The organism is Streptomyces sp. yr375, assembly GCF_900110755.1.
Lineage (GTDB): Bacteria > Actinomycetota > Actinomycetes > Streptomycetales > Streptomycetaceae > Streptomyces.
The window spans coordinates 1-57671 of the sequence record NZ_FOFF01000020.1; the positions used below are offsets into that span (position 1 = coordinate 1).

General features: G+C 73.1%; 44 protein-coding genes (1 of these 44 running past the window's edge). 26 read left to right on the plus strand and 18 right to left on the minus strand.

The features are described from left to right. From BMZ82_RS20470 to BMZ82_RS20500, 7 genes are all read left to right on the plus strand, one after another. Window positions 1-311 (plus strand): transposase (locus BMZ82_RS20470; RefSeq protein WP_177244577.1); only part of this gene is annotated, 311 nt, incomplete at its 5' end. A gap of 166 nt (window positions 312-477) precedes the next feature. Then, window positions 478-681: a cold-shock protein gene (locus BMZ82_RS20475; protein ID WP_062705208.1), complete on the plus strand. Its 204-nt coding sequence runs from the start codon at window positions 478-480 to the stop codon at window positions 679-681. A gap of 248 nt (window positions 682-929) precedes the next feature. Continuing rightward, complete coding sequence (locus BMZ82_RS20480; RefSeq protein ID WP_093777813.1) at window positions 930-2357, plus strand: DEAD/DEAH box helicase; 1428 nt, start codon at window positions 930-932, stop codon at window positions 2355-2357. Window positions 2358-2648: 291 nt separating this feature from the next. Continuing rightward, a complete protein-coding gene (locus tag BMZ82_RS20485) occupies window positions 2649-3917 on the plus strand; it encodes a YhgE/Pip domain-containing protein (protein ID WP_093777815.1) in 1269 nt (422 codons plus the stop codon). A 115-nt stretch (window positions 3918-4032) separates the two neighbouring features. Next, on the plus strand, window positions 4033-5337 hold the full coding sequence (locus tag BMZ82_RS20490; RefSeq protein WP_093777817.1) for a DUF1479 domain-containing protein: 1305 nt from the start codon (window positions 4033-4035) through the stop codon (window positions 5335-5337). 17 nt (window positions 5338-5354) lie between these two features. After that, window positions 5355-6641: an ROK family transcriptional regulator gene (locus BMZ82_RS20495; RefSeq protein WP_093777819.1), complete on the plus strand. Its 1287-nt coding sequence runs from the start codon at window positions 5355-5357 to the stop codon at window positions 6639-6641. A 231-nt stretch (window positions 6642-6872) separates the two neighbouring features. Continuing rightward, window positions 6873-8351: a cytochrome P450 gene (locus tag BMZ82_RS20500; RefSeq protein WP_093777821.1), complete on the plus strand. Its 1479-nt coding sequence runs from the start codon at window positions 6873-6875 to the stop codon at window positions 8349-8351. A gap of 212 nt (window positions 8352-8563) precedes the next feature. On the opposite strand, the gene BMZ82_RS20505 is transcribed toward BMZ82_RS20500, so the two are convergent. The 8 genes from BMZ82_RS20505 to BMZ82_RS20545 form a co-directional block, all read right to left on the minus strand. Further along, window positions 8564-9139 carry a DinB family protein gene (locus BMZ82_RS20505; protein WP_093777823.1) on the minus strand — a complete coding sequence of 192 codons (576 nt, stop codon included), beginning with the start codon at window positions 9137-9139 and terminating at the stop codon, window positions 8564-8566. Between the two features lie 132 nt (window positions 9140-9271). Continuing rightward, window positions 9272-11080, minus strand: a complete 1809-nt coding sequence (locus BMZ82_RS20510; protein ID WP_093777825.1) for a hypothetical protein — start codon at window positions 11078-11080, stop codon at window positions 9272-9274. Beyond that, a complete protein-coding gene (locus BMZ82_RS20515) occupies window positions 11077-14640 on the minus strand; it encodes a vWA domain-containing protein (RefSeq protein WP_093778021.1) in 3564 nt (1187 codons plus the stop codon). The genes BMZ82_RS20510 and BMZ82_RS20515 overlap by 4 nt, the downstream gene beginning before the upstream one ends. A 194-nt stretch (window positions 14641-14834) precedes the next feature. Continuing rightward, window positions 14835-16022 carry an ATP-binding protein gene (locus tag BMZ82_RS20525; RefSeq protein ID WP_093777827.1) on the minus strand — a complete coding sequence of 396 codons (1188 nt, stop codon included), beginning with the start codon at window positions 16020-16022 and terminating at the stop codon, window positions 14835-14837. A 35-nt stretch (window positions 16023-16057) separates the two neighbouring features. After that, window positions 16058-21196, minus strand: a complete 5139-nt coding sequence (locus tag BMZ82_RS20530) for a hypothetical protein (protein WP_093777829.1) — start codon at window positions 21194-21196, stop codon at window positions 16058-16060. Continuing rightward, window positions 21193-22047 carry a DUF4132 domain-containing protein gene (locus BMZ82_RS20535; RefSeq protein ID WP_093777831.1) on the minus strand — a complete coding sequence of 285 codons (855 nt, stop codon included), beginning with the start codon at window positions 22045-22047 and terminating at the stop codon, window positions 21193-21195. The genes BMZ82_RS20530 and BMZ82_RS20535 overlap by 4 nt, the downstream gene beginning before the upstream one ends. A 98-nt stretch (window positions 22048-22145) precedes the next feature. Further along, window positions 22146-22535: a cold-shock protein gene (locus tag BMZ82_RS20540; RefSeq protein WP_093777833.1), complete on the minus strand. Its 390-nt coding sequence runs from the start codon at window positions 22533-22535 to the stop codon at window positions 22146-22148. Between the two features lie 104 nt (window positions 22536-22639). Continuing rightward, window positions 22640-23026, minus strand: coding sequence for a DUF5997 family protein (locus tag BMZ82_RS20545; protein WP_093777835.1), 387 nt, complete (start codon window positions 23024-23026; stop codon window positions 22640-22642). Window positions 23027-23084: 58 nt separating this feature from the next. Here BMZ82_RS20545 and BMZ82_RS20550 point away from each other — a divergent pair, with 58 nt between their 5' ends. After that, a complete protein-coding gene (locus tag BMZ82_RS20550) occupies window positions 23085-23879 on the plus strand; it encodes a LysR family substrate-binding domain-containing protein (protein ID WP_093777837.1) in 795 nt (264 codons plus the stop codon). A 40-nt stretch (window positions 23880-23919) separates the two neighbouring features. Here the strand turns inward: BMZ82_RS20550 and BMZ82_RS20555 are convergent, their stop codons facing one another. The 3 genes from BMZ82_RS20555 to BMZ82_RS20565 all read right to left on the minus strand — a co-directional run bounded on the left by BMZ82_RS20555 (window position 23920) and on the right by BMZ82_RS20565 (window position 28764). After that, entirely contained in the window at window positions 23920-26706 is a 2787-nt protein-coding gene (locus tag BMZ82_RS20555; protein ID WP_093777839.1) for a beta-L-arabinofuranosidase domain-containing protein, read from the minus strand. A 154-nt stretch (window positions 26707-26860) separates the two neighbouring features. After that, window positions 26861-27337 carry an Lrp/AsnC family transcriptional regulator gene (locus BMZ82_RS20560; protein WP_093777841.1) on the minus strand — a complete coding sequence of 159 codons (477 nt, stop codon included), beginning with the start codon at window positions 27335-27337 and terminating at the stop codon, window positions 26861-26863. Window positions 27338-27381: 44 nt separating this feature from the next. Continuing rightward, entirely contained in the window at window positions 27382-28764 is a 1383-nt protein-coding gene (locus BMZ82_RS20565) for an MFS transporter (protein WP_093777843.1), read from the minus strand. Window positions 28765-29210: 446 nt separating this feature from the next. Here BMZ82_RS20565 and BMZ82_RS20570 point away from each other — a divergent pair, with 446 nt between their 5' ends. The 16 genes from BMZ82_RS20570 to BMZ82_RS20645 all read left to right on the plus strand — a co-directional run bounded on the left by BMZ82_RS20570 (window position 29211) and on the right by BMZ82_RS20645 (window position 47969). Then, window positions 29211-30041 carry a class I fructose-bisphosphate aldolase family protein gene (locus BMZ82_RS20570; RefSeq protein ID WP_177244583.1) on the plus strand — a complete coding sequence of 277 codons (831 nt, stop codon included), beginning with the start codon at window positions 29211-29213 and terminating at the stop codon, window positions 30039-30041. Further along, window positions 30038-31291 carry a 3-dehydroquinate synthase II family protein gene (locus tag BMZ82_RS20575; protein ID WP_093777847.1) on the plus strand — a complete coding sequence of 418 codons (1254 nt, stop codon included), beginning with the start codon at window positions 30038-30040 and terminating at the stop codon, window positions 31289-31291. Before BMZ82_RS20570 ends, BMZ82_RS20575 begins: the two co-directional genes overlap by 4 nt. A gap of 6 nt (window positions 31292-31297) precedes the next feature. Next, window positions 31298-32728, plus strand: a complete 1431-nt coding sequence (locus tag BMZ82_RS20580) for a class I adenylate-forming enzyme family protein (RefSeq protein WP_093777849.1) — start codon at window positions 31298-31300, stop codon at window positions 32726-32728. Window positions 32729-32849: 121 nt separating this feature from the next. Further along, window positions 32850-33125, plus strand: coding sequence for an acyl carrier protein (locus BMZ82_RS20585; protein ID WP_177244578.1), 276 nt, complete (start codon window positions 32850-32852; stop codon window positions 33123-33125). Then, a complete protein-coding gene (locus BMZ82_RS20590) occupies window positions 33122-33394 on the plus strand; it encodes a hypothetical protein (protein ID WP_093777853.1) in 273 nt (90 codons plus the stop codon). The genes BMZ82_RS20585 and BMZ82_RS20590 overlap by 4 nt, the downstream gene beginning before the upstream one ends. Beyond that, entirely contained in the window at window positions 33391-34566 is a 1176-nt protein-coding gene (locus BMZ82_RS20595; RefSeq protein WP_093777855.1) for a beta-ketoacyl-[acyl-carrier-protein] synthase family protein, read from the plus strand. Before BMZ82_RS20590 ends, BMZ82_RS20595 begins: the two co-directional genes overlap by 4 nt. Beyond that, window positions 34563-35348, plus strand: a complete 786-nt coding sequence (locus BMZ82_RS20600; RefSeq protein WP_093777857.1) for a hypothetical protein — start codon at window positions 34563-34565, stop codon at window positions 35346-35348. The genes BMZ82_RS20595 and BMZ82_RS20600 overlap by 4 nt, the downstream gene beginning before the upstream one ends. Beyond that, a complete protein-coding gene (locus BMZ82_RS20605; protein ID WP_093777859.1) occupies window positions 35335-37029 on the plus strand; it encodes a class I adenylate-forming enzyme family protein in 1695 nt (564 codons plus the stop codon). Before BMZ82_RS20600 ends, BMZ82_RS20605 begins: the two co-directional genes overlap by 14 nt. Next, complete coding sequence (locus BMZ82_RS20610) at window positions 37026-37580, plus strand: alginate O-acetyltransferase AlgX-related protein (RefSeq protein ID WP_093777861.1); 555 nt, start codon at window positions 37026-37028, stop codon at window positions 37578-37580. The genes BMZ82_RS20605 and BMZ82_RS20610 overlap by 4 nt, the downstream gene beginning before the upstream one ends. 3 nt (window positions 37581-37583) lie before the next feature. Next, a complete protein-coding gene (locus BMZ82_RS20615) occupies window positions 37584-38510 on the plus strand; it encodes an NAD-dependent epimerase/dehydratase family protein (protein ID WP_093777863.1) in 927 nt (308 codons plus the stop codon). Then, window positions 38507-40471 carry an FAD/NAD(P)-binding protein gene (locus BMZ82_RS20620; RefSeq protein WP_093777865.1) on the plus strand — a complete coding sequence of 655 codons (1965 nt, stop codon included), beginning with the start codon at window positions 38507-38509 and terminating at the stop codon, window positions 40469-40471. The genes BMZ82_RS20615 and BMZ82_RS20620 overlap by 4 nt, the downstream gene beginning before the upstream one ends. Beyond that, a complete protein-coding gene (locus BMZ82_RS20625) occupies window positions 40468-41925 on the plus strand; it encodes a nitrosuccinate lyase (RefSeq protein WP_093777867.1) in 1458 nt (485 codons plus the stop codon). Before BMZ82_RS20620 ends, BMZ82_RS20625 begins: the two co-directional genes overlap by 4 nt. 5 nt (window positions 41926-41930) lie before the next feature. Continuing rightward, window positions 41931-43511 (plus strand): MFS transporter, encoded by a 1581-nt coding sequence (locus BMZ82_RS20630; RefSeq protein WP_256252020.1) that lies wholly within the window; start codon window positions 41931-41933, stop codon window positions 43509-43511. Beyond that, entirely contained in the window at window positions 43508-44263 is a 756-nt protein-coding gene (gene fabG / locus BMZ82_RS20635; protein WP_093777869.1) for a 3-oxoacyl-ACP reductase FabG, read from the plus strand. The genes BMZ82_RS20630 and fabG overlap by 4 nt, the downstream gene beginning before the upstream one ends. A gap of 223 nt (window positions 44264-44486) precedes the next feature. Further along, window positions 44487-46844: an FUSC family protein gene (locus BMZ82_RS41920; RefSeq protein ID WP_256252021.1), complete on the plus strand. Its 2358-nt coding sequence runs from the start codon at window positions 44487-44489 to the stop codon at window positions 46842-46844. 78 nt (window positions 46845-46922) lie between these two features. Then, window positions 46923-47969, plus strand: a complete 1047-nt coding sequence (locus BMZ82_RS20645; protein ID WP_093777871.1) for a lactonase family protein — start codon at window positions 46923-46925, stop codon at window positions 47967-47969. A gap of 91 nt (window positions 47970-48060) precedes the next feature. Here the strand turns inward: BMZ82_RS20645 and BMZ82_RS20650 are convergent, their stop codons facing one another. The 4 genes from BMZ82_RS20650 to BMZ82_RS20665 form a co-directional block, all read right to left on the minus strand. After that, on the minus strand, window positions 48061-48984 hold the full coding sequence (locus BMZ82_RS20650; protein WP_093777873.1) for a sirohydrochlorin chelatase: 924 nt from the start codon (window positions 48982-48984) through the stop codon (window positions 48061-48063). A 199-nt stretch (window positions 48985-49183) separates the two neighbouring features. Then, a complete protein-coding gene (locus BMZ82_RS20655; RefSeq protein ID WP_093777875.1) occupies window positions 49184-50161 on the minus strand; it encodes an N-acetylglucosamine kinase in 978 nt (325 codons plus the stop codon). Further along, window positions 50158-50835 carry a uracil-DNA glycosylase gene (locus BMZ82_RS20660; RefSeq protein WP_093777877.1) on the minus strand — a complete coding sequence of 226 codons (678 nt, stop codon included), beginning with the start codon at window positions 50833-50835 and terminating at the stop codon, window positions 50158-50160. Before BMZ82_RS20660 ends, BMZ82_RS20655 begins: the two co-directional genes overlap by 4 nt. A 117-nt stretch (window positions 50836-50952) precedes the next feature. Further along, window positions 50953-52104 carry a WD40/YVTN/BNR-like repeat-containing protein gene (locus BMZ82_RS20665; protein ID WP_093777879.1) on the minus strand — a complete coding sequence of 384 codons (1152 nt, stop codon included), beginning with the start codon at window positions 52102-52104 and terminating at the stop codon, window positions 50953-50955. A gap of 213 nt (window positions 52105-52317) precedes the next feature. Here BMZ82_RS20665 and BMZ82_RS20670 point away from each other — a divergent pair, with 213 nt between their 5' ends. Beyond that, a complete protein-coding gene (locus tag BMZ82_RS20670; RefSeq protein ID WP_093777881.1) occupies window positions 52318-52899 on the plus strand; it encodes an Rv1733c family protein in 582 nt (193 codons plus the stop codon). A 101-nt stretch (window positions 52900-53000) separates the two neighbouring features. Here the strand turns inward: BMZ82_RS20670 and BMZ82_RS20675 are convergent, their stop codons facing one another. The 3 genes from BMZ82_RS20675 to BMZ82_RS20685 form a co-directional block, all read right to left on the minus strand. Further along, window positions 53001-54980: a PBS lyase gene (locus BMZ82_RS20675; protein WP_093777883.1), complete on the minus strand. Its 1980-nt coding sequence runs from the start codon at window positions 54978-54980 to the stop codon at window positions 53001-53003. Window positions 54981-55215: 235 nt separating this feature from the next. Further along, window positions 55216-56055 (minus strand): pectate lyase, encoded by an 840-nt coding sequence (locus tag BMZ82_RS20680; RefSeq protein ID WP_093777885.1) that lies wholly within the window; start codon window positions 56053-56055, stop codon window positions 55216-55218. A gap of 85 nt (window positions 56056-56140) precedes the next feature. Further along, complete coding sequence (locus tag BMZ82_RS20685; RefSeq protein ID WP_093777887.1) at window positions 56141-57118, minus strand: pectate lyase family protein; 978 nt, start codon at window positions 57116-57118, stop codon at window positions 56141-56143. A gap of 330 nt (window positions 57119-57448) precedes the next feature. Here BMZ82_RS20685 and BMZ82_RS20690 point away from each other — a divergent pair, with 330 nt between their 5' ends. Further along, window positions 57449-57671, plus strand: the start of a protein-coding gene (locus BMZ82_RS20690) for a glycoside hydrolase family 62 protein (protein WP_093777889.1). It continues 875 nt past the right edge of the window; the window shows 223 of its 1098 coding nt (coding positions 1-223); the start codon lies at window positions 57449-57451; the stop codon falls past the right edge of the window.

Consider the following 57671-nt stretch of genomic DNA (forward strand, 5'->3'; position numbering starts at 1 on the left):
TGGACAACTACGCCACCCACAAGACCGAGCCGGTCAAGAAGTGGCTGCTTCGCCACCCCCGCTTCCACCTGCACTTCACCCCCACCTCGGCGTCCTGGCTCAACCTCGTCGAGCGCTGGTTCGCCGAACTGACCTGCCGCAAACTCCGCCGCTCGGCCCACCGCAGCGTGGTCGAACTCGAACGCGACATCCGCGGCTGGATCAACGAGTGGAACAAGAACCCCAAGCCGTTCGTCTGGACGAAGACCGCCGACGACATCCTCGACACCCTCGCCGCATACTGCACACGAATTAACGACTCAGGACACTAGGCTGGACGTAGTTGCAGTTGTGGTTCCCGAAACTTCAAGTGCCTTGGCGACTGTATGTCGTCGGGCATTTTTGTATCTCCGGTGCTTATCCGGACGGGGTTCATTGTGGCAACACAAGGGTTCACACGGTGTGGACCCCTGGGCACTGCCCCGAAGGAGATGTGACATGGCTACTGGCACCGTCAAGTGGTTCAACGCGGAAAAGGGCTTCGGCTTCATCGAGCAGGACGGCGGCGGCCCCGACGTCTTCGCCCACTACTCGAACATCGCCGCGCAGGGCTTCCGTGAGCTTCAGGAAGGCCAGAAGGTGAACTTCGACGTCACGCAGGGCCAGAAGGGCCCGCAGGCGGAGAACATCACGCCTGCCTGACGCTGAGGCGTATACAGTAACTGGGGTTCGCACTTGTTGCGGGCCCCAGTTTGCTGCTTCCGTATTCGTATGTGTGTCGCATGTGCATGTGTATCTACATCTGCATTTATCGATGCACTTGTTTCTTTATTCGCATTCCGGCATCTGTCGGAATGCTTTCAGTCTCGCTTTCGGCTCGTTCTCGCAATTCATCCGGCTCACTTCTGTCGGGAATTCCTCGGTGCGCGCCCCGTCGAGGAAGGTTCTCCATGAGCCGTTCACCCCGTACGAACGACCGCGTCCGGTCACAGGGCGAGTTCGCGCAGCCGCTCACCGTCACGCCCGCCCTCCCCGCCGCCGCGACCTTCGGTGAGCTGGACATGCCCGCCGAGCTGCTGACGACGCTCGCCGGCCGCGGCCTGACCGAGCCGTTCCCGATCCAGGCCGCCACGTTGCCGAACTCCCTCGCGGGGCGCGACGTCCTCGGCCGTGGGCGCACGGGATCGGGCAAGACGCTCGCCTTCGGCCTGGCGCTCCTCGCCCGTACGGCGGGGCAGCGCGCCGAATCGAAGAAGCCGCTGGCCCTGATCCTCGTACCCACGCGCGAGCTGGCCCAGCAGGTCGACGAAGCGCTCGCCCCGTACGCGCAGTCGCTGAAGTTGCGGCTGGCCACGGTGGTCGGCGGTATGTCGATCGGCCGGCAGGCCGGGGCGCTGCGGTCCGGGGCCGAGGTGGTCGTCGCGACTCCGGGGCGGCTCGCGGATCTCATCGAGCGCAGGGACTGCCGGCTGGACCGCGTGAAGATCACCGTCCTGGACGAGGCCGACCAGATGGCCGACATGGGCTTCCTGCCCCAGGTCACCGAACTGCTGGACCAGGTACGCCCCGACGGCCAGCGCATGCTGTTCTCGGCCACGCTGGACCGCAACATCGACCACCTGGTCCGTACGTACCTGCATGACCCGGTGGTCCACTCGGTCGACCCGTCGGCGGGCGCGGTCACCACGATGGAGCATCACGTGCTCGAGGTGCACGGCGCCGACAAGTACGCCACCGCCACCGAGATCGCCGCCCGCGACGGGCGCGTCCTCATGTTCCTGGACACCAAGCACGCCGTGGACCAGTTCACCCGGCACCTGCTGGGCAGCGGCGTGAAGGCGGCGGCGCTGCACGGCGGCAAGTCGCAGCCCCAGCGCACCCGCACCCTGGCCCAGTTCAAGGACGGTCACCTCACGGTCCTGGTGGCCACCAACGTCGCGGCCCGCGGCATCCACATCGACGCCCTCGACCTCGTCGTCAACGTCGATCCGCCCGCCGACCACAAGGACTACCTGCACCGCGGCGGCCGTACCGCCCGCGCCGGCGAGTCCGGCAGGGTCGTCACGCTGGTGCTGCCCAACCAGCGCAAGGACATGGCCCGTCTCCTGTCCGACGCGGGCATCCGGCCGCAGACCACGCGGGTCCGCTCCGGCGAGGCCGAGCTGAGCCGTATCACCGGCGCCCAGGCTCCCTCCGGTGTCCCCCTCAACGGAAACACGCCGGTCACGGAGCGCCCCAAGCGCGGCGGTGCTCCCTTCCGCGGCATGGGCACCCGCCCGGGGCAGACCGGCCGCGGCGGCGGCGAGTCCCGCCGGGCCGCCGAGCTCCGTCAGACGGCCGAGGCCCGCAAGGCCGCCCGCGTCCGCCGCGGCGCATAGCCTCCCCCTGAACTCCAGACGCATAGCCTCCCCCTGAACTCCTGCGGATGTACTCCGACGGATGTACTCCAACGGGGGGAGGAAGGCGGGGCGTGCGGCAGCCTGCGTCGGTGCGCGCCGCATCCTGGCGACTCGTGCGGCGACTTGTGCGGTCCGCACGATCGGTCGTACAGCCGCAGCCGCAGCCGTAGCCACAACCACTGCCGTAGTCACCGTCGTAGTCGTCGCCGTAGCCACAGCCGTCATCATCCGCTGTTCGGTATTCGCACAGCCCGCACCCCACGGAGAACCATGGCCGAGTCCACCATCCCTCAGGCCAGTGTCGCCGCGCTGCTGCGCCGTCCCAAGCTGTGGCTGCTGCCCGCGATCCTCACAGGGCTGCTCGCCCTGCTGCTGTCGCTGCTCTACATGGGCGGGATCGTCAACCCCAACCGGGACCTGCACGACCTGCCCATCGCCCTCGTCAACAGTGACACCGGCAAGCCGCCGGCCGGCCAGAAGCAGAACCTGGGCGCCCAGGTCACCGCCGCGATCGCCGCCGACACCGCCGGCGGCAAGGCCGGGTGGCGTACGCTCACCCGCGCCCAGGCCCAGGACCAGCTCGACTCCGGCAAGGTCTACGGCGCACTCGTCGTCCCGGCCGACTTCACCAACTCCGTCACCGCTCTCTCCACGACCGGCGCCACGAAGCGGCCCGTGCTCACCGTGCTCACCAACCCCGGCAAGGGCAGCCTGGGTTCCTCGCTCGCCGCCCAGATCACGACAAAGGCGGCGCACCAGGCGTCGCAGACCATCGGCGCACAGCTCACGGCGGCCGTCGGCACCCGGGCGAACTCCACCACGCGGTTGCTGCTCGCCGACCCGGTGAACGTCGTCACCCAGGTCGGCCACCCCATCGGCACCAACAGCGGACTCAGCCTGACCGCCTTCTACTACACCCTGCTGCTCGTACTGGCCGGCTTCATGGGCGGCAACGTGATCAGCAACGGCGTCGACACCGCCCTCGGCTACGCCGACAACGAGATCGGCCCCTGGCACACCCGCCGCCCCACCGTGCCGATCAACCGCACCCAGACGCTGCTGCTGAAGATGGGCATGACCGCGGGCATCACGCTCCTCAGTGCCTCGCTGGTGATGCTCTCCTGCGTGACCCTCCTGGGCATGGACGCGTCCCACCTGCCGTTGCTGTGGGTCTTCTCCTACTGCGCGACCCTCGCCGTCGGCCTGGGCGTGCAGGCCATCAACGCCGCCTTCGGCGGAATCGGCCAACTGGTCTCCATGTTCGTGTTCATCGTCCTGGGCCTGCCGTCCTCGGGCGCCACCGTCCCGCTCCAGGCGGTCCCCGGCTTCTACCGTTTCCTGTCCCACTTCGAGCCGATGCGCCAGCTCAGCGACGGCGTGCGCGCCATCCTCTTCTTCGACGCCCGCGGCGACGCCGGACTCACCCGCTCCTGGATCATGATCGCGATCGGCACGGTCCTCGCCCTGCTCTTCGGCTTCGCCATGGCGCGGTACTACGACCGCAAGGGACACAAGCGCCTGACGCCGCAACCCGCGTGACTCCGGGGCCGACGGCATCGGCGTCGGCGTCGGGAGTTGGTCAGGAGGGTTGCCCAAATCGTGGGGGCGGTTTACGTTCGAATAAGTTAGGAGTCCTGACCAAAGGGGTTCAGTCATGACCGTCACGCCGCCGCTGCCGCACTGGGAGACGGTTCCCGAGGACCTGCCTGGGGCGATCCGCCAGGTCAAGGCCGCTCTGCGGGCCCGTATCGAGGCCTCGGGGCGGAGCGTCGAAGAGGTCTTCGGCGTCGTGGAGCGGCGGGTCGCCGCGCGGGTGGCCGAGATCGAGGAGGCGAAGGAGCGCGGCGAGAGCGTCTGGCCCGTCGTCGACTACGCCGACATCGAGAACGGCACGGTGTCCCCGGCGCAACTGGAGAAGCTCAGGCGGCGCGGCTGTCTGGTGGTGCGCGGCCACTTCGACCGCGCGCAGGCGCTGCGCTGGGACGCGGACATCGTCGACTACGTGGAGCGCAACGCGTTCTTCGAGAACTACTCCGGCCCCGGCGACGACTTCTTCGGCACCGTCGGCTCCAAGCCCGAGATCTACCCCGTCTACTGGTCCACGGCCCAGATGGAGGCACGGCAGAGCGAGCGGATGGCCCGCGTGCAGTCCCTGCTCAACTCCCTCTGGAAGCACGAGTCCGAGGACGGCGTCCGGTGGTTCGACCCGGAGCGCGACGCGATGTACCCCGACCGGATCCGCCGCCGTCCGCCGGGCACCGAATCCGGTGGCCTGGGCACGCACTGCGACCCCGGCACGCTCGACCTGTGGATGACCCGGGCGTACCAGAAGGCGTTCCGGCACCTGTTCGACGGCACCGTCGAGGAGTACGACCCCTGGGACGCCGCGTACCGCACCGAGGGGCCGCAGTACCCGGGGTCGACCATGTGCTCGGCGTTCCGCACCTTCCAGGGCTGGACCGCGCTGTCGGACATGGCGCACGACCAGGGCGTCCTGCACACCGTGCCGATCCCCGAGGCGATGGCGTACCTCATGCTGCGGCCGCTGCTCGCGGACGTGCCGGAGGACGACATGTGCGGCGTCACCGTCAACCAGGTCTTCCCCTCCGGCGAGCGCTGGCATCCGCTGCTCATGAAGGCGCTCACCGGCATCCCCGACGTCCGGGCCGGCGACTCCGTCTGGTGGCACTGCGACATGATCCACAGCGTTGCGCCCGTGAAGGACCAGCAAGGGTGGGGCAACGTCATGTACATCCCCGCCGCGCCCTGGTGTCCCCGCAACGAGGAGTACGCCGCCCAGGTGCGGGAGGCCTTCCTCACCGGCTCCAGCCCCGGCGACTTTCCCGAGGAGCACTACGAGCGCGACTGGACCGGCCGCTTCACCGCCGACCGGCTCAACGACACCGGCCGCCGGGGGTTGGGGATGGAGATGGGGCAGTCGGATAGGAGTTGGGGCTGAGGCGTGGGGGAGGTGTCATGGAGATCCGCCGGGAGTTCGGGGGCTCGGCGCTGCCCAGCATGGCGCTGCTGCGCGAGCTGACCGACCAGATCGTGCTGGACACCGTGTTCGAGCAGGCGCCGATCACCCGCGCGGAGATCGCGCAGCGCACCGGCATTTCCAAGACCACCGTCTCGGAGTCGGTGCGTCGTCTGGAGCGGATGAAGCTGCTGTTGCCCGCCGGGGAGCAGCGCGGGCGGCAGGGCAGGGTCGGTACCTACTACCAGGTCGCCGCGGACGCGGGCTTCGTCGTCGCCGTCGACCTGCATCCGACCGAGATCAGGCTGTGCGCCGCCGATCTGTTCGGCCGGGCGTTCCTGGAGACCACGCACCAGCCCGTCCCACCCCGCAACCCCGACCACATCGCCCGGCAGGTGCGTGCTCTCGTGGCCGGGGCGATCGAGGAGGGGAGCGTCGGGCATGGCCGGCCGCTGGCCATCGGGGTGTCCGTCGCCAACCCCGTGGATCCCAGGACCTCCGCCGTCATCCCGCTGGCGGACACCCCGTACCCGGAGGGCGTCTTCCAGCCGCAGGAGGCACTGGCCGGTCTGACCGACGCCCCGCTGCTGGTGGAGAACGACGTCAACCTCGCAGCCGTCGCCGAACGCCGGCACGGAGCGGCGCGCGAGGCGGAGAGCGTCGCCTACGTGTTCATCGGGGCCGGTATGGGCATGGGGCTGGTCGTCGGCGACCGGCTCGTTCGGGGCGCGCGGGGGGTGGCCGGGGAGATCGGATACCTCAGCGTCGGCTCCCAGCCGCCCGAGACCGGCGACGACGTCGGTATCGGTAGCGGCATCGGCGTACGGCATGGGTTCGCCAGGGCTGTCGCGGCGGCGGGGTTCGGGTCGCGGCGGCACAACACCAAAGCCGATGGGGCTGGCAGGGCCGATGGGGCCGATGGGGTCGATGGGGCCGACACGGCTGACAGCGCGGACGCTGTCGTCGTCGCGCGGGAGATTTTTCGCCTCGCCGCCGAGGGGGACGTCGAGGCTCTTGCCGTCATCGAGCGGGAAGGCCGCACGATCGGGGAGGCGATCGCCACCGTCTGCGCGGTCGTCGATCCCGAACTCGTCCTGCTCGGGGGGCCCATCGGCAGTCATCCCGCCCTGCTGGACGTCGTCCGCGAGACCGTGAACCGGCTCGCGCCGCTGCCTCCGCCGGTCGAGGCCGGTGCGCTGGGCGAGGCGGCCCCGCTGCGCGGCGCGCTCACCGTCGCCCTGCGGCGCGCCCGCTCCGACTTGCGTGCGGACGCCGGAGGGGAGTGAGGCGGGCCGGCTCGACCGGGGGAGTGCGTTTGCGAACGTCGCGGGGTCGGTGCCGGTGGCGGCGACTCCCGTCACGCCTCGCCGGGGGACGGCGCGGAATGCCGCTGTGGGATGGCCCGAGCCGCGCCCCCGTCGTACACCGGGGGGCGCGTCGTGGGATATGGTCCCCCCGTTTCCGGCTACCGAATGAAGACGAGCCGGTACGGGGAGTGTCGGAGGGGCGGCAGAGCGATGGAATCCCAGGCGGGCGACGGCGGATCCGTGGAGCTGGACGGCGCATGGTTGGAGACGCTGTCTCCCGAACCGCTGCTGACCAGGGACTACGAGACGCGCCCCTCACTCGTGTACGAGAGGCTGCGGCAGCGGCACGGCCCGGTCGCGCCGGTCGACCTGCTCGGCGTGCCGGCCTGGCTGGTCCTCGGCTACCGCGAGGCGCTCGACGTGCTCCAGGACGACGCCGGGTGGCCGAAGGGGCTGGAGAACTGGCGGGCCCGCTCGGAGGGCAGGGTGCCGGCCGACTGGCCGCTCGGGCCGTCCCTGGAGGTCAACCACGTACTGATCCAGGGCGGGCCGGGATACCGGCCGTTGCGCACGGCGTGGGACGCGGCGCTCAAGCCGTTCCAGGACCCGCGGCACGCCCAGGCGAAGCGGCTGAAGACGGCCGTCGCCGCCTACGCCGACGACCTGATCAGCCTGGTGGGGCAGGCCGGCGGTACGGGGCTTGCGGACCTGTCCGCCCAGTTCTCCCGGCCGCTGCCGCTGATGGTGGCCAGCCATCTGCTCGGTTTCCCCGGGTCCCAGGGCGACGACGCGCTGATGGACATGTGGCGGGTACTGGACGCCGGCCCGGACGCGGAGCTCGCGCTGGAGCGGCTGCTCGCCGCGCTGGCGGAACTCGCGGCGGTAAAGCTGAAGCAGCCGGGGGACGACTTTCCGTCGTATCTGCTGGCCGCCCACCCCGACCTCTCGCTCGACCAGTTGGCCCGTGAGCTGTTCATGCTGCTGGGCATGACGTCCGACCACGTCGGCATCCTCATATCCAACACGGTGGTCGAGGTCATCTCGGGCGAGGGCGGTGTGCGGGCCAGTCTGTCCGCCGGGATGGTCCGGGAGAGCATGAACCGGGTGGTGATGCGCAAGCCGCCGCTGGTGAACTTCGTGCCGCGCTTCGCGGCCAGGGACACCCCGCTCGGCAACTACACGATCCGGGCGGGCGACCCGGTGTGGGTCTCCTCCGCGGCGGCCCACGCGGACCCGCTGTTCGCCGACAAGGTGGCCGAGGGCACCGCGGTCAGCACCCGGGCGCATCTGGCCTGGGGCGCGGGCCAGCGCCAGTGCCCGGCGCGTGAACTCGCGTCGACGGTCGCGGCGGTCGGCGTGGGCCGGCTCTTCGAGCGCTTCTCGAACCTCGAACTCGCCCTCCCCGTCGATCAACTCCCTTGGCGTTCCTCGCCGTTCATGCGCGGCCTGCGCTCGCTGCCCGTACGGTACGAACTGGCCGCGATGCCGCCGCAGCCGTCGGCGCACGCCCCGGACGCGGAGGCGGGCGACACGGCGGAGGCAGCGGACGGGGTTCGGGTTGAGGCGGGTGGGGCGGGCGGTGCGGTGGAGTCGGCGGACGCGGCGGACGTCGTGCTGCCGGACTCGGCCGTCCGGCAGCGCTCGTCGCTGTGGCGCTATCTGACGGGACTCATCGGCGTCGGCCGCTGACTCGTCGGCTGCTGACACGTCTGCCGCTGGCGCGTCGGCCGCGGACTTTCGGGACGCTTTTTCGGGTGCCCTGAGGCACCGGATCGCATCGATATAGGACTGCAACTGGCCCATGAATGGGGCCAGTTGGATGCGTCCGGTGCCCGGGGCGCACACGCCCGCGTTTGCGAAAGTCACGTGGTCGACGAGCGGGGCTGCTGGGTCGGCCGGCGTCAGCCCATGCTCTTCGAACCGTCCATGGACTCGCGGATGATGTCGGCGTGACCCGCGTGCTGGGCGGTCTCGGCGACGATGTGCAGCAGGACCCGGCGGGCCGACCACTGCGCGCCGGGCTCGAACCACGGAGCCGACGGCAGCGGGTGCGCCACGTCCAAGTCGGGCAGGGACACGACCAGTTCGTCGGTACGGCGCGCCACCTCGTCGTACTCCTTCAGCACACCCGCGAGCGTTTCGCCGGGCAGCATCCGGAAATTGTCGGCCCGTTTGGCGAAGTCCGCCTCGGTCATGCTGGTGAAGTCGGGCATCGCCGACCGGCCCGCCAGGATGAAGCCCACCCAGTTCTGTTCGACCGACGTGACGTGCTTGATCAGACCGCCGAGACACAGCTCGCTGGCGGTGCTCCGCTGCCCGACCTGTTCGTCGGTGAGGTCGCGGGTGGTGAAGCGCAGGAAGTGCCGCTGCTTGGCCAGCGCCTCCAGCAGGTCGGCGCGCTCGCCGGTGACGGTCTGGCCGAGGGGCGTGGAGTCCGTGGTGGAACCGGTGGTGGAGTCAGTCGTGGCGTCGCTCATGGCCTCTTCTTCCGTTCTTCCGTGAAGGCTTGTGTGCCGCTTCTCTGCCGCTGTTCTTCCGCGGTCGAGTGACACGTTAGGAGCGATCGAGGTCAGATCCTGACCTAAAGAAGCCCCTGAAGAAGCCTTGGTCTAGAGAGACTGCGAAACCGGCTCCCTGCTCGGCCCCCAGGCCGCCGCGCACAGCGATCGTTCGACCTCGGACGTGTAGACGGCGGCGGCCAGCCAGGCGCGGGCGAAGCGGTCCGTGTCGGCGGGGAGCAGCCGGCCGAACGCGTCGCGGGAGCGGTCCGCGGCGGCGGCCCGGAGGTCGTCGAGGAGGTCGCCCGCGGTGGTGAGACCGACGCGCCGCAGCCGTCCGCTGTCACCCGGCCCGCTGCCCGGGAAGGCGAGCACCCGGCGGCCCCCGGACACGGCCTGGTGCACGCGGCGGCGCAGGAGGTGCAGCGGGGCCTCGTCCGGCACGGGGGTGCGAGCGGGGGTGGGTGCGGGGACCGTCGTCCGCGTGGGCAGGTCGGCGTGTTGGAGGCGGTCCAGGCCGAGGTCCACCCGGGCGTCGGGCCGGGCGTCGGGGTGTCGGGCGGGGTGTTCGACGGCGAGCAGCAGCGCGCGGGGGAGTGGCCCCGGGGCGAGCCGGGCGATGATCCGCAGTCGGCTGCCCCGGGCGCCGGCCAGCAGCCGGAGGTTGTCGCGGTACGGGAGCGCCGGGTCCTCGTGGGCCATCGCCAGCCGGAGGGCGAGGCCGTCGCAGTCGGCCAGCAGACAGTCGCCCGTCGCCTCACGGACCGTGCCCGCGAGGGTGACGTCGAGGAAGAGCAGACCGTGGCCGCCGCCGTCCAGGGCGCGGGCGACCTGCTCGGCGACGGGCACCGCCCACAGCCGGTCCAGCGGCGCGGCGTTCCAGGCGGCGCCGGAGGCTCGTACCGCCCGGACCCCCGCCCCCGCGCCGAGCCGGCCCGTCGGCGAGACGGTCGCGCCGGAGACCGCGAGCCCCGCACGCGACAACTCGCGGTGGCTCAGGGCGGTGTCGCCGATGCGTACGGCGCGGTCGGCGGCGCCGGTCGCCCGGCCGGGGCCGCCCGGTGCCACGTCGGAGACCGTGTAGAGGCGGCCCTCGGCGTCGGCGGTCCAGGTGACCGCGCCCGCGTACCCGGTCGCCGTCAGGACGGGCTCGGAGAAGAGGCCGTACAGGCGCAACGAGCCGTCCGGGGTGTACGGCTGCCGTACGGTGCCGCGCAGTTCGGCGAGGTCGGGGCCGCTCGCGAACGGCAGCCGGTGCGCCACGCCGAGGACGGTGCGCAGGGCCTCCGCCAGCTCGGGCTGCCGGTAGGCGGGGTCGGCGGAGCGAGCCGCGCGTATCCCCGTGACCACGGAGATCGCCGAGGCGGCGGCCCGGGGGAGTCCCGCGAGTCGCGCGGTGTGCGCGGCGCGCAGCAGCTCCGCCTGGAGCACGGCACCGGAGCCGTCCGTACCGGCTTCGAGGACGGCGGCCGCCGCGTCGAACACGGCCTGCGCGGCGGCGAGTTGGGCCGGGGCGGCGGTCTCCGGTTCCGCCTCAGTCCCAGCCTCCGCCTCCGTCCTCGGGTTCTGCTCCGCCTCGGCTTCCGGGGAGGGCGCAGGGGGCGTGGGTGTGTTGTCGGTCGGTTCGTCGTCGGCGACCGGTGCGGCCGAGGCCGCCGCCGGGCGGTGCAGACAGTCGGGGGCGAGCAGACAACCGCAGCGGATTGCGTCCGCGCTGGTCACCGTACCGCCGGGCGCGTGGAGTTCGAGGTCGGTGTCGTCGTCGACGGCGATCCGTACGGTGTCGCCCTCGCGGACGACCGGACGCGCCGCCAGCTTGGCGATGCCCGCGTCCAGCCGCTTGCGTAGCCGGGGCGAGAGCGCCTCGACGAGCTCGGCGGTGACGGACGGAGCGACCGGAGGCAACAGTTCAGGGCTCATGCGATCTTCTCCCCTACCCAGCGGGCGAGTTCGAGCGGGCTGAGGGCGGCGACGGGCATGCCCGCGGCGACGAGTCGGCCCGCGACGCCCGTGGAGTAGCGCGGCCTACCGGTGTCGTCGAGGCTCGCGCAGCCCAGGACGTGACAGCCCGCCCCGACCAGCGCGCGCACCTCGCCGAGCAGTCCGCCGAGCGGATAGCCCTCCTCGAAGTCGCTGACGACCACGACGAGCGTCCGCGACGGCACGGTGACCAGCTCGCGCGCGTGCCGCAGCCCCGCCGCGATGTGCGTACCGCCTCCGATGCGCACCTCCAGGAGCAGCGACAACGGGTCCTCCACCTGTTCGGTGAGGTCGATGACCTCCGTGGAGAACGCCAGGAAGTGCGTGGACAGCGTCGGCACCCCGGCCAGCACCGAGGCCGTCAGCGCGGCCCACACCGTGGACGCCTCCATGGACCCCGACACGTCCGTGACGAGGATCAGCCGCCAGTCCGCGGCGCGCCGCGCCCGCGTACGGAACACCGGACGCTCGGGGACGACCCGGACCGTGCCGTCGGGGCCGCGCCGCGCGGTCGCCAGGTTGGCGCGCAGCGTGCGGGACAGGTCGAGACCGCCGCCCGGACGCCGGCTGGGGCGCGGCAGAGTCGTGCCGTGCAGGGCGGGGCGCAGCCGCGTGGCGAGCTGCCGGGTCAGCGCCTCGACCAGTCGCCGGACGAGCGGGCGCAGCGCGGCGAGCCGGGCCTCGGGCAGTCCGCCCGCGTGTTGCAGCACCGTGCGCAGCAGATCGACCGAGGGGCGCACACTGTCGGCGTCCAGCTCCGTGAGCACGTCCTTGCGGCCCGACGCGGCGGCCGCCGCCAGCACCTCCTCCCGGATGCCCGGCCCGAACAGCGCCGCCAGCTCCTGCGACCACTCCCGCACCCCGGGATACGGCGCTTCCCGGCCGCCGCCGGCCCCCGGGCCCGTCAGATCCCCCCGGCTGCCCTCGCCGCGCCCGCTGCCGTACAGCTCGTCCAGTGCCGTCGCCAACGAGCGTGCGGACGAGGGGAGTTGGTCGCTGCGGCGGCCCAGCAGAAGCCGCCAGCGGTCGGCGGGGACGAGCAGGTGATCCTCGGTCGCGCAGCCCACGACGGCGTCAGACACGGGAACGGATATGGGGACGGGTGACTGTGTGTCGGCACCGGGTGCGGGTAGCAGGCCCAGTGACCGGAGGGTGGCGCGGGCCGCGAGGTCAGCCTGTGTCCAGGTGGCGAGTGCGGCCGGGTCGATGCCGTCGGTGTCGGTGACGGGCCCGGTGTCGAGGCGTTCCTCGACGGCCGCGAGGAGACGGTCGCGGGCGGCGGGGCTCAGCGTCTCGAAGCCGCCCCGCAGCGCGGGGAGCCGATCGAGGAACGCCCGGTCGGGCAGTTCCGAGACACGGTTGAGCAGGGGTTCGAGCGCGGGTGCCGCGGCTTCCAGCAGCGGGCCCGCGGCGGTCAGCAGACCGCTCAGCCGGGCGGTCAGCGCCGACCGGGCGTCGGGGTCGACGGCCCCGTCGACCCAGGAGGCGACGCGGTCGCCGAAGGCGCGCGCGTCCTCCTGCCCGAGCAGCACCCGGACGGCTCCGGCGGCGCCGCGCATCAGCGGGGAGCCGTCGGCGGCCAGCCGGGCGAGGGCGTCGGTGAGCCGGATGCCGCCCAACAGGTCGGCGCGGTGGGCGAGTTCGAGGAGCGAGTGAGCGTCGGCGGGGTCCTCGGACCCGGTCAGGCCGTCCACCTGCCGCACCGCCGCCGCGGTGAGCAGCTCGGCGACGGAGGCCGCCCGCGCCGTACGGTCCTCGTCGGCGTCGAGCCCCGGCACATGACCGGCCCGCAGACGGTCCGACAGGGCCAGCGCGGCGAGGAGTTCGGGCAGCGTGCCGGCCTGCGGGAGCACCTCGGCGACGTCGTCGAGCCGCTCGTCCGCGAGCTGCGGCAGCCCGCACTCCGCGGCTTCCGCGAGCCCCCGCAGCACCTGCGCGGCCGTCGAGCCGCCCTCGTCGCGCTCCGCGCGCCGCCGTTCGCGCAGCAGGCCCTCGGCGGCCTGGGCCGCGGTGACTCCGCGCACGCCGGCCGCGGTCAGCATGGCCGCCGTCGCCGGCGTCCAGCGCACCTCCCAACGGGAGGTGAGGGCCTCGCCGCCGCCCGCGCCGACGACCTCCTTCGCCTCCGCGTACGGCACCCCGCACACCGTCAGCCGCCGCAACAGCAGTTCGCGACGCCGGTCGAGGTCGGACCGCAACGGGTCGAGCCGTAGGTCCCGGGCCGGGCCGGAGGCGTTCTCCGGCCCCGGCAGGCCCAGCGCGGCGGCCTCGGCCTCGACCGCCGGGGCGAGACCGCTGCGCGGCGCGCCCGGCGCGGGCCGGCCGGTACGCGTGCCGACGAGCACCCGCTCCATCGCCCGCGCCACGGCCCGCCCCCGCCCGTACGGCTCCCCCTGCGCGAGGACCGTCTGCACCGCCTCGACCAACTCGCCCCGGCCCGCCGCGGGCAGCCCGCGCAGCCTGGCGAGGTCCGAGGCGAGTCGGCTGATCTCCCGCGCGTCGGCCGGCCCGGACGGATGCCCGAGCCCCCGCAACTCCGCACACACCCGCACGGCCGCCCGCGTCAGCGCCTCCGCCAGCGCCGCGGGATCCCCCGCCGCCCGCACCACCATGTCCTGCCACTCGGGATCCCGGATCCCGGCCGGATACCCGGACCGCTCGTCCAGCAGGGCATAGGTATAGGGAATCAACGAGGTGCTCCACGCCCCCCGCCCCACCGCGCCGACGTCATGTCCGGTGAAGGACTCTTCTCCGGTGAAGGACGTTGCCGCGGTCAGGGCCGGTGCGTGGAAGGCGCCGGTCAGCACCGCGGCGCGTTCGCCGTCGGCGGTGCACTCGGCGATGCGGGAACGCATCCACTGCTCGCGGCGGAGGTCCAGTTCGGGTACGCCGCCGGAGGCCGCCGCGTCCGCGCGCAGCGCCCACCCCGTCAACAGGGCCGCCCGGCGCAGGGCCTCGGGCGGCGAGCCCGGGGCGGTGGCCTCGACCAGACGGTCCCACAGGTCGTCGCCGGGGCGGCCCGTGAGGCGGGCGCGGAGCGCGTCGGTGAGCCGGTGCGGAGCGCCGTGCTGCGTGCCGTCGCGGGCCTCGGACCAGGCCGGGTCCGCGAGGGGCAGGTCGCAGGCGACCACCGGGACGCCGTGCCGAGCCGCCCAGCGTACGGCGGCCAGCTCGGGCGAGAAGTCGGCGAACGGATAGAACGCCGGGCCCCGCCCGTCACCGGGCGCGGCGGCGAGCGCGACCGGGGCCCGGGTCTCCTCGTGCCCGAGCCAGGGCAGCCACTCCTGCATCTCGGCCGGCAACTCGACGAGCACCACGTCCGGCCGCGCCTCGTCCAGCAGCGCGGGCACAGCAGCGGCCAGCGACGGCGCGTGATGCCGCACACCGATGAGGTACGGCCCGGCCGGGTCGGTGAGGGCGGCGAGGGCCTCGTCCGGGGATGCCGGGGAGCCCGGGGAGTTCGGGAAGTTCGGGAAGTCCGGGACGTCGGGGGAGCCCAGAGAGTCCGCGGAGCCCGGAGTGATCGGGCTCTCCGGAGATCCCGGAGAGCCTGGGAAGTCCGGGGATCCTGGAGAGTCCGGGAAGCCAGGAGTGATCGGGAAGTCCGGGGAGCCCGACGCGGCCGACGCGGACCGTGCTGACGGTGCGGCCGACGTGGACGCCGCGGTGGGGTGGAGGGGCAGGGACACGGCCGTCAGCCCTCCAGTACCGTGCGCAGGTCCCACAGGGTGCGCCAGGTTGCCGAACCCTGCTCGGCGCGGCGGCGTACGGGGCCGTCCCAGTAGCCGCGCAGGCGGGCCGCGTCGGCCGGGTCGTCCTTGCGGACCACGCCGAGCAGGTGGCCCGGCAGCAGTCCCAGCACGTCACGGTCGCCGGGGAAGTACGCCGCCGCGAGTGCCAGCGCGCCCGCGACGGACACGGCCTCCGCGGTGGACATCACCGTGGACGGCCGCTCCACCTCCCAGCCCTCCGCCGACCGGCCCTCCCGCAGATCGCGGAACGCGGTGACCAGGGCCTCCAACACGGCGTCGTCGACCTGGAAAGGCGCACCGGCCCGCTCCACCGAGGCCCGCGCCTGACTGCGCACGAGCGCGGTCTCCGCGTCGAGGTCCGGAATCGGGCCGACCGTCTCGAAGTTGAAGCGGCGCTTGAGGGCCGCGGACATCTCCGAGACGCCCTTGTCGCGCAGGTTGGCCGTGGCGATCAGGTTGAAGCCGGGCGCGGCATGCGCCAACGCGTCGTCCGTGCCCGCCAGTTCGGGTACGGCGATGCGTCGCTCCGACAGCAGTGAGACCAACGCGTCCTGCACCTCGGGCAGACACCGCGTGACCTCCTCGACCCGGGCGATGCCGCCCCGGGACATGGCGGTCAGCACTGGCGACGCCACCAGCGCCTGCCGGCTCGGCCCCTGCGCCAGCAACAGGGCGTAGTTCCAGCCGTACTTGAGCTGGTCCTCCGTCGTACCCGCCGTGCCCTGCACGACCAGACCGCTGGTGCCGCACACGGCGGTGGACAGCAGCTCGGACAGCATCGACTTGGCGGTACCGGGCTCGCCGACGAGCAGCAGCCCGCGCTCCCCGGCCAGCGTGACCACACACCGCTCCACCAGCGCCCGGTCCCCGACGAACTTGCCCTCCACCACCAGCCGCCCCGGCACCCCCTCGGGCACGTCGACGCCCTCGGGCAGTTTCAGGGCACGGCCGTCGCTGCCCATGACGAACGTGACGACGGCACGCGGGGTGAGCCGCCAGGCGGGCGGGCGCGGCCCGGCGTCGTACGCGGCGAGGAAGGCCAGCTCGGTGGCGTACCGCTCCTCGGGCGGGACGATCTGCCGGACGGGGGTGGGGGAGGTGGGCGTGGTGGACCGGACGGTCGTGGTCATCGGCGCGCGTTCTTCCAGGTGAGGCGGGACGGTGGTCATCGGCGGCGGCCCTTGCGGGTGGCGCGGGTGGTGAGCTCCTCGTAGGCCGGGGCGTCACCGGCGCGGACGCGGTCCCACGCGCGCGTGAACAGTTCGGGCACCGGGACCACCGGCACCGTGCGCCCGTAGGCGCGCACCGGGTAGAGGCCCTCCTTCCAGATCTCCACCGGCAGCGCGGGGGACTTGAGGTCCAGCCAGCCGCACGGCAGGAAGAGCGTGCGCCCCGCGCGCGGTCGCTTGGCCTCCACGACCAGACCGCTCGCCGCGAGTTCGGCGCGGGCCTTCTTCGTGCGGGCGGGCTTCCAGCCGGTCCAGCGGGCGCAGTTGCGGTCCATGGGATCCGGGAGGGCCAGCAACTGGAGGTAGAGCGCCGCCGCGTCCGCGCCGAGCCCGTGCTTCGCCGCGACCTCGGCGACCAGCTCGGGCACGCTGAACGCCGGGTCCTGGGCGTACCCGGCAGGCCCCTCGGGGTCGGTCCCGGCGGCCAGCGCGCGGGCCAGTTCCTCGTCGAGGATCGTCCGCAGCGCCCACATGCCCTGACTGCGTCCGGCCCCGACAAGCCCCTCGACCAGCCCGAACACCGGGTCGTCGGGGGAGCCGAGCGCTGCCGGCCGCACGAGCACCGCCTCCTGGTCGCGGTACCACGGGCGCAGCACCAGCGCCTCGCCCACATACGTCAGACCGTGCGCGTCGGCGCCCCCGGCGGCGGGCAGCCCGTACGCCTTGCGCAGCCCGACGGCGGTCGAGGTGCCCTTGTCCGTCCACTCGACGTCCAGGTCCAGCAGCAGTCCCGGATCGGCGACGCGGTCGCGCAGCGCGGCGAGGCTCCCCGGCAGGACAGTCCGCAGCGGATGCCCGTACGGCAGGGAGTAGGCCAGCCCGGCGAGAGCGGCCACGGCACCCGTCAGGTGGCGGCGGGCGGGCAGCGCCGCCGGGTCCGCCGCGGCCAGGTTGCCGTCCTTGTCCGGCCGCTGGACGGTGGTGCGGCTGATCCACGGGGTGCGCCCGGGGTTGAGGATCTCCTCGACGGAGCCGGTCGACAGGCCGTCGAGGGTCAGCTCCCCGGCGAGCTCCTCCGGCAGCCGGACGACCGTGCCGAGCCGCTCGGCCCACACCCGGCCCGCCGCCTCTGTGTCCGGCCCCTCCGTCCACAGGTCGCCGGGCTGATGCGGCAGCAGCGCGCCGACGAGCGCCGCCCGGTCGCCGCTGTCGACCGTGCCCAACAGGGCGTCGCCGAGCTGCTTCTGACGAGGCTTCAGACCGGTCGTGGCGATCACCTCGGCGGTGAGCTGCTTCGGTTTGGCGGCGAGCAGCAGCGCCGCCTGCACCGGCCCCAGCCCGTCGCGCGACACCGCGGCGAGGGCGGTGGGCGCCTCCGGCAGCCAGGGCGCGGGGCCCTTGTCCCGGACGAGGGTGGTGACGGCGGTCAGCGCGTCGGCGGGGAACACCGCCGGGTGCGCGGTCTCCCGCTCCAGGGTGAAATGGGCGACCGCGCCGAACATGCCCGTCGGGTCGTGGTCCAGGGCGAGCCAGTGCACCCGCCCGGCCTGCCGGTCGACGTTCTGGCAGCCGAGGACGACGACGGTGCGGCCGTCGCGGCGCAGCACCTGACCGACCCGCTCCTGCTTCTCGTGCGGCTCGCTCAGCACGACCTCGCGCAACGCGGCCCCGGGCACGACGAGCGGCCCGTCCGCGATCGCCTCGCACAGCAGGAGCAGCGCCTCGCGGTGCGCCTCGGTCACCGCCGGGGTGACCGCGCGGTACGCGAGCGGGCGCAGCACGTCCAGCACGGCCGGCCACACCAGGCCGATGCCGGGCACGGTGAACTCGTCGCTGCGCCACCCGTCGGCCACGCCGGTGGACCGGGAGGCGTCGGCCAGGGCCTTGCCGTCGGCCGGCTTCCCGGACAGCACGTGGTTCACGCCACGGATCTGCCGCAGCGCGTTCCAGCGCCGCTCGCTGCCCCACCAGCCGTGCAGCTCGACGAGGCCGGTGGTGGCCTCGCGCAGCGTCTCGTCGTCGCCGTACTCGGGGCTGACGTCGGCGAACATGCCGTCGATCCGGCGGCCCGCCGCCTTCGGCCGCTCGACCGGCGGTGCCACGAACGAGGCGAGGGACTCCGCGAGCCGCAGCACCGCGTGCGCCAGGGCGGCGACACCGGAGCGCAGCCGCGCGTCGCCGAGCGCGGGCAGGCAGCGGGAGACGACGTCCTGGAGCACCTCGTCCGCGGTCGGCACCGCGGGCTGGTCCGGGGCGGTGACTCCACCGGTGCCCGTGGCTGCGGTCGCCGCAGGGGCGGTGGAACGCTTCGCGCCCATGGACCGCTTCGGGCGGGTGGCCTCCTCGGCGACACCGGCCGCCGCCACCTGCGCCAGCTTCGCCTGCCGCTCCGCCAGCGCCCGCGCGCCGGCCCGCAGGACCTCGGCCGCCTGCTCGTCGGTCAGCGCGCGCAGCACGGCCGACGCACGCTCGTCGCGTGGGCGAAGCGCGTGCCAGAAGTCCACCGGCGGGACGAACCGGGTGCCGGCGGCGAACTCGCCGCCGCGCTCCATCGGCGTCACCCGGCCCAACTCCCCGGCGGCCGACGGGTCGCCGCCCGCGTACAGGGCGATCTGCCGGTGCAGGCCGACGGCGACGGGCTCGGCCCCGCCGGGCAGCCGCAGCGCGCCGATCAGGACACCCGGCGACCGGCCGTCCGTCCAGGGCAGGGCGGCGGTCCGGCCGTCCGGCGTACCGGCGACCGTACGGGTCTGGTCGCCCTCGCGCTCGGTGCGCACCCAGCGGCCCAGGACCGTGCCGTCGGTGCCGAACGGGCTCTGTTCCAGGCCCGGTTGGAGCGGCAGCACCTCGCACTGCTGCTGGAGCAGGGTGGTGTCCTCACGGATGCCGGAGCGCAGGAACGCGGGCAGCGAGGCCCGCCCGTGCGTGCCGGTGACCGGGTCGTACTCCAGCCACACCTGCTGCGTGCCCTGCCTGCCCTGACGCCAGTAGGAGGTGCCGTCGCCGATGACGCGGCGGCTCGGCGGCACGGCGGTGTCACCGGCGTGCAGGGCGCGGCCACCGGTGGCGCGACCGCCGCCGGGCAGCGGGATCGACGGCTCGCCCGCGTCGTGGCCGCCGTACCAGTGGGGGAGCTGCTCGCCGCCGAGGGGGAACACGTCGGTTGGGCGGGCGGACCAGTAGCCGAACTGCTTGCCGTCCTGCCGCCACATGACGAGCAGTTCGCCGTCGGTGTAGCGGTAGTGCGGGCGCTGCCAGCGGTCCAGTGCGACGGGCAGCCGCAGGTCGTGCTCGAGCAGGATCTCGTCGGGTCCGACGACGAACACCTTGTGCGCGCGGGCCAGGATCAGCGCCGGCCAGGCCTCGCTGACGGCCAGCGTGTCGTCCCTGTCCCCATGCTGATTACGGTCGCGGTCGCGTTTCGTCTCGGCGTCGAGCCGGCGCAGCGCCTCGTCGAGCGCGGGCCAGCCCAGTTCGTCCAGGATTCCGGCGCGCAGCGTGTGTCCGAGCAGGGGCGCGGTCGCGTGCGCGGCGACCTTCGCGACGGCCGCCGGGCTCACCTTGGCGGCCACCGTGCGGAACGGACGCAGTCGCTCCAGCGCGGTCCGCGCGGCGGGCAGGCCGACCGCCGCGGTCAGTTCTCCGGCCGCGTCGTCCAGCCACTCCCGCAGCACGTCACCGAGGACGGGGTGGTCGGCCAGCCCCGCCAGCACCTCGGCCGCGGGACGGAAACCGCTGATCGTGCCGATGTCGGCGTACAGCAGGCGGCGCAGCCGCGGGTCCGCCGCCGTCGCCGTCAGATCGCGGCGGCCGGGCCGGGGCTCGCGCAGCCAGCGGTCCAGGGAGAGGTACACGACCTGGTCGGGGTCGGGCAGGGCCAGCGGCACGCCGTGTGCCGCGCACAGGTCGAGCAGGTCGAGGTCGGCTCCGGCGTGCCAGCGGCCCGTGCACAGGTCGACGCTGCGGCCCCGCTCGCGCAGCCGGGGCGCCATCCGCTCCACGAGGGCGAGCGTGGCCGGGGAACGTTCGCTGACGTTGCCGCCGTGCTTGCGGTGCAGGGCCCACCGGCCGAGCCAGTCCGCCGGATCGACCTCGGCCCCCGTCTCACCCGTCGTCTCATCCGCCGCCTCCCCGGTGAGGAGGAGATCCGCGCCGCACTCGGTGAGCAGCGTCAGCCAGAACTCGTCGTCCTCGACGGAACGCTCCAGACCGGCAGGCATGATCTCCAGCAGCCGCCCGCGCACCTCCGGACGCTGCGTCGCGAGGACGGCCAGCGTCGGCCGGTAGGCGTTCCAGAAGGACGCGGGCGCACGGACCGCGGCGGGCGAGGCGAGCAGGTCGGCGACCAGGGCGCACTCCTCGGCGACCCGGTCAAGACCTGCCGCCTTGAGCAGCCCGCGCGCGTCCTGCGGCAGCGACGCGTACGGCGGCATCCCGGCCGCACAGCGCTCCACGGTGAGCTGCCGGAACTGCGCCCAGGCCGCGGCCGGGTCCAGGCGCGCCGCGAGATCCTTGACGTGCTCCTTGAGCGCCTTGACCGTCAGCGCCCCGGCGAAGGCGAACTCCAGGAACACGGCCCGCTGCCGCTCCTCGTCCACCGCCAGCGCGTGCACCCGCTCGGCCTCGCGCGCCTTGCCGAAGAACGCCGAGGCGTACGTCGTGTTCTCGTGCTCCAGGAAGACGCGGGCGGCCTGCTCGTAGAAGGTCGGCAGGAAGTGCGGGACCGCCCGGCCGAGCCGGGTGCCCAGCTCCTCGAAGCCGTCCTTGGCGGCGCCCGGGCGGGACTTGGCCTGCCGTGCGAGCCGTTCGACGTCCTTGACCAGCGCCAGCGCGTGATGGCCGTTGGCCGGGTCGTGGACCAGCGCCCAGGCGGGGAAGCCGAGCGTCTCCCGGCGCACCTGACCGACCTCGGGGACCTCCGTGTCCCGGGCCAGCCCGAGGAAGTCCAGCGCGAGATCCTCCGCCTCGCCCAGGGTGCCCGGCACCAGCCGCACGATCCGCCGGTCGTCCAGCGCGGGGTGGGTGTACGTGCGGACGGTGAGCGTGTCGGCGTCCTCGCGGCTCGTGCTGCCCGGGGGCAGGACGGCGCCCGCGTCGAGGAGGGCGGCCGCGGTGGTCTCGTCGTAGGTCGTCATGCCGCCCGCTCCTCGTCCTCGATGTCGCGCCCGGCGTACAACGCCGCCGCCATGCGCATGCCCTCCGACCAGGCCACCGGCCCGACCAGCCCGAGCTTCAGCACCCGTCCCGCGGGGTCGGTGAACACCAGGGGGCCGGTCTCCGCCTGCTCGTAGCCCTCGTAGTCGCCGACCCACACCCGGGCCTCGACCGTGCGGCCGCCCTCCAGGACGGAGACGACGGCGTGCCCGCCGCGGACGCGGTAGCCGAGCTGCGCGACCCGGCCGTGCAGGAACCGCTGCTCCTTGAACGCTCCGCCGGCGTACTCCGCCACGGCGGTGCCCTCGGCGTCGAGCGCGGCGGGCCGCTGCCACACCTCGCGGAAGAGCTGCTGGGCGCGCTGCGCGACGCCGAGTTCGACGGCGAACTCCCGCAGCTCCGCCAGGTCTTCGAGGAGGACCGGGTGCGGGAGGCGGACGAGTTCGGGGGCGATGCGGACGGTGTCGCCGTCGAGGTCGACCAGGCCGAGGCCGCGCTCGGGGTCGGCGTCCCGCAGGAACCCGGCCACTTCGCCGTCGGCCCCGGTGACGACGAGGTCGCGCAGGGCGGCCTGCCAGGCGGGGTCGGGCCACACCCGCGCGACGACGGTGAGCGGCACCGGCAGCGAGCGCACCATCCACCGCTCCACGTCGGCCAGGCACTGGCGTTCGTGCCGCTCCAGCCACTCGGTGAGCTGGCGCAGGCCCACCACCGCCGGATCGTCGGCGATCTTGGGCGGTACGGATTTCAACCGCCGCCCGGCCGCATTGCGGCACACCACCTTGCCGTCATCCAGAGCGACTTCATAGTCGCCGGCCGACACCCACCCCATGTGTGCCTCCCGCACCCGCAGTGATCAAGTGACGGGAACTGTAGGACAGGCCACTGACAACGGGGTCCGGGAGACGACAGGGCGGCTCTTTGGCCAGGTCAGCCCTCGACCCAGCCGTGGTTCTTCGCGAACTGCGCGAGCCCGGCGCGCACCTGGACGATCTGCTCGCCGGTGAGCGAGGGCGCCGACGTCAGCAGCGCCTCGGTGACGTCCCGGACGAACTCCTCCGTGCTGAGCACATCGCACAGGACGTCGTCGTCGGCGGCGAGGGGCTTGCCGTCCTCGCCGCGCGCGAGGCGCACCCCGGACGCCTTCGGACCACGCTCGCCGTCCTCGATCTCGAACTCCACCACGATGCCCCGGCGCACCTGCGACTCGGGCATCAGCATGTCGTTGACGTGCAGGAAGACATCCTCCCCGCCGTCATCGGGCGCGATGAACCCGTAACCGCGCTGACTGTCGAAGCGCACCACACGACCAGCAACCATCCCAACCCCCAGCAACCTCGAAACACCCACGTCGGTGAACCTGCCCAGATCGTAGTCAGAACGACGGCCTCAGGGCGACCCGCACCGGACGTCGGCACAGAACGTCAGGACTCGGTGCGCTCCGCGTCACGCTTCTTGATGCGGACCGTCTCCTTGCGGACCTCTGCCTGGACGGCCCGCTCCTTCTCCAGCCACTCCGGCCGGGCGTCCTTGATCGCCTCGATCTGCTCGGTGGTCAGCGCCTCGCTCACGCCGCCGCGTGCCAGGCCCGCGATGGAGACGCCCAGCTTGGCCGCGACCACCGGACGGGGGTGCGGACCGGTCTCGCGCAGCGCCCGCAGCCAGGCGGGCGGGTTCGCCTGGAGCTCGCTCAGCTCGGCGCGCGAGACGACGCCCTCCTGGAACTCGGCGGGCGTGGCGGGGAGGTACACACCCAGCTTCTTCGCCGCGGTGGCGGCCTTCATCGTCTGGGTGCTCGCTTGCGACTTCATACGGTCCAGGGTATCGGCCGCCGACGAGACCTCCGACCACAGCCGGTAACCTGGCGGGATGACCGACTCGGCGGATTCCCCCTCGTTCCGGCTCGCGTACGTCCCCGGAGTGACACCCGCCAAGTGGGTGCGGATCTGGCGTGAGCGCCTGCCCGACACGCCCCTCACCCTTCTCCAGGTGACCCCCGCCGAAGCCCCCGACGTCTTGCGCGACGGCACCGCCGACGCCGCCTTCGTACGCCTCCCCGTCGACCGTACGGTGTTCAGCGCGATCCCCCTCTACACCGAGGCGACCGTCGTCGTGGTCCCCAAGGACCACGTGATCACGGCGGCCGAGGAGATCACCGTGGACGACCTCGCCGACGAGGTGGTCCTGCACCCCCTGGACGACGTCCTCGGCTGGGAGCGGCCGCCCGGCGAGGCCGCCTTCGAGCGCCCGGCGACCACCGAGGACGCGATCGAGCTGGTCGCCGCGAACATCGGCGTCCTGGTCGTACCCCAGTCGCTGGCCCGCCTCCACCACCGCCGCGACCTCACCTACCGCACGGTCGTCGACGCCCCGCAGTCGGACATCGCCCTCTCCTGGCCCGAGGAGGCGACCACCGACCTGGTCGAGGACCTCATCGGCATCGTCCGCGGCCGCACCGTCAACAGCACCCGGGGCCGCACCCAGCAGACCCCGGCGAAGGAGACGAAGGACGCGAAGCAGGCCAAGGAGCGGCAGCCCCGCAAGGCGCAGCCGGGCGGCCGGTCCGGGGGCGGTACCAAGAGCGGCGGTACCAAGAGCGGCGGTGCGAAGAGTGCCGGGGGGCGGCGCGGCACCGGCGGCGGCAAGCCCCGCCGCCGGTCGTAACGCCCCACAGGCCACACCGGCCCCCAGAGGCCCGCAGGCCCTACAGTACGAACGTCGCTCCGCGTGCCGTGCTCACCACCCTCTCCCCGTCGGCCCGTGCGAGCAGTCCGGCGCTCACCCACGCGTCCACCACGCTCCGTACCCGCGTGACGAGCGCGCTCTTGGACGCGAACGGCGCCGCCGCCCACACCTCGTCGAGGAGGGTCGTGCGGTCGGCCTTCGCCGGGTTGGCCACGCCCGAGTCGCTGGTGCCGAACACCACCCGGGGTTCGGCCCTGCGCACATACGCGTGCGTCGGGTCCTCGGTGCCCTCGTGGAAGGGGGCGAACTCGGTGCCGTCGAGCGTGAAGTGCAGCGGCTTCCCGCTCACCGGCGTGAGGGAGGGCAGCAGATCGCCGGAGAGTGCCGCGTTGCGGTAGAGGCCGAACTGCATATACGTGGTGGCGGAGTTGCGGGCGACCAGGTTGACCGGACCGAGGAACAGGCTTTGCAGGGAAGGGTCGTCGAGCGCCTTCTCCACCCGCAGCCGGAACGGCATCGCCACCCGGACGACGTCCCCGTCCCGCCAGGTCCGGGACACCGTGAAGTAACTGCCCGGCGCAGGCGTCCCGTTGACGCTCCGCCCGTTGACCGTCACCCGGAACCCGGCCGTCGCCCAGACCGGCACCCGCAGCCGCAGCGCGAACGTCGAGGTGCGTCCCCGGACCGTCAGCGTGCTGCCCTGCTCGCGCGGGAAGTCGGTGCTCTGCGCGACCGTGACGCCCCGCTCGGTCCAGGTGAGCGTGGCCGGGCTGTAGAGGTTGACGTACAGCGCGCTGCCGTCGGCCGCCTTGAAGTACACCGAGTCCTGGTACTTGGTGGCGCTCTCCATGCCGGTGCCCTCGCAGCAGGTCGTGCCCTGCTTGGGCGTGTAGTCGCGCACCGTGCCGGGCGCGAGCCCGATGAAGTACGTGACCAGCGGTTTCTCCGCGTCCGGGGTGTCCTGCCGGGAGCCGAGGACCTGGTTGTACAGGGCCCGCTCGTAGTAGTCCATGTACGCCGGATCCTGGTCGTGGAAGAACAGGGTCCGGCTCAGCTTCAGCAGGTTGTACGCGCAGCACGTCTCGGCGGTGACGCCGTCGATGGTCCCCGCGATGACGTCCCGCGCCTTCCAGAACTCGCCCTGGCTGGTGCCGCCGATGCCGTACATGCGGTGCGGTACGACCATGGCCCAGAAGTTCTTCGCGGCGGTGAGGTACCGCGTCTCGCCCGTCGCGTCGTACAGCCGCACCAGCCCGGTGAAGATCGGGATGTGCTGGTTGGCGTGCAGCCCGTCGAGCGTGTCGGTGTTCGCCGCGCACGCGTCGATAAGCTTGTCGAGGTCGAACAGCCGGGCCAGCGCGAGGTGTTGGGCCTTGCCGGACAGCGCGTGCAGATCGCAGATCGCCTCGACGATGCCGCCGAACTCGCCGCTGGAGAAGATGCCCCACATGCGCTGGAGCGTGGCCGCGGGCAGCTTCGACAGCCGGGCGTACATCCAGTCGCACATCCCCGACGCCAGGTCGAGCGCGCGCTCGTCGTCGGTGGCGAGGTAGGCGTCCAGCAGACCCCGCAGGATCTTGTGGGCGGTGTAGTAGGGCGCCCACACCTTGGTGTAGTCGGAGCCGGTCATCGACTCCAACTGGATGAACTGGGTCTCCGGGTAGGCCGCGAGGAACCCGGGGTGGCTGGGCCCGCCCCAGGTGCGGCGCAGGGTGGCGGTCAGGCCGCGCCCCGAGGCGTCGGCGAACGTGCCGCCCGAGGTCTCGTCGAAGGCGTAGGAGGCGAGGTCGCCGGGCGTGCGGCGGTCCTGCAACTGCGCGACCTCGGCGGCGGTCAGGGCCCGCGACCACACGTCGAAGCCGCCGAAGGCGCCCGCGAAGACCGGGTCGGAGGCGTAGTGGGACCGGCCGAGCCAGTTGCCGGTGAGGGTGCCGAGGGCGGCCGGGGTGAGGGACATCGCGGTGTTGCGGGCCACGGCCCTGCCGTCGACGTACAGCGTCCCGGTGCCCGCGGCGATGGTCACCGCGAGGTGGCTCCACCGGTTCAGGGGCAGCGCGGCGGTGCCGTCGAGCCCCTGCTCGCCGCCCGCCCCGCCGGTGGTGACGGCGAACCGGGGCACACCGCTCGCGTTGCGCGCGGCCAGGTACAGGTACCGGGTGGTGTCGTTGCCGCAGTCGAGGATCCGGGTCCAGTCGGCGTCGTGGGTGGGCTTCACCCAGGCGGCGAGGGTGACCTCCGCCGCGCCGCCGAGGACACCGGACGGCAGGTCGACGTACTGGTAGGAGCCGCGTACGTTTTCCGCCGCCGTACCGAACCGGCCGGCGACGCTCAGCACGGTCGGCTCGCGGCGCAGCGCCTCGCGCACCTCCGTCAGCGCGTCGATCGCCGTGCGGATCTTGTCGGCGAACACCTGCTCGCCGGTGCTCGCGTACGCCTGGGACAGCATTGTGAGGAAGTGCCCGGTGTAGTGGCCGCGCAGGTTGCCGTTGGCCTCGCCGTCCAGGCCCTCCCAGCCGCCGGGGGCGACCGCGCCGAGCGTGGCGCGGCCGGCGTTGGCGCGGAAGACCTGGAGCAGCCGGTTCACGTCGTAGCCACGGGCGTGGTCGAGCATCAGACGGCGCTTGTCGGCGAAGAGCCCGGGGCCGAGCGCGACGTCCTGGAGGGGGAAGGGCTGGAGGGCCCAGGCGGCCGGCGGCGGGAGGACGGCCGCCGCGGCTTCGGCGGCCGCGGTGCCGGCGAGTGGGGGGACGGCCGCCGCGAGGATCGCGCTCTGGAGAAGGGTCCGTCTGCTGAGGGGCGGTGCCATGGGGGTGTTCCTCCGGTCCGCAATGCATCGGGTGACGTTCGCGATCACGATGTTCGATATCGCGAACGGTGTGCGAATGATCGACCAGACGCTAGAGGCGAGGACGGGAACACGTCAACGGTCCTGACAGGACCGGAAGTTGCGGACGGGAAGGCTACGTGGCGGCGGCCCGCCCGATCGACTCCACGAGCGGCAGCAGCCGGTACGGCACCCGTTCCCGCAGGGCCACCTCGGTGCGGGTGCGGACCACGCCGGGCACGCTGATGAGCTTCTGGATCACGTCCTCCAGGTGCGCGTTGTCGCGCGCCACCACCCGGGTGACGAGGTCGCCGCCGCCGGTGATCGAGAACGCCTCGACGATCTCCGGTACGGCGGCCAGCGCGTCGCCCACGTCGTCCAGGTGGCCCTGGGTGACCTCGATGTGCACGAACGCGAGCACCGGGTGGCCCAGCGCGGCGGGGGAGAGGGACGGCGCCGTGCCCGTGATCACGCCGTCCCGCTCCAGCCGGTCGAGGCGGGCCTGCAAGGTGCCGCGCGCGACGCCGAGGAGCCGGGCGTACTCCCGCACGCTGGTGCGCGGCTGCTCGAGCAGCAGCCGCAGAATCCGGGTGTCCAGCTCGTCCACGGGCATGGCCCCGGCCTCCTCGTACGTACGTGACCAGCGCCGACTGTACGTCAGACGGCGAACTCGTGGTCGCGTGTCTCCGGCAGGGCCAGCAGGCACAACAGGCTCACCAGGCACAGTCCGCCGGTGTAGAAGCCGAGCACCAGCGGCGATCCCCAGTGACTGTTGAGCCAGGTGGCGACCAGTGGGGCGAAGCCGCCGCCGAGGGTGTTGGCGAGGATGAAGGCCGCGGACGCGCCGGTGTACCGCAGCCGGGCCGGGAACAGCTCGGGCAGGAAGGCCGCCACCGGCGAGAACATCAGCGCCAGCAGCACCAGCCCGACCGTGTACGCCCCGGTGATCACCCAGCCGTCGCGCGTGCTGAGCGAGGCGTACATGGGCACCGCCCACAGCACACTGCCGACGGCTCCGGTCAGCATCACCGGGCGGCGGCCGATCCGGTCGGCCAGCCTGGCGGCCGGCAGGGTGACCGCGATACCGGCCGCCGCGCCGACGCTCGCCGCCGTCAGCATCGTGTTGCGGGAGATGCCGAGTGCCTGCGGCGCGTACGACAGGCTGTAGACGATCGTGAGGTAGTAGACCGCCGAGCCGCCCAGCGCCGCGCCGATGCCGAGCAGCAGCCGGCCGGGATACCGGGTGACCAGCGTGCCGAGCGGGAAACGGGACTCGGGGGCCGGTGCTCCCTCGGGTCTCGGCGCGGACGCCTCCGCCGGTGTGAACGCGGGTGACTCGGAGACCGTCGCGCGCACCCACAGGCCGACCACCACGAGCACCGCGCTGAGCAGGAACGGGATCCGCCAGGTCCAGTCGGTGAAGGCGTCGCGGCCGCCGATGTTCAGGGTGGGCAGGATGACCGCGGTGGACAGCAGGAAGCCGAGCGAGGGCCCGGCGTTCGGGATGGACGCGTACAGCGCACGGCGTCCCGGCGGCGCGTGTTCCGCCGCGAGCAGCACCGCGCCGCCCCACTCGCCGCCCATGCTGACGCCCTGGAGCAGACGGAGCGTCACCAGCAGGACGGGGGCGAGGAGTCCGGCGGTCTCGTACGTCGGGAGCAGTCCGACGCCGACCGTCGCCACGCCCATCAGCATCAGGGAGAGGAACAGCGCCCGGCGCCGGCCGAGCCGGTCGCCGATCGTCCCGAACAGGGCGACGCCCACCGGGCGGGCCACGAAGGCAGCGGCGAACGTGAGGAACGCGGCCAGCGAGGAGACGGTCGCGTTGCCCGACGGGAAGAAGGCGGGGCCGAGGACGAGCGCGCTGGCCGTGCCGTACACGGCGAAGTCGTAGTACTCGATCGTCGTGCCGACCAGGCTCGCGACGGCGACGCGCGGCGCCGGGGTCGCGGTGGGCGCGGCGGGCGCTTCGGCTCCGCTGGGGGCCGCCGCCGTCGGGGAAACGGCCTTGAGGGTGGTATTGGGCGGTAATTGAGGCATGGGGAGTCACTTCCGATACGCCCGGGTCCGGGCGATTGCTCGGTCCGGGCACGAATGGGGAGGGAAGGCCTCGCATGTAACACGAACAGGGGTGCCCCTGTCACCTCGTGCGGTAATTCAATTTAGGCCCAGAAGGCCTCTTCGCCTAATTCGCGGCCTCTTTACACGTGACATCGGCAATAAAGCGCAGAAAACGCCCGAACGGCATCATCTAGCCGTGTCAACCCGCCTGACCTGTCAACTCGCTGTCGGATACTCATGCGTTGGGCCGTATGAATATTGGAAGGCGGTCACACCTTGCCAATCGCTGATCACGCACGGAATGCTGAGGCGGGGGAACTTGAAAGTTCTACGACCATCGTTTTTCGGACATGGCGACCGCATGGAGCTGCTTCCGGTCCGGCTTTCCTGAAAAGCGGTCTCCAGGCTGGGAAGGCGTATTACCCGTGCTGAAAACCGGCAAGCTATTGCGCATTAGAAGACTTTCGCTGGCGGGGGACGGCCGGCATCTGTTCGTGCCGCTCGACCACAGCGTTTCGGACGGCCCGATCGTCCCCGCCGACAAGTGGGACGACCTGTTGCGCGCGCTGGTGGACGGCGGCGCCGACGGGATCATCGTCCACAAGGGACGTGCCCGCGCCTTCGCGCCGGACATCCTCAAACGCTGCGCGCTGGTGGTGCATCTGAGCGCGAGCACCGCCTGCTCCACCGACGTCAACGCCAAGGTTCTGGTCGGCGACGTCGAGGAGGCGGTGCAGCTCGGCGCGGACGCGGTGAGCGTCCATGTGAACATCGGCTCCGACACCGAGGCGCAGCAGCTCGCCGATCTGGGGGCGGTGGCTCGTTCCTGCGACACGTGGGGCATGCCGCTGATCGCGATGGTCTACCCTCGCGGCCCGCGGATCGACGACCCCCGTGACCCGGCCCTCCTCGCCCATGTGGTCAACGTGGCCGCCGACCTGGGCGCGGACATGGTGAAGACCTCCGTCGCGCTGCCGGTGGAGCGGATGGCCGAAGTGGTGGCCAACAGTCCGCTGCCGGTGCTCGCGGCCGGCGGTCCGCCGGACGACTCCGACCTGGTCGAGTACGGCACCGCGGTGATGGCCTCGGGTTGCAGCGGGCTCGCCATCGGCCGCCGGATCTTCTCCTCGCCCAACCCCTATGCCCTGGTCTCCCGGCTCGCCGCCGTCGTGCACGGCGCGGGCGGGCTGGCCGCGGACATGAGCATGACCCCCTCAACCAGCAATTACCCGACGATCGTGGCAGGTGTCGCATGAGGTTCGCGTGGATCGATCTCCGTGAAGTCCCCCGTACGCAGCTCGAATCGGTGGTGGACGCAGCCGTCCACGCCCGGATGGCGGGAGTGCTCTCCGCCGACGCGGAGCTGCTGGCCACACTCCCCCCGACCATCACCAGAGTCCTGGCCGCCGACGGCGCGCCCACGGCAGCGGTGACGGCCGGCGGCAAGAAGCCCGGCGACAAGGAGACGAAGGACGCCGCAAGCCCGAAGGACGGCGCGGGCGCGAAGGACGCCAAGGAGAGCAAGGAGGGCAAGGAGGGCAAGCCCGCCGGTGTCGACCTCCTGCTGCGGACGTTCCACACCCAGGACGAGCTGGACGCCCTCGCCGCGGCCAACCGCGCCACCGGCACGGCTACGGGCACCGGCACCGCCCCCGCCACGCCCGTCGTCGGCTTCATCGGCGTACGGGACGACCGCACCCTGCGACTGTCGTGCTCGGGCGCCATGGCACTGCCCTACACCGTCATCCACTTCGCCGACCCGACCAAGATCCCCCTGGAGATCGTGCTCGCCGCGGCCGAGTCCGCCGAGGGCAAGCTGGTGACCGTCGTCGACGGCCTGGAAGAGGCGGCGATCGTCTTCGACGTCCTCGAACGCGGCTCGGACGGCATCCTGTTCACCCCCCGCTCCGCCGACGACGTGTTCGCGCTGGCCCGCCTGCTGGAGGCCACCACGCCCCAACTGGAGCTCTCCACCCTGACGGTGGAGAGCATCCGGCACGTCGGACTCGGCGACCGGGTCTGCGTGGACACCTGCTCGCACTTCGAGGAGGACGAGGGCATCCTCGTCGGCTCGTACTCCTCCGGGTTCGTGCTGTGCTGCAGCGAGACCCACCCGCTGCCCTACATGCCGACCAGGCCGTTCCGGGTCAACGCCGGTGCCCTGCACTCGTACACGCTCGGCCCCGACAACCGCACCAACTACCTCAGCGAGGTCGGTTCCGGCAGCGCCCTGCTCGCGGTCGGCGCCGACGGACGCACCCGCCGGGTGGTGGTCGGCCGGGCGAAGCTGGAGTCCCGCCCGCTGCTGGAGATCCGCACCCACGCCGAGGACGGCCGACTGGTCAGCCTCACCGTGCAGGACGACTGGCACGTCCGGGTGCTCGGCCCCGGCGGCAAGGTCCTCAACGTCACCGAACTCCGGGCGGGCGACGAACTGCTCGGCTACCTGGCCGCCGACAAGCGCCATGTCGGCCTGCCCATCGGCGAGTTCTGCAAGGAGGTCTGAGGCCCGATGGGCGAGCACCTGCCGGTCCCCGGCACGGACGACAACGGCGACGACGGGATGGGACCGCTGCTCCGGCGTCTCCTCGAGGCACAGGACGACCGCCTCCCCTACCTGAATCACCGTCAGGAGACCGTGACCCGGGGCGAGTTGCGCGAACGGGTGGCCAAACAGGCTGCCGTGTTCGCCGGATACGGCATCGGCCCCGCCAGCACGGTCGGGCTGCGCACCCCGCCCAGCTTCACCCAGGTCGAGGTGCTCCTCGCGCTGTGGCGGCTCGGCGCGCAGGTGCTGCTCTTCGACTTCCGGCTCAAACCGGCCGAGGTCGCCGCGCTGTGCGCCTCCTGCCGGCCGCAGTTCATGGTGAGCGCCGGCACCAACGTCCAGGCCACCTTCGGCTTCCGCTCCGAGTGCGAGGTCGTCACCGAACGCCAGGGCGGCGGCCGGCCGGCCGGCACCGACCACCGGCTGGTGCAGTTCAGCTCGGGCTCCACCGGACGGCCCAAGGTGATCGGCCGCACCGCGCGGTCGCTCGCCGCCGAGGTCGACCGGTTCACCCGGATCCCCGGCATGCCGGGCCCGGGCGACAAGCTGCTGCTGCTCAGCTCGACCGCGCACAGCTTCGGCCTGGTCGCGGGGCTGCTGCACTCGCTCGCGGCCGGGGTCTCGGTGGTCTTCGCGCCCCGGATCTCCGCCCGCGACATCCTGCGCACCGCCGTCGACCACCAGATCACCGCCCTGTTCGGGGTGCCGATGCACTACGAACTGCTCGCCGCCGCCATCGATCCCCCCGCCCTGCCCGACCTGCGGGTCGCGGTCTCGGGCGGGGAACTGATGCCCCCTGCGGTGGCGGCACGCTTCACCGAACGCTACGGGGTGAACGTCGGCGAGTCCTACGGGACCACCGAGACCGGGGTGGTCGCCATGGACACCGGCGGCACCCTGCGCCCCGCGGTCGGCCGGGCCGCCCCGGGCGTCGTCCTGCGCGAGCACCAGGGCGAACTGGACGTCGCCCTCGACCAGTCGCCGTACCTCTTCGACACCGGCGGCGGCCAGTACGCGGACGGCTGGCTGCACACCCGGGACCGGGCCACCACCGACGCCGCCGGGGCGGTCACGGTGCACGGCCGCGCCGACTCCCTCGTCGTCATCGGCGGCCTCAAGGTGGACCTCGTCGAGGTGGAGAACGTACTCCGCGACCACCCGGCCGTCGAACAGGCGGTCCTGGTCCACGAGGGCGTGACCGAGGCGTACGTCTCGGTGACCGCCGGGGCAGGGCAGCCGACCGCCGAGGAACTGCTGCGCTGGTGCCGGGAGCGGCTGGCCGACTACAAACTGCCGCGCGTCATCCGCCTGTTGGACACCCTGCCCCGCACCTCCAACGGAAAGCTGCTGCGCCAGGCGGCGGCCCTCCAGGCCGCCGCGACGGACGGCGCGTAACTCCCGCCTTAAGCTGCCCTGTTGCGAACCACACTGTGTGAACTGCCCTGAGCGTACCGCCCTGTTGTGAACACCTCTTGCCGAACCCCACTTTCCGACCCTTCACGTGGAGACACCGATCATGAGTACGTCGACCCTCGAAGACGAGATCCGCGAGTTCGTCCTGACCGCGGTCATCGACGAGATGAACATCCTGATGAGCCGCGACGGCATCACGGACGAGAGCCCCGTGACCGTCGGCGGGCTGGAGGTGGACTCACTCAGCCTGATCGAGCTCTCCCTGCGCCTGGAGGCGCGCTTCGAGGTGGAGATCCCGGACACCGACATCGAGCCCCTGGCCTCCCTGACCCTCGGCGCGCTCGTCGCCGAGGTCGTCCGACGCGGTGCGAAGGCATGAGCACGGACACCTTCACCACCGACACCGTCCGGGAACTGCTGACCGACCGCAACGTCTTCCCGGGGCTGCCCGACGACCTCGGCGAGGACGCCGAACTCGTCCTGGACTCCCTCGGGTTGGTGTGGCTCCTCCATGTGGTGGAGGAGCGCTACGGCCTGATCGTGGAGCCCAGCGACGAGGACATCGCCGGACTGACCTCGCTGCGCCGCCTCACCGACTACCTCAGCGCCGCAGCACCGGTCCCCGCCGAAGGGGGGCGACCGCGATGAGCGGTGAGGTCACGGTCACCGGATTCGGCGTACGCACCGCGTTCGGCACCGGCGCGGACGCCCTGCGGCGCGGAGTCTTCGAGGGCGTCCCCTCGTTCGCGCCCACCACCAGGTTCGACACCGGCCCCTACCGGACGCCGATGGCGGCCGCCGCCCCCGACGGCCCCGACGCGGTCGAGGACTGGGCGCTGCGCCACGCCCTCGACCGGTGCGGCGCGCAGGCCCTCGACATGGCGGGCCTGCGCCCCGGCACGGAGGCGGCGGTCCTCCTCGGCATCGCCGGCGACCACACCGCCGTCACCCGGCACTGGCGGACCGAGGCGGGCGCACCGCCGGCCGGGAAGGTGCCGCTCGCCGACGCCGTCCCCGCCCGACTGGCCGAACTGCTCGCCGGGCACCTCGAGTTGAGCGGGCCGCGGCTCACCTTCACCAACGCCTGCGTCGCCTCCGCCGCCGCGATCATCCACGCCTGCCGGCTGATCTCCTCGGGGCGCACCGACGTGGCGGTCTGCGCGGGCGGCTACCTCGTGGAGGAGGAGACCTTCGGCAAGTTCGACTCCGGGCGGGCGCTGTCGCGGGACGGCATGGTCCGCCCGTTCAGCGCCGACCGCAGCGGACTGCTGCTGGGCGACGGGGTCGCGGTCGTCGTCCTGGAGTCCGCCGAACACGCCCGGCGGCGTGGCGCACGGCCGCTGGCCTCCGTGGTGGGCTGGGGCGCGGCGACGGACGCCCACCACATCGCCCAGCCGCACCCGGAGGGCGCCGGTCTGGCCCTGGCGGCTCGGCAGGCGATGCGGCTCGCCGGCGACCCGGACGGCGCGGCCCTCGGCTACATCAACGCCCACGGCACCGGCACCAAGTACAACGACGGGGCGGAGACCCGCGGCCTGCGGGCCGCCTTCCCCGAACACGCCGAGTCCATCCCGGTCAGCTCCACCAAGTCCACCACCGGCCACCTCCTGGAGGCGGCGGGCGTCGTGGAGTTCGTGATCACCCTGCTGGCCCTGACGGACGGCGTCCTGCCGCCCACCGCCGGGTACACCACGCCGGACCCGGAGTGCGACCTCGACTACGTGCCGAACCGGCCGCGCCAGGCCGATCTGCGCCGGGCCCTCACGATCAACGCCGCCTTCGGGGGCGCCAACACCGCACTCGTCCTGGAGCGGCCGTGACGACCAAGCCCCTGCTGCGCTCCGCGCTCGGCGTCCTCGCCACGGCCACCGCCACCCATGGCACCGGGCGCGAGAGCGACATCCCGCTGCCGCGACTGCCCGGCTTCGTGGAGTCCGCCTTCAGCCCGCTGGCCTACGAGGTCGCCAGCCGGTGCCTGACCGAGCGGCCCGGCGACGGGGCCCGCACCGCGGTCGCGCTGGCGAGCCTGGCCGGTGACACCACCACCGCCGACCTGGCCAGCAGCCGCATGGTCTCGGGCCGGGTCCACAACCCGCTGCTGTTCATGCAGGCCACCCCCAACTCCGTGCTGGGCCACACCAGTCGGGAGTTCGGCATCACGGGACAGATGTTCAGCGTCTCCACCTTCGACGACCCGGTGGCCGAACTCCTCGCCCTGGCCGACCTGTTGTTGGAGGACCCCGAGCTGGACCGCGTCCTGGTGCTGGGCGTGGAACTGGGCGGCGGCCCGCGGACGGCCGCCGTGCACCGGGAGTTGAGCGCTGACAGCGGCCGTCCCGTGCCCGAACTCCCCGCGGCGGCGGGCCTCGCGGCGGCGGTGCTGCTCGGCCGCGCCGACACCGGCGCACCGGTGACCGTCACCTCGGACCAGCCGTCCCCGCACGGCGAGGACATCCGCCATCCCGGCAGCGTCCAGGGCCTGTTCGAGCTGGCCGAAGCCCACCGGCGACTGCTGCGGGACGGCGGCAGCCACCGCCTGGAGCCCTCCGCGTTCCTCCTCACCGCCGACAGAAACGAGACCGAGACCCATGCTCATCAGTAGACAGGAGCGGGCCCGGATCTGCTCCGACACCGAACTGGGCGCCGGCAACGTCCTGGAGCGCCTGAAGGCGTACGGCCGTCCGCTCGACGAACCCGTGCTGCGCACCGACGGCGGCTGGCGGGCGCCCGACGGCAGCCACCCCGACGTGCTGACGCTCGGCGAGCTGTACGAGGCGGTCGAGACGTACGCGGGCTGGTACGCGGCGCAGGGCGTGCGGCCCCGTGACCCGGTCGCCGTCCACTCCTTCTCCAGCACCGAGTTCGCGGTGAACTTCCTGGCGCTGACCTCCCTCGGCGCGATCCCCTCGTTCGTCAACGGCAACCTCGCCCCGGAGACCGCCGCCGCCTACATCCACCGCCAGGGCGCGGTCGGCGCGTTCACCGACCAGGCCCACCGGCCGGTGCTCGCGGACTCCGGGCTCGGCTTCCTCGTCGCCGCCGACGACATCCGCCCCGAGCACCGCGCGTCGCTGCCGGCGGCGTACCCCTACCGGCACGACCCGACCGACCCGGTGCTCATCTCGCACTCCTCCGGCACCACCGGCATGCCCAAGGGCGTGCCGCACACCCACCGCACGCTGATGTACGCGCAGTTGCACCGGCTGCGCTACTCCACCGGCACCGACATGGAGCGCACCCTGGTCGGGCTGCCGGGCGCGCACAACGCCATGGTGGCCACACTGCTGTACTGCCTGCTGCTGCGCACCGACCTCAAGCTGCTGTCCAGCCAGTGCGGCGCCGAAGTGCTGGACGCCGTCGAGGAGTTCAGGCCGACCATCGTGCTGGCCTTCGCCGGCACGTTCGGCGAGATGGCCGCCGAGGATCTGACGAAACGTGACCTGTCCAGCGTGCAGGTGTGGTTCAACACCGGGGACGCGGCGCACGAGGCGCACATCAGGGCCCTCGTCCAGCACGGCGGCCACCTGGAGATCCGCCGGGACCTGAGCCGCGTGCGGGTGGACGGCTCGGTCTTCGTGGACGGGCTCGGCTCCTCGGAGGCCGGCTACTCCGTCTTCCACAACCGGCACACCAAGGACACCTCGGCCTACTCGCGCTGCGTCGGCAAACCCATCAGCTTCGCCGAGGCCGCCGTACTCGCCGAGGACGGCACCCTGCTGCCGCCCGGCCAGGTCGGCCGCCTCGGCCTCAAGTCGCCGACGCTCACGCCCGGTTACTGGAACGACTCGCTGACCTGGAACCGGATGCGGCTCGGCGGCTACTGGCTCACCGGAGACCTCGCCCAGCAGGACGAGGACGGCAACTTCTACCACCTCGACCGGGCACCGGACGCCGTCCGCACCCGCGACGGGATCGTCTTCAGCACCCGCACCGAGGAACTCCTCCTGGCCGAACTGCCCGAACTCGCCGACTGTACGGTCGTCGGAGTGGCCCCGGACGGCGTCCGCGCGGACTGGGACGGCGACGGAGAGGCCGAGGCCTACGCCCTCCTCCAACTCGCCGACGACGAAATGGAGTTGGAGCAGGAAGACGGTGACGGTGAGGGTGGCGGTGGGGACGCGGTGTGGACCGGGCGGGTCAACTCCGTGCTTGCGAACGCCGGTTACCCCCCGGTGACCCGGGCCCTGCGGATGAAGCCGGACGACGTGGCCAAGGGCGCCACCGGCAAGGTTCTCAAACGAGTGATGCGCGACAGGTTCGCCGCCAAGGAGCAGCACGCATGAGCACGAACACGGACACCGACGGTGTCAACCACCGCGCCCGGGCGGGGGAGGCGTACCGGCTGTGGTGGCAGCACGACGCCCACTGGTACCAGGGCGTGGCCGCGCGGTTCGGACAGGAGGCCGCGAACGAGCTGAACGCCGAGGCGCTGCGCAAGGTCGCCCTGCACGTCGGACAGCGCGTGAGCCGCCTCTCCGGGGCGCTCCCCGACAGCGGGGACACCGGCAAGGACCTGGAGGAACTGCGCCGCCGCTACGACGACTGCGGTGACCGGATGTTCCCGCCGGAGCTGCGCAACGCCTCCACCGAGGTGGAGGGCGACGACACGATCGTGCTCACCCTGCGGCGCAGCTTCGCCGTCACCATGGTGCGGATGGCCGGTTCGCTGGACGGCTACCAGTGCCCCTGCACCGACATCCACGCCGGCTGGTCCGAGGGTCTCGGGGTGACCCTGACGGAGAACCGGGCCGAGAGCTGCCTGCGCGACGGCGACAAGGCGTGCCGTCTGCTGATGCGGGTGGCCTGCCCCGTCGCGTCCCCGACGGAGGGCTGAGCCGTGCGGGTACTCGTCGCCGGCGCCACCGGCGTGATCGGACGCCCCCTGGTGGGCGCGCTGCGCGCACGCGGCCACGAGGTGAGCGCCCTGGTCCGGGAGTCGTCCCGGGCCGACGCCCCGGACGCGGACGGGATCGTCGTCGCCGACGCCCTCGACCGCGAGGCACTGCTGTCGGCGGTGTCGGCCGCCCGGCCCGAGGTCGTCGTCCACCAGATGTCGGCGCTGCGGCTGCTGCGCGACGACCCCCCGGAGGCCTTCGCACAGACGGCGCGGCTGCGCACCGAGGGCACCGCCCACCTGGTCGAGGCGGCCCGCGCGGCCGGCGCCCGGCGGCTGGTCGCGCAGTCCATCGCCTTCGCCGCCGCCCCGGCAGGGCCGCCCGTCCTCGACGAGGACGCGCCACTGTACGTGGACGCCCCCGACCCCGGCTGGGCCGCCACCGTACGCGCCGTCGCCGAACTCGAGCGGCTCGTCCTGGACGCGGGACCGGACCTCGCGGGCGCGGTGCTGCGGTACGGCACCCTCTACGGCCCCGGCACCGCGTACGCCCGCGACGGCGGAACCGGACAGCGGGTGCTGGCCGGGAAGCTGCCGCTGCCCGAGGGCGGGGCCGGCGTCACGTCCTTCCTGCACGTGGCGGACGCCGTGGGAGCGGCCGTCGCCGCCGTCGAGTCGGACGCCACCGGCGTCTTCCACGTCACGGACGACGAACCCGCCCCGGCCGCGCAGTGGCTGCCGCACTACGCCCGCACCCTCGGCGCACCGTCGCCGCGCACCCTCCCGGCGGCCCTCGCGCCCCGGCTGCTCGGCTGGTTCATGACCCACCAACTCACCGAAGCCCGCGGGGCGTCGGGCGAGCGGACCCGGGCGACGCTGGGCTGGAAGCCGCTGCGGCCCGACTGGCGCGAGGGGCTGGGCCGGGAATGACACACCCCGCGGGCACCCTCGCCCTCTGCGTGATCGGTGCGGGTCCGCGCGGGCTCTCCGTCCTGGAGCGGATCTGCGCCAACGCCGCCGGCACCGGCCGGCCGGTCGCGGTGCACCTCGTGGACCCGTACCCGCCCGGTCCGGGCGCGGTGTGGCGCACCGGCCAGCCGGGCGAACTGCTGATGAACACGGTCGCCTCCCAGGTGACCCTGTTCACCGACGACAGCGTGGACTGCGCGGGCCCGACCGTGCCGGGGCCCAGCCTGCACGCCTGGGCGCGCACGATCGCGGAGGGCGCCGGCGACCACCCCGACCGGGTCCGGGCCGAGGCCCGGCGGCTCGGCCCGGACACCTATCCGACCCGCGCCTTCCACGGCCACTACCTGGAGTGGGTGTTCGGGCACCTGCTGCGCACCGCGCCCGAGGAGGTGACGGTCCACACGCACCGCTCGACCGCGGTCGCGCTGGACGACACCCCCGACGGACGCCAGACGGTGACGCTGGCGGACGGCGACCGGCTGACCGGCATGGACTCCGTCGTCCTGGCCCTCGGCCACGGGGAGTCGCTCCCCGACCAGGAGGAACGCGAACTGGCCGACTTCGCCGGCCGGCACGGACTGACCTACGTGGGCCCCGCCAACCCGGCCGACGCCGAACTGGGCCGCATCGCACCGGGCACCCCGGTCGCCCTGCGCGGCCTCGGGCTGAACTTCTTCGACCATCTGTCCCTGCTCACCGAGGGCCGCGGCGGCACCTTCAAGGACAGCGAGACCGGCCTCGTCTACCTTCCCAGCGGCAACGAGCCCATCCTGTACGCCGGTTCGCGGCGCGGGGTGCCCTTCCACGCCCGGGGCGAGAACGAGAAGGGCGCGTTCGGCCGCCACCACCCCCGCTTTCTGACCCCCGAAGTCATCGCCGGGCTACGCCGGTTGGCGGACGACGGACGGCCCGTCGCCTTCCGCGACGCGATCTGGCCGCTGATCGACCGCGAGGTGCGCACCGTCTACCACGAGGCGTGGATCCGGGCCGCCCACGGACCCTGGGACGCCGAGGAGTTCGTCCGCCTCACCCTCACCGGCCGCTGCCCGGACGAGGAGCTGCTCGACCGGTACGCCGTACCGCGCGACGCCCGCTGGGACTGGCAGCGCATCGAACGCCCCTACGGCGCACGCGACTTCACCGGCCGCGACGACTACCGGCACTGGCTGCTGGAGTACCTGCGGCGGGATCTCGCCGAAGCGCGGCTCGGCAATGTGAGCGGCCCGCTGAAAGCCGCGCTGGACGCGCTGCGGGACCTGCGCAACGAGATCCGGCTGGTCGTCGACCACGGCGGGGTCTCCGGCGCGTCGTACGCCGGCGAACTGGACGGCTGGTACACGCCGTTGAACGCCTTCACCTCGATCGGCCCGCCCGCCTTCCGCATCGAGCAGCTCATCGCGCTGGTCGAGTCCGGGACCCTGCACATCGTCGGACCGGGGATGCGGGTACGGCCCTCCGCGCCCGACGGCGGGTTCCTGGTGGACGCGGAACGGGTGCCCGAACCGCCGGTGCGGGTCGCCGCGCTGATCGAGGCCCGGCTGCCCGACGTCGACCTGCGGCGCAGCGCCAACCCCCTGCTGCGGGCGCTCCTCGCGGCCGGCGCCTGTGTCCCGTACCGGCTGGACGGTCACGAGACGGGCGGGCTGGCCGTGACCGGCGGCGCGCCCCGGCTGGTGGACGCGGCGGGCCGGGCGCACCCGCGCCGGTTCGCGTTCGGCGTGCCGACGGAGGGCGTCCGCTGGGTGACGGCGGTCGGCGTCAGGCCCGGCGTCGGCTCGGTGACGCTGGAGGACTCCGACGCGATAGCCAGGGCGGCACTGCTCCTGCCAGAGCCCGAAGTGCCGTCAGTCGAAAAGCATGTGACGGCACATCAGATAACGATGCATCAGATATCAGACACAGGGAACATAGGGAGTCGATGAGCGTGAACGCGCTGTCCGTGGGCACCGACGCGGGCCTGCTCGCCCCCACCTGGGCGGACACGCCGGCCGCGGCCGAGGCGACCGACGAGGCCTGGCTCCAGGCCATGCTGGACGCCGAAGTGGCCCTGGCCCGGGCCCAGCACGCCGTCGGCCTCACCCCGGCCACCGCGGTGGCGGCGATCGCGGCGGCGGCGCGCGCGGACCGGCTGGACCCGGTCGCCCTCGCCCGCGAGGCCCGGGCCACGGCCAACCCGGTCGTCGCCCTGGTCACCGCCTTCACCGAGGTGGTCGCCGCCGAGGATCCGGCCGCCGCCGAGTACGTGCACCGCGGCTCGACCAGCCAGGACATCCTCGACTCGGCGGCCATGCTGGTCGCCCGCCGGGTGCTCGCCCTCGTCGCCGCCGACCTGGACCGGGTCCGCGCCGCCCTCGCCACGCTGGCCGACACGCACCGCCACACCGTGCTGGCCGGGCGCACCCTGACCCAGCACGCGGTGCCCACCACCCTCGGCCTCAAGGCGGCCGGCTGGCTCCAACTCGTCGCCGACGCCCAGGCCCGCGTAACGGCGGTCGCGGCCGCCCTCCCCGCCCAGCTCGGCGGCGCGGCCGGCACCCTCGCCGCGTACGTCGAGTACGCGGAGCTGGACGGCGGGAAGGGCGAGGGCGGGGTCGAACTGCTGAGGCCGTTCGCGCAGGCGCTCGGCCTGGCCGAACCGGTCATCCCGTGGCACACCGCGCGCACGCCCGTCGCGGACCTGGGAGCGGTGCTCCAACTGGTCACCGGGGCGCTCGGCAAGTTCGCGCTCGACGTGCAGACGCTGTCGCGCACCGAGATCGGTGAGGTGTCCGAACCGGCGGCGGCCGGGCGCGGGGGCTCCTCGGCGATGCCGCAGAAACGCAACCCCGCACTCGCCACCCTCATCGTGTCGGCCGCCCGGCAGGTCCCCGCGCACGCCCTCGTCCTGGCGCAGTGCATGCTCGCCGAGGACGAGCGGCCCGCCGGGGCGTGGCACGCCGAGTGGCAGCCGCTGCGGGAGGCGTTGCGCCTGACGGGCGGGGCCGCGCACACCGCCGTGGAGCTCGCGGAGGGGCTGGCCGTCCATCCGGAACGGATGCGCGCCAACCTGGAGTCGACCGGCGGCGCGATCGTCACCGAACGGCTGACGGTGGCACTCGCCCCGGCGCTCGGCAAGGCCCGGGCGAAGAAGCTCCTCACCGCCGCCACGGCCGAGGCCGACAGCACCGGCCGCCCCCTCACCGAAGTCCTCTCCACCCACCCCGAACTCTCCACCCGCCTCACCCCGGACCGCCTCGCCGAACTCCTCGACCCGACCCACTACACGGGCGCGTCCGACGCCCTGATCGACCGGGCACTCCACAGATACGGGGCCGCCGCGAGTACCGCCCCGACCTACGGAGAGACTTTCCCGGCGGGCGACGGGGGTGCCCGGTGAGTGCCGTGAGTCGTACCGAAGAGGCCGCGGCACCGGTGACGGCCCGCCGGTCCTGGCCCGTTCTTCTGGTCGTCGTCTGTGCTCAGATGTTGATCTGGCTGGACACCTCCATCCTCAACGTGGCGGTCACCACGCTGGCCGACCCGGCCGACGGACTGGGTGCGACCCCCGCCGAGCTGGAGTGGGTGGCGAGCGCCTACACCCTGGTCTTCGCCGGCACCCTCTTCGCGGGCGGCGCGCTCGCCGACCGCTTCGGCCCGCGCAATACGCTCCTCGCCGGTCTGGCGCTGTTCGGCGCGGCCTCCGGGGCCGGCGCGTTCGCCGGGAGCGCGGGCTGGCTGATCGTGGCGCGCGGCTTCATGGGCGCGGGCAGCGCGCTGCTGATGCCGGCGACCCTGTCGGTCATCGTGCAGAGCACCCCGCCGGAGAAACGCACCCGGGCCATCGCGATCTGGAGCTCGTCCAGCGGCCTCGGCGTCGCCGTCGGCCCGGTCGTGGGCGGGGCGCTGCTCAGCCACTTCTGGTGGGGCTCGGTGTTCCTGGTCAACGTGCCGATCGTCGTCCTGTGCATGACCGGCGCGGTGGCCGTGGTGCCCGCGCTCAAGGGCCCCGCCCGCCGGGTGCTCGACCTGCCGGGCCTCGCGCTGTCGGTGCTCGGCCTCGGCGGTGTGGTCTACGGCGTCATCGAACTCGGCAACGGACAGAGCTGGCACGGTGTGCACGTCCTGCTGCCCGTCGTCCTGGGCGGCGCGCTGCTCGCCGCCTTCGTGGCCGGGCAGCGCAGGTCCCCGGCGCCCAGCCTGGACCTGCGGCTCTTCCGGCAGCCCGGGTTCACGGCCGGCAGCGTGGTGCTGCTGATCGCGTTCATGGCACTGGCCGGGCACCTCTTCTACGCGGCCTTCTACCTCCAGGGACCGCGCGGGCTGTCCCCGGCCGACGCCGGCCTCGTGATGATCGCCGCCGCGGTCGGCATCGTCCTGGGCAGCCAGGCGTCCCCGGCGATGAGCAGGCTGCTGTCGGACCGGTGGACGGTCGCGGCCGGCGTCCTGGCCACGGCGGCCACCTATGTCGGCTACCTGTGGTTCGACGGCGGGACCCCGATCCCGGTCGTCGTCGTCCTGCTGTTCGTGCAGGGGTTCGGCATGGGTCTGGTCGGCACGCCGGTCACGGCCGTGATGATGAGCGGGGTGCCGCCGCAGCTCGCGGGCGCGGGATCGGCCGTCAACAGCGTCACCCGGCAGGTCGGCGGGACGCTCGGGGTGGCGATGACCGGCTCGATCCTCTCCGCCGTGTACCGGGACCGCATGGCGGACGCCACACTGCCCGGCGCGGCGGGCGAACTCCCCCCGGCCGCGCAGGAACAGGCCCGCACCTCGGCCGAGGCGGCCCGCTCACTGGCCGGTTCACTGCGCCTGCCGGAACTCGCGGCCATGGCCGACCGCGCCTTCCTCGACGCCATGTACACGGCCACCTTCTGGACCGCCGTACTGGCCCTCGTCGGGTGCGTCGTGGCCGCCGGGGGCCTGCGCGCACGCAAAGCGGCCGATGAGCCCGCAGCAAACGGAAACGGCAGGGACGCGCAATGACCGAACTCGCAGAGAACCTCGCAGAGAACAGCGCACACACGGCGGCCCGGTCGGTCTTCGTGACCGGCGGGAACCGGGGCATCGGACTCGCCATCGCCCGGCGCTTCGCGGCGGCCGGAGACCGGGTCGCGGTCACCCACCGGGGCGAAGCGCCACCCGCCGCCGACGACCTCCTCGCCGTACGGTGCGATGTGACGGACAGCGAGCAGGTGGACCAGGCGTTCAAGGAGGCCGAGGCCGCGCACGGTCCGGTCGGCGTCCTGGTCGCCAACGCGGGGTTCGCCAACGACCGGTTGCTGATGCGGATGAGCGACGAGGACTTCACCTCCGTGATCGACACGAACCTCACCGGAGCGTTCCGGGTCGTGCGGCGCGCGGTGCGCGGGATGCTGCGGCAGGGCCACGGCCGTATCGTCCTGATCTCCTCCACGGCGGCCCTGCACGGCGCGGCCGGGCAGACCAACTACGCGGCGGCGAAGGCGGGACTGGTCGGCTTCGCCCGGTCGCTGACCCATGAACTCGGGGCCCGGGACATCACCTGCAACGTGGTGGCCCCCGGTCTGACCGAGACCGACATGAGCCGCGCGCTCACCGAGGAGCAGCGCCGGCACCTGCTCGCCCGCACCCCGGCCGGCCGCCTGGGCCACCCCGACGAGGTCGCCGACGCGGTGGCGTTCCTCGCCGCTGCCGGCACCGGTTACGTGCGCGGCGCAGTGATCCCGGTCGACGGGGGCGCGGGACTGGGCCACTGAGCAGCGGGGGGCGCGTAGGCCGTGTAGGCGGGCCGTTGGCCGACCGGTGGCGGCGGACGCGACGTCCGCACTGGGCCATTGGCCCAGCATTTCCACCCCCGGTTGAACCATCAGCCGTCCAGGTGTTGAGATAGCGGTATCGATGGCGCTGCGGACTCCGCGGCGCCTTTCTCATGCCGTGGCGCGTCCGCGGTGCGCCAGGGTGGGGAAAGGGCGGGACAGGTTGCTGAAGAGGGCGTTCATGGCACCGGATCCGGGGCAGGCGCGGCTGCGGTTCGCCGCCCGGGCCGTGCTGGGCATCGGGCTCGCCGTCGTACTGTGCGCGCTGGCCGGGCGCTCCATGCCGGCGACCATCACCGGAGGTCTGGCCGCCCTGCTCGCCCTGTTTACGGTGACCGACGCGACGGTGCGCGGGCAGGCCGTGACCACCGCGCTGCTCCCGGCCGTCGGGCTTCCGGTGCTCGCCCTCGCGGCCGTCCTGCACGACCTGCCCGTCGCCCGTGACCTGGCCTTCCTCGCCGTCGTCGGGGCCGGCGCGTACGCCAGGCGCTGGGGACCGCGCGGGCACTCGCTCGGCGTGTTCGCGTTCATGACCTTCTTCGCCGCGCAGTTCCTGCACACCGTCCCCGGCCAACTGCCCGAGCTCTACGCGGCCGTACTGCTGTCGCTGGCGGCGTCGTCGACGGTGCGGTTCGGGCTGTGGTGCTACGAGCGGCGACGACCGGTGCCCGTGGCCGCCGTCGCCCCGCCGACCGGCGGCTGGGGACTGGCGCGGATCACGACCCGGCAGGCGATCCAGGCCACGGCGGGCGCCGGGATCGCCCTCGTCGTCGGGCAGGCACTGTCCGACCAGCGGTGGTACTGGGCGGTCGGCGCCACCTGGTGGGTGTTCGTGAACACCACCTCGCGCGGCGAGACCCTGATCCGGGGCTTCCGGCGGTTCCTCGGGACCGTCATCGGCATCGTGCTGGGCCTGGTCGTGGCCCTGCCCCTGCACGGGGAACCGGTGGCGACCGCCGTGATCGTCACGGTCGCCGTCTTCGGGATCTTCTACTCCGCCGCCGTCTCCTACACGTGGATGATGCTCGCCGTCACGGTCCTGGCCAGCGCGCTGTACGGCCTGCTCGGCCTCCTCGACCCGGCGCTGCTCGCGCTGAGGGTCACCGAGACGGCCGTGGGCGCGCTGGGCGCGGTACTGGCGGTGCTGCTGGTGCTCCCGGTGACCACGCACTCCGTCACCGACGCATGGGTGGAGCGCGCCCTGCGCTGCGTGCACGCCTGCACCGCCGAGGCCGCCGCCCGGCTCGCCGGCTCCCCGACGGCGGACCCGGCCCGACGGGTGGCCGAACTGGAACAGATCCTCGCCCGGGTCCGCCAGTCCCTCGCGCCCCTGGTGCATCCCCTCAGCCCGCTGCGCGCCCGCAAGGGCCGCGCCCGGCACATCCTCGAGCTCCTCGACGACTGCGCCCGCGAGGTACGCGGACTCACCTCGGTCGCCGCCGACCCCGAGGCCTCCCACGACGCCCGCCTCGTCACCGCCTGCTGGCGAGTCGAAGCGGCTGTCGAAACACTCACCACCCCGCCGGCCGACGAACGGCCCCGCCGAGCGGGGGAGCCCGTCGCCGCGCCGCAGGCTGTCGCACTGGCCCTGGCTCGCTTCGATGGCGTGGAGGCCGCTGTCAAGACGCTCACTACCCCGTCCACCGACGGACTGCCCCGCCGCGCGGAGGAATCCGTCGCCGCGCCGCACACTGCCGCACCGGAACCGGCCCGCCTCCACGGCGTCGAGGCCGCTGTCGAAACGCTCACCACCCCGCCCGCCGACGGACTGCCCCGCCGCGCGGAGGAGTCCGTCGCCGCGCCGCACACTGCCGCACCGGAACCGGCCCGCCTCCACGGCGTCGAGGCCGCTGTCGAAACGCTCACCACCCCGCCCGCCGACGGACCGCCCCGCCGCGCGGAGGGAGCCGCCGCCCCGCTGCACAGTGCCGCACGGGAACTGGCCCGCCTCCACGGCGTCGAGGCCGCCATCGGGACATTTACTACCCCGCCGGTCGACGGACGGCCCCGCCGCGAGGGGGAGACCGTGGCAGCGTCGCACGCTGTCGCACCGGTACTGGCCCGCTTCCACGGCGTCGAGCCCGCCGTCGAGACGCTCACCACCTCGCTGGCCGACGGACTGCCCCGCCGCGCGGAGGAGTCCGTCGCCGCGCCGCACACTGCCGCACCGGAACCGGCCCGCCTCCACGGCGTCGAGGTCGCCGTCGAGACGCTCACCACCTCGCTGGCCGACGGACTGCCCCGCCGCGCGGAGGAGTCCGTCGCCGCGCCGCACACTGCCGCACCGGAACCGGCCCGCCTCCACGGCGTCGAGGTCGCCGTCGAAACGCTTACTGATGGACCGCCCCGCCACGCGGGGAAGACCCTCGCCCCGCCGCACAGTGCCGCACCGCACGAACCCGTGCTGGCCCACCTCCACGCCTTGGAGCAGGCACTCCTCGAACTCGCCGGGCCCCTTCGCGGCGCGCGCCGGGCCCCGAACGGTGCCTGGGGCGGTGTCGGGCGAGCGTGGCTGGTCTAGACCGTTCGTGATCGACTGCTACGGTCGCCTCGAGCCGCGGCGTCAGCAGCGGCAGCGGCGACCCGGGAGGGGACAGCGGTGGCAGACCTCGGCGGAAGGCGACAGCGGGCGTTCATCGGCTCGTTCACGGCGGCTGGAGGGCCCGGGATCGTGGCCGCCGCCGTGGACCCGACCGACGGCGCGCTCACCGTCCTGAGCAGCGTGAACGGCGTCCCCGACCCCTCCTACCTGGCCCTGTCGGCCGACGGCGACACGCTGTACGCGGTCAGCGAGACGACCGACGGCGCGGTGGCCGCCTACCGGGTCACCGGCGACGCCCCGGAGCCGATCGGGCCGCCGGTGCCGGTCGGCGGCAGCGGCCCCACCCACCTCAGCGTGTTCGACGGCCACGTCCTCACCGCCAACTACGGCTCCGGCAGCGTCACCGCCGTCCCGCTCCGCCCGGACGGCACCCTCGCCCGCGTCGCCTCCGGCGTCCTGCGGCACACCGGTTCCGGCCCGCACACCCGACGCCAGCAGGGCCCGCACGCCCACCAGGTGCAGCCCGACCCGAGCGGCCGGTGGGCGGTCAGCGTGGACCTCGGGACGGACTCCGTGCGGGTGTGCGCCCTGCGCGACGGCAGCCCCGTCCTGCACGGCGAGCACGCGCTGCGCCCCGGCTCCGGACCCCGCCACCTGGCCTTCCACCCCGGCGGCGAGTACGCCTACGTCGTCAACGAACTCACCCCGACCGTCACCGTCTGCCGCTGGGACGCCGCCGACGGCTCGCTGAAACCCCTCGCCGAGACGGCCGTCCTGCCCGGCGCCCCGGCCGGCGACGCCTACCCCTCGGGCCTCGTCGTCTCGCCCGACGGCCGGTTCGTCTGGACCGCCACCCGCGGCGAGGACGTCCTCTCCGTGTTCGCCGTGGAGGGCGGGGGAGAGGCCCTGCGGCTGGCCGGCACGGTGCCCTGCGCCGGACACTGGCCGCGCGCGATCGCCGTCGACGCCTTCGGCGGCTTCCTCTACGTCGCGAACGAACGCTCCGGCGACGTCACCTGGTTCACCCTGGACCCGGCCACCGGCCTGCCCCGGCGCGGCGGCTCGATCGCGGTCCCCGCCGCGTCCTGCGTGATCCTCGGCTGACCCCGCCCACGCCCCTGTCGCGCGCACGACGAAGGGCCCGCACCTCGCCAGGTGCGGGCCCTTCGTGTCGTACTGCGTCCTGACGGTGGTCTCAGCGGACCGGCGCGCCCTGCGGCTGCGGTGGGGCGATGCCCAGGGCGGTCGTGTACTTGGCGAGCGCGAGCTTGCCGATGGCCGGGTACGGGCCGAGCGCCTCGGCGGCTGCGCAGCCCGCCTCCTTGGCCGCCGCGTCTATCAGCGTGGCGTCGATCTCCGGGCCGATCAGGTACGGCGCCAGCGCCAACTGCTGGGAGCCGGAGGAACGGAGCTGCTCGGCGACCGAGGCGATGGACCCCTCCTGGTCGAGAGCCGCCGCCATCACCGGCACGGCGAGACGCGCGGCGAGCAGCATGCCGGTGATCCCGGCCGCCTGCACGGCCTCCTCGCCGCCCACGGAGGCCAGGATGATGCCGTCCGCGGCCGTCGCCACGGTGAACAGCCGGGCACGGTCCGCGCGGGCCAGCCCCGCCTCCGACAGCCGCACGTGCAGCGCCTCGGCGAGCAGCGGGTGCGGGCCGAGCACATCGGTCAGCTCGGCCGCGATCCGGCTCTCCATGACGGCCTGGCGGACCTGGCGCAGCAGCGCGCCGTCGGGGCCGGCCAGCAGCGGCACGACGACGGCGACCGGGCCGTCGGGCTCCTTGACGTCCAGACCGGCCGCACGCGCGTGCTCGAAGCGCGCGGTGCGCTCCTCGGCGGCGTACCGCAGCATGGACTGCAGGGTGGGGAACTCGGCGTCGTCCCCGTCGAGGTAGCCGATGCGCGCGTCCAGGCCGGGCAGCTCGGAGCGGGCGATGCTCACGATCTCCTCGGCGAGACCGCGGACGGCGGCACTCGGCCTGCCCGGCACCGCGAGCACGAGCGAGGGCGCGCCCTCGGGAGCCGCCAGCGGCTCGGGTCGGCGGTGCCGCCCGGGCTGGCGAGGTCGCGGCATTCGTACTGGCAGGCCGGACGCGGGCCCAGTGGGGGAGCTCATGGCGACGCATGTTACTGGCTTCTTGGGCTCCCCTGTTCGGGGAGGGTGCAGGTGAGCGGTATCCGTCCGGTTTTGTCTGATGAGTTACGTGCGGATCAGAAGTGATCAGCGTGTTTTCCGGGCGACGTGCCCTCGAAGGGAGTAATCTCCCTTTTCGCATCATGCCGTACGTTGACGTACGTTCCCTACGCCCCCTGCATTACGTCTGCCGCACCACCGACAGCAGGCTCTCCTCATCCGGCAGTCTGAGCGCGCCCGTCGCCAGTGCGGAGGCGATGCGTACGGCCCCGTCCAGCGGATCGCCCTCGGCCGGCACCCGCAGCGCGTGCGGCAGCCGCCTCGCCAACTCGCCCTCCAGCGGGACGAGGAGGGGGTCGCCGATCTCGAACAGGCCCCCGGTGAGCGCGATCCGGGGCTCGCCGCCCTGCGGGCATACGGCGGCTGCGGACTCGGCCAGGTGTCGGGCCGCCGTGCGCAGGATGCCGGCGGCGACCGGGTCGTCCGGAGCGCAACCGGCCACGTCGGGCGCGAAGGAGGCGAGGACGGCCGGACGGTCCGGGCGCGGGTAGAGCAGCCCGGGCAGCCCGGGCATCGGCCCGAACCGCTCCTCGGCGCGGAACAGCAGCGGCGCGGATCCGCCGGGCCGCCCGTCGTACGCGCGCAGGGCGGCTTCCAGTCCGGCCCGGCCGATCCAGGCGCCGCCCCCGCAGTCGCCCAGCAGATGGCCCCAGCCGTCCGCCCGCTGCCATGCCGTCAGATCCGTGCCGAGCGCGATCAGGCCCGTGCCCGCGACCACCACCGCGCCCGGCCGCGCCCCCAGCGCGCCGACGTAGGCGGTCACGGCGTCGGCGGCCAGCGCGGTCGTACGGATCCCGAACTCGCGGGCCAGGGCGCCCGGGAGCTCGGCGCGCAGGGCGGCGCCCAGGGTGCCGAGCCCGGCCGCGCCCACGACGGCGGTGGATGGCATGGGGAGCGGCGGGACACCGCTCTCGTCCGTCAACGCCCGTACCAGCGGCACCAGTTGCGCCATCAGGTGATCCGGGTCGATGCCCCGCGCGCCGGTGCGCACGGGCACCGGGGACGAGCGTCGGGCGAGGGCGCCGCGCTCGGCGGTTCCCAGGGCGACCCGCAGCCCGGAGCCGCCCGAATCCACGGCGAGGATGCCGCGGCCGGTCACGGCAGGCGCCAGTCCACCGGCTGACCTCCCTGCCGGACCAGCAGGTCGTTGGCCCTGCTGAACGGCCGTGAGCCGAAGAAGCCGCGGTCGGCCGACATCGGGGAGGGGTGCGCGGACTCCACCGAGGGCAGGTCCCCCAGCAGCGGACGCAGGTTGCGGGCGTCGCGGCCCCACAGGACGGACACCAGGGGCTTGCCGCGCGCCGCCAGCGCCCGTATCGCCTGCTCGGTGACCTCTTCCCAGCCCTTGCCGCGGTGCGCGGCCGGCTTGCGCGGGGCCGTGGTGAGCGCCCTGTTGAGCAGCAGCACCCCCTGCTGCGTCCACGGCGTCAGATCGCCGTTGGACGGCTGGGCGAGCCCCAGGTCGGTGTTCAGCTCCCGGTAGATGTTGAGCAGGCTGCCGGGCAGCGGGCGGACCTCCGGAGCGACCGAGAACGACAGTCCCACGGCATGCCCCGGCGTCGGATACGGGTCCTGTCCGACGATCAGGACGCGGACGTCGTCGAACGGCTGCTGGAAGGCCCGCAGGACGTTCTGTCCGGCCGGGAGGTAGGTGCGTCCCGCGGCGATCTCCGCGCGCAGGAAATCGCCCATCTCGGCGATCCTTCCGGCGACGGGTTCGAGGGCCTTCGCCCAGCCGGGTTCGACGATCTCATGCAAGGGTCGTGGTGCCACGGCGTCACCCTACTGCCGTACACGCAGCGGTGATCAACCAGTGGCCAAAGCCGGGCGCCCGCCCCTGCCGCCGCGTACGCCTCATCCGCATGGTCCGCCTGGTCCGCGTGGTCCGGTTCATCCGACCACCGCGGCCCGTACGCACAGGACGTCCGGCAGGTGCGAGGCCAACTGCTGCCAACTGTCGCCGTCGTCGGCGGAGGCGAACACCTCGCCGTTGCGGTTGCCGAAGTACACGCCGGCCGGATCCGCGTCGTCCGTGCGGAGCGCGTCGCGCAGGACCGTCCCGTAGTGGTCCTCCCGGGGCAGGCCGGCCGTGAGCGGCTCCCAGCTCCTGCCCGCGTCCGCCGTGCGGAAGACCCGGCACCGGTGATCGGCGGGCACCCGGTCCACGTCGGCGTTGATCGGGAACACGTACGCCGTGTCCCCGCGGGTCGGGTGCGCGGCGACGGCGAAGCCGAAGGTGGAGGGCAGACCCGCGCCGATGTCGGTCCACTCCCGGCCCGAGTCGTCGCTCCGGTAGACCCCCCAGTGGTTCTGGAGGTAGAGGCGGTCCGGGTTCACCGCGTCCCTCGCGACCTTGTGCACGCACTGGCCGAACTCCGGGTTCGGATCCGGCAGGAACACCGCGGACACACCGGAGTTGGACGGCGCCCAGCTCGCGCCGCCGTCGGTCGTGCGGAACACCCCGGCGGTCGACACGGCCACGGTCACCGCCTGCGGGTCGCGGGCGTCGGTGAGGACCGTGTGCAGGCCCTCCCCGCCGCCGCCCGGCACCCACTTCCCGCGCGTGGGGTGCTCCCACAGCGGGCGCACCAACTCGAAGCTCTCGCCGCGGTCCTCCGAGCGGCACAGCGCGGCCGGTTCCGTGCCCGCGTACACCACGTCCCGTTCGGCCGCCGCCGGGTGCAACTGCCACACCCGCTCCAGCGAGGCGTCCGTGTCCCGCGGGAACCTGACGGCCGGTTTCGCCGGTTCGGTCCAGGTCCGGCCCAGGTCGTCGGAGTGGAACACCGACGGGCCCCAGTGCGCGCTGTCGCCGCCGGCCAGCAGCCGCGGGCGGTCACCGCGGGTGTCGATGGCGACCGAGTAGATCGCCTGCGCGTTGAAACAGGGGGCTTCGTCGAACCCCCACGCGCCGCCCCGCCGCCGCCCGATGAACAGGCCTTTACGCGTGCCCACGGCGAGCAGTACCTCACTCATGCCGATCACCTCCACTGTGTCCTCGACCTCTTCGTCCCAGACACCAGCCAGTCTGCACCCCGCCACTGACAGTCACCTCTGGACAGTTCGTCGCCGCAGGTCACAGCGGGGACGGTGGGCCGGGACCGCATGACATCGGCCACTTTCGCCGGGACGCCTGCGCGGGCGGTGCGGCCATGGGAACGTCGGGACGAGGGAGTCGTCCTGAGCATCCGGCCCGCCTGCCCCGTATGGGAGGGCGGCCGGGATGTTCATGTGCTCATGAGGAGGAAGCCTTCGATGGCGTTCCGTGGTCCGAAGGTGTGGCTGTGGCGCTGGCGGCGCAATCCGCTCAAGCGTCGCGCCGACATGGTGGAGTCCTGGGTCGTGCTCGGGGTGTGGGCGCTGACCGTCCTCGCCGGGGTGCTGGCGGGGTTGACGACCGCAGGGTCCGTCGAACACGGCCTGGCGCGGGAACGCGTCGAGTGGCGACCCCTCGTGGGGCGACTGTCCGAGCAGGCCCCGGGCAAGGTCGCCGCGAGCGGTTCCGCCAGCGGCGATCGGGTGTGGGCGAAGGTGGGCTGGACGGGGCCGGACGGCTCCGCGCACACCGGCCAGGTCCGCGTCGGCCCCGGCAGCGCGGCCGGCACCCCGGTCACGGTCTGGACGGACCGCCAGGGCCGCATGGTGACCGAACCGGCCACCGCCGCCCAGGCCAGACTCCGCGCCTCCCTGGTCGGCGGCGTCGCCGGCGTGGCCGCGGCGACCCTCCCCTTCACCGGCGGCCGCGTCCTACGAGGCCGCCTCGAACGCCGCCGAGTAGCCCAATGGGACACCGACTGGGCCCACTTCGACACACTCTGGGGCCGCCCGACAGGCTGATCCGGCATGGGAGCTGGGCGGGGCGGAGGTTTGACGGCACGGCGGGCGTCCGACGTCCGGGCGGAGCCGTGCAGCCCCGGGGCGGTCGGTCGGCTGGCTGGTTACGTCTCCTTCACCAGCGCCCGGCACAGCCTCAACAAGGCCTCGTCTCTTGGGATGTCGTGGCTGCGGTGGCCGCCGGGGCGGGTGGTGGTGTGGCGGCGGTGGAGGGTGAGTTCCGTCGCGGCCAGGTCGCGTAGTGGTGCGGCGGCCGTGGGGCCGAGGGCGGTGAGGCAGGCGGCTATGGCGGTGCGCGTCGGGGGGTGCTCTGCCCAGGCGGAGCGCAGCGCCCCGCCGACGGCCGGCTGCACCTCCCCGGTGATCCGGCAGACCGCGCATCCGGCCGCCGCCCGCTCCGCCCCGTCGCCCGTCTCGATCACCCGGCGCAGCGCGGGCAGCGCAGGGTGGGCCTCGGGGCCGAGCCGTTCAAGCGAGCGCGCGGCGAGCGCCCGCTGCCGGGGATCCTCGTGCCCCAACTCCCGTAGCAGGACGGGCAGGACGGCGGAGGCGTCACCCTCGACGGCCCACAGGGCGTCCGCCGCAGCGAGGGCGTGTTCGCCGGCCAGCAGCCCACGCAGCACCGGTACGGCCTCGCGCGCACCCGCCCCGAACGCGCCCAGCGCCTCGAGGGCGGCCGGTATGTGCCGCTCCCCGGTGCCGGTTCGGGCGGCGGTCAGCAGCCGCAGCACCTCGGGCACGGCCGCCGCGTCGCGCAGTGCCCGCAGCGCGGACAGCAGCGGCGTAGCCGTGTCGGGGGAGTCGAGCGGCACGGCGGCGAGCGCCCGCCGCAGGGCCGGCACGAGCGGGGCCGCCGGGGCGCCGAGGTCCGCGACGGCGGTTCCCAGGTCCCGGGGAACGACCGGCCCGGCCAGCACCTGGGCCAGGACGGGCACCGCCCGTGCGTCCCCGCTCCTGGCCAGCGCGTGCAACGGCCCCGCGAGCAGGGGCGTCTCGGGCCGCCACCGCCGTATCCACTGGTCGGGGCGCGCGGCCACCAGCGCGTGGAGGCGGTCGGCGGCCGGGGCGGCGAGCGTGAACAGCTCGGCGAGGACGGACACTGCCGTGTCCTGTAACCGCCCCTCGTCCTCGCCCGCCTCCGGGCGCAGTTGCTCCCCGATCAACGCCACCGTCGCACTGTGGTCGCCCCGCCACTCCCGCAGCAGCGCGGCGGCCAGCAGCACGGCGTTGCACCGGTCGGTCGGGCAGGGGCTCCGCAACTGCCCGTGCAGCAGGGCGATCCGGTCCGGCAGCCGGTCGTCGAGCGCCGTGTGCAGGGTGCGCAGCAGCCGGGTCCCCTCCTCGTCCGACGGTCGCAGGCGCCGTAACCGGTCGACGAGGGAGTGCACGGCGGACGCGCCCGCCGCGCCCGGGCGGCAGGGGTGGTGCGCGGACCGCTCCCCGAGCAGTCCGAGGACCGTCGGCACCAGATCGGCCGGAAGTCGCCCGGGAGCGCAGGTCGCGAGCTGGCCCAGCGCGGCCAGGCGCGGTCCCGGACCGTACGGCGGACCGCTCTGCGCGGCGAGCAGTTCCACCGCCTCGGCGGCCCGCCCGGGATGCCGTCGCGCGAAGTGGCCGAGGTTCTCGACGAGGACGATCACGAGCCGGTCGTCCCGCTCGACCGCGAGCCGCTCCCGTAACAAGGCGAGGACGCGTGCCGGTTCGTCGAGGAACCGCACGACCGCCGCGGCCGCCGCCCGGCGCACCCCCGGGTCCGGATCCCCGGCAAGCCGGACGAAGACGTCGGCGCCCTCCTGCACGGCGGCGTCCGCGCACTCCCCGATGCTCACCAACAGCTCCACCAGCCCGCCCCGCTCCCGCACCCGCTCGTCGGCGGCGAGCGCGAGTAGAAACGGAACGCAGGCGAGCGTCGAGTCGTACACCTTGCCCTCGTGGTGCACCGCGTCGTACATGCGGTCCAGCGCCGCCGCCCGCTCGCCGGGCTCGGCGGAGGCCAGCCCTCTGAGCAGCGCGGGCACGTCCCGCGCGCTGCCGTACGCGTGTCGCAGTGAGGCCCAGTCGATCTCGTCGATCCCCGTGAACACGTTGTCCTCCCCCGGACGAAGTGCGAGAAGCGCCAACTGATCACGAGTCTGCACCACGCCACTGACAACGAATCGGAATCGAGCGATGACTCACAGGTGAGAACGATCAGTTCGGGACGGGAGGCCTCCGCTCCAGGATCCCGTCCGCGACACACACGGCGGCGGCCGTACGAAGCGCCGGGTGGGGACGCTTCGTACGGCCGCCTTCTCACCGTGGGGGGAACGGTGCGCGGGACTACTTGTAGGTGATGTCGGACGACGAGTACTTGCAGTAAGTCCCGTCCGCGTCGGTGCCGTTGGTAGTCGGCTCCTTGCCCGTGTTGTTGCCGATGTACTTCTGGCACGGGATGATCTTCTTGCTGCTGTCCCCGACGATCGTGATCTTCTTCAGGGTCGCGCTGTCGCCGTAGTTGGTGTTGATGCCGACGAGCTTGCTTCCCTTGTACGTCGCCTCGATGGTGTTGAGGTTGATCGTGCGCTTGTACTGGCCGCTCTTGCAGTTTCCGCAACTGCGCACGAACGTACCGAAGTTCCGCGCGGCGAAGTTCGAGACGTTCAGCGTCCCAGCGCCGTTGAACTGGAATATCTTGTCGCTGGCCTCCTTCGCCCCGCCGCCGGAGACGCTGTAGACGTTGGACGACGAGGAGCCGAGGAAGGTCGCCGCGTCCTCGCCGACGTCCTCCCACCAGACGTTCTGAAGCGTGCAACTGCCCTTGCAGTGAATGCCGTCGGCGGCGGGCGCGCCGATGATGACGTTCTTCAGGACGGCGCCGGCCGCGAGTTCCAGGATCGGGTCCTGGTCCTCGCTCTGGCCGCCGGTGCCGAGGTCGCCGCTGCCGTAGAGGCGCTTCATCCCGTAGTCCTTGGTGCCGGAGACGGGGATGGTGGCGGTGACCGCCTGGCTGCCGTTCGCGCTGGGCCAGGTGGCGGCGCTCGCGGGGGTGAGCGCCCCGCTAGTCATGATCATCCCAACCGTGAGGCCGACGGCGGCCAGCCCGCCGGTGAGGGCGCGCCCACGGGTGCGCCCACGCGCGCGCCGAGGTGCAGGTGTCGGTGAGAGTGCTGGTGAAGTCATGTCGCGATGCCTTCTTCCAGAGCCTTGAGGGTTTTGAGGGTCTTCGGAGTCTTCGGAGTGGGGGTGGGGGCGGTGCTCCGGGCGGTCAGAGCTTTCCGGCGCCCGCGCCGGACGTCACCGAGGCGACGACGGACGAGGCGGGCTCGGCGGTGTAGCTGTACGGCGGCTTGGTGAACGTCCCGACCTGCGAGACCTCGGTCGCGGCTCCGCCGAGGTCGTTGCCGGTCAGGTTGGCGTAGCCGTCCGCGTCGCTGTCGCGGCTGGTGGTGACGGCGACCACCGTCGAACGGAAGACGTTGTTCTCGACGAGCATCTGGGCGCCCATGCGCGAGTGGACGGCCGTCTCGGCCCCGACGACGTAGTTGTCGTAGAAGTGGCCGGTGCCGAAGCGCAGACTGGGGATGCGCGAGTAGACGTTGCTGAAGTAGTTGTGGTGGTACGTCACCCTCAAGTGCCCGGTGTCCTGGCTCGCGTTGTTGTCGCTGTGGCCGACGAGCGAGCCCTTGAAGTGGTCCTTGAAGGTGTTCCAGGACACCGTCACGTAGTCCGAGGCGTGGTTGATGTCCAACAGGCCGTCGTAGTAGTCCTTGTCGTGATCGCGGTCGGCCGAGAAGGAGTTGTGGTCGATCCACACCTTCGTCGAGGCCTGCACCTCGATGCCGTCGGCGGGCTTGAGCGGCTTGCTGATGTTCAGGTTGCGGACGACGACGTTCGTCACCTTCTTCAGCCGCAGCCCGCCCCCGGTGAACCCGGACGACGAACCGACGCCCAGGACCGTGGTGTTGGACCCGATGTCGACCTGACCGCTCAGCGGGACAAGGGCGTTGACCTTCACGACCTTCGCCGCGCTGCCGGCCACCGCGGTCCTGAAGGCGGCCTCGGTCGAGACGGTGACCGCGGTGGCGCTGCCGCCGCCGGTCGTGCCGGCGCCGAACCCGACCGGCGAGCTGTCGGCGGCACCGGCCGCCTGGGGGAGCGCGAGGACCGCCGCCGTGCCGAGAGCGGCGGCCACCGCCATGAGAGCGGACCTTTGCGCGTGTGTACGTGGGGGGCTTGTGCGCATGCGGGTGCGTCCCTTCGGGGAGGCAAGTGACACATGTATGTGAATGACGTACGTATGACTGAACGTCGTGCACGGGCAGTGCGGCCCCGTGTGGGGGTCGGTGCGAGATCGGTGCGAGCGGCTCGGTCACACTGCTGAACGGAACGTAGGGGGTAAGCGCTTTCTAGTCAACGCTTTGCGCAGAACGTATTCGGCCACCCCTGCCCGGCTCCGGCCAACTGGCAAGGGCTTCCGGGCAGTTGGCGTGGGAGCGCTTCCATGGCAGGCATGCGCATGCCACCATGCGATGCGCACGCTTCCCTTCATGGCCTGTCAGAGAGGGGCGAGTCGATGCCGACTCCGCGCACGCGTACGTTCACCGCAGGGCTGGTCCTGCTCCTGATCGCCGTCACCGGCCTGGTCCTGTCGCCGGGGCCCGCCGGCGCGACCACCACGTCCCCGGAGCGGGCCGGGCCGCTCCCCGGCTCCTTCGCCTGGACCTCGACGGGGCCGCTGATCAGCCCCAAGCCGGACGCCACCCACCCGATCGTCTCGGTGAAGGATCCGACGGTCT

What these genes read in the sequence shown, in the direction of transcription:
- BMZ82_RS20495 (WP_093777819.1), top strand. Translation starts at nt 5,355, where the DNA reads ATGGAGATCCGCCGGGAGTTCGGGGGCTCGGCGCTGCCCAGCATGGCG.
- BMZ82_RS20530 (WP_093777829.1), bottom strand. Translation starts at nt 21,196, where the DNA reads ATGACGACCTACGACGAGACCACCGCGGCCGCCCTCCTCGACGCGGGC.
- BMZ82_RS20555 (WP_093777839.1), bottom strand. Translation starts at nt 26,706, where the DNA reads ATGGCACCGCCCCTCAGCAGACGGACCCTTCTCCAGAGCGCGATCCTC.
- BMZ82_RS20605 (WP_093777859.1), top strand. Translation starts at nt 35,335, where the DNA reads ATGCTCATCAGTAGACAGGAGCGGGCCCGGATCTGCTCCGACACCGAA.
- BMZ82_RS20680 (WP_093777885.1), bottom strand. Translation starts at nt 56,055, where the DNA reads ATGACTTCACCAGCACTCTCACCGACACCTGCACCTCGGCGCGCGCGT.
- BMZ82_RS20685 (WP_093777887.1), bottom strand. Translation starts at nt 57,118, where the DNA reads ATGCGCACAAGCCCCCCACGTACACACGCGCAAAGGTCCGCTCTCATG.
- BMZ82_RS20525 (WP_093777827.1), bottom strand. Translation starts at nt 16,022, where the DNA reads ATGACCACGACCGTCCGGTCCACCACGCCCACCTCCCCCACCCCCGTC.
- BMZ82_RS20595 (WP_093777855.1), top strand. Translation starts at nt 33,391, where the DNA reads ATGAGCGGTGAGGTCACGGTCACCGGATTCGGCGTACGCACCGCGTTC.
- BMZ82_RS20565 (WP_093777843.1), bottom strand. Translation starts at nt 28,764, where the DNA reads ATGCCTCAATTACCGCCCAATACCACCCTCAAGGCCGTTTCCCCGACG.
- BMZ82_RS20580 (WP_093777849.1), top strand. Translation starts at nt 31,298, where the DNA reads ATGGGCGAGCACCTGCCGGTCCCCGGCACGGACGACAACGGCGACGAC.
- BMZ82_RS20500 (WP_093777821.1), top strand. Translation starts at nt 6,873, where the DNA reads ATGGAATCCCAGGCGGGCGACGGCGGATCCGTGGAGCTGGACGGCGCA.
- BMZ82_RS20475 (WP_062705208.1), top strand. Translation starts at nt 478, where the DNA reads ATGGCTACTGGCACCGTCAAGTGGTTCAACGCGGAAAAGGGCTTCGGC.
- BMZ82_RS20505 (WP_093777823.1), bottom strand. Translation starts at nt 9,139, where the DNA reads ATGAGCGACGCCACGACTGACTCCACCACCGGTTCCACCACGGACTCC.
- BMZ82_RS20625 (WP_093777867.1), top strand. Translation starts at nt 40,468, where the DNA reads ATGAGCGTGAACGCGCTGTCCGTGGGCACCGACGCGGGCCTGCTCGCC.
- BMZ82_RS20550 (WP_093777837.1), top strand. Translation starts at nt 23,085, where the DNA reads ATGACCGACTCGGCGGATTCCCCCTCGTTCCGGCTCGCGTACGTCCCC.
- BMZ82_RS20620 (WP_093777865.1), top strand. Translation starts at nt 38,507, where the DNA reads ATGACACACCCCGCGGGCACCCTCGCCCTCTGCGTGATCGGTGCGGGT.
- BMZ82_RS20610 (WP_093777861.1), top strand. Translation starts at nt 37,026, where the DNA reads ATGAGCACGAACACGGACACCGACGGTGTCAACCACCGCGCCCGGGCG.
- BMZ82_RS20540 (WP_093777833.1), bottom strand. Translation starts at nt 22,535, where the DNA reads ATGGTTGCTGGTCGTGTGGTGCGCTTCGACAGTCAGCGCGGTTACGGG.
- BMZ82_RS20480 (WP_093777813.1), top strand. Translation starts at nt 930, where the DNA reads ATGAGCCGTTCACCCCGTACGAACGACCGCGTCCGGTCACAGGGCGAG.
- BMZ82_RS20485 (WP_093777815.1), top strand. Translation starts at nt 2,649, where the DNA reads ATGGCCGAGTCCACCATCCCTCAGGCCAGTGTCGCCGCGCTGCTGCGC.
- BMZ82_RS20585 (WP_177244578.1), top strand. Translation starts at nt 32,850, where the DNA reads ATGAGTACGTCGACCCTCGAAGACGAGATCCGCGAGTTCGTCCTGACC.
- BMZ82_RS20575 (WP_093777847.1), top strand. Translation starts at nt 30,038, where the DNA reads ATGAGGTTCGCGTGGATCGATCTCCGTGAAGTCCCCCGTACGCAGCTC.
- BMZ82_RS20510 (WP_093777825.1), bottom strand. Translation starts at nt 11,080, where the DNA reads ATGAGCCCTGAACTGTTGCCTCCGGTCGCTCCGTCCGTCACCGCCGAG.
- BMZ82_RS20650 (WP_093777873.1), bottom strand. Translation starts at nt 48,984, where the DNA reads ATGAGCTCCCCCACTGGGCCCGCGTCCGGCCTGCCAGTACGAATGCCG.
- fabG (WP_093777869.1), top strand. Translation starts at nt 43,508, where the DNA reads ATGACCGAACTCGCAGAGAACCTCGCAGAGAACAGCGCACACACGGCG.
- BMZ82_RS20590 (WP_093777853.1), top strand. Translation starts at nt 33,122, where the DNA reads ATGAGCACGGACACCTTCACCACCGACACCGTCCGGGAACTGCTGACC.
- BMZ82_RS20545 (WP_093777835.1), bottom strand. Translation starts at nt 23,026, where the DNA reads ATGAAGTCGCAAGCGAGCACCCAGACGATGAAGGCCGCCACCGCGGCG.
- BMZ82_RS20535 (WP_093777831.1), bottom strand. Translation starts at nt 22,047, where the DNA reads ATGGGGTGGGTGTCGGCCGGCGACTATGAAGTCGCTCTGGATGACGGC.
- BMZ82_RS20560 (WP_093777841.1), bottom strand. Translation starts at nt 27,337, where the DNA reads ATGCCCGTGGACGAGCTGGACACCCGGATTCTGCGGCTGCTGCTCGAG.
- BMZ82_RS20670 (WP_093777881.1), top strand. Translation starts at nt 52,318, where the DNA reads ATGGCGTTCCGTGGTCCGAAGGTGTGGCTGTGGCGCTGGCGGCGCAAT.
- BMZ82_RS20490 (WP_093777817.1), top strand. Translation starts at nt 4,033, where the DNA reads ATGACCGTCACGCCGCCGCTGCCGCACTGGGAGACGGTTCCCGAGGAC.